Annotated in this window: 47 protein-coding genes, 4 tRNA genes, 1 other RNA gene and 3 pseudogenes (2 of these 55 only partly in view); 20 read left to right on the forward strand and 35 right to left on the reverse strand. The window is 52.0% G+C overall.

Translation table 11 applies throughout. The annotated features are described in order from the left end of the window. The 3 genes in view from RAHAQ2_RS20815 to RAHAQ2_RS20825 are tightly spaced (at most 54 nt apart) and all read right to left on the reverse strand, a layout consistent with a single transcriptional unit that may run on beyond the window. A protein-coding gene (locus RAHAQ2_RS20815) for an ABC transporter ATP-binding protein (RefSeq protein ID WP_015699098.1) crosses the window boundary here: on the reverse strand, positions 1-224 show its beginning. Its footprint begins 853 nt before the window's first position; only the first 224 of its 1,077 coding nucleotides appear in the window; the start codon lies at positions 222-224; its stop codon lies beyond the left edge, outside the window. A 30-nt stretch (positions 225-254) separates the two neighbouring features. Beyond that, on the reverse strand, positions 255-1,619 hold the full coding sequence (locus RAHAQ2_RS20820; RefSeq protein ID WP_015699099.1) for a phosphohexomutase domain-containing protein: 1,365 nt from the start codon (positions 1,617-1,619) through the stop codon (positions 255-257). Between the two features lie 54 nt (positions 1,620-1,673). Then, a complete protein-coding gene (locus RAHAQ2_RS20825; protein ID WP_015699100.1) occupies positions 1,674-2,708 on the reverse strand; it encodes a LacI family DNA-binding transcriptional regulator in 1,035 nt (344 codons plus the stop codon). A 266-nt stretch (positions 2,709-2,974) separates the two neighbouring features. Here RAHAQ2_RS20825 and RAHAQ2_RS20830 point away from each other — a divergent pair, with 266 nt between their 5' ends. From RAHAQ2_RS20830 to RAHAQ2_RS26260, 12 genes and pseudogenes are all read left to right on the forward strand, one after another. Then, the gene (locus RAHAQ2_RS20830; protein WP_015699101.1) at positions 2,975-4,237 is read left to right on the forward strand and encodes an ABC transporter substrate-binding protein; all 1,263 of its coding nucleotides are present in this window, start codon (positions 2,975-2,977) and stop codon (positions 4,235-4,237) included. A 3-nt stretch (positions 4,238-4,240) separates the two neighbouring features. Then, positions 4,241-5,110: a carbohydrate ABC transporter permease gene (locus RAHAQ2_RS20835; protein WP_015699102.1), complete on the forward strand. Its 870-nt coding sequence runs from the start codon at positions 4,241-4,243 to the stop codon at positions 5,108-5,110. Positions 5,111-5,163: 53 nt separating this feature from the next. Then, positions 5,164-5,988 (forward strand): carbohydrate ABC transporter permease, encoded by an 825-nt coding sequence (locus RAHAQ2_RS20840; protein WP_037040879.1) that lies wholly within the window; start codon positions 5,164-5,166, stop codon positions 5,986-5,988. Positions 5,989-6,000: 12 nt separating this feature from the next. Next, on the forward strand, positions 6,001-7,551 hold the full coding sequence (locus RAHAQ2_RS20845; RefSeq protein WP_015699104.1) for an alpha-amylase family glycosyl hydrolase: 1,551 nt from the start codon (positions 6,001-6,003) through the stop codon (positions 7,549-7,551). Further along, positions 7,538-8,599, forward strand: a complete 1,062-nt coding sequence (locus tag RAHAQ2_RS20850) for a glycoside hydrolase family 130 protein (RefSeq protein ID WP_037040874.1) — start codon at positions 7,538-7,540, stop codon at positions 8,597-8,599. The genes RAHAQ2_RS20845 and RAHAQ2_RS20850 overlap by 14 nt, the downstream gene beginning before the upstream one ends. After that, positions 8,596-9,510 (forward strand): DUF1861 family protein, encoded by a 915-nt coding sequence (locus RAHAQ2_RS20855; protein ID WP_049796141.1) that lies wholly within the window; start codon positions 8,596-8,598, stop codon positions 9,508-9,510. The genes RAHAQ2_RS20850 and RAHAQ2_RS20855 overlap by 4 nt, the downstream gene beginning before the upstream one ends. A gap of 14 nt (positions 9,511-9,524) precedes the next feature. Continuing rightward, positions 9,525-10,703 (forward strand): porin family protein, encoded by a 1,179-nt coding sequence (locus RAHAQ2_RS20860; protein WP_015699107.1) that lies wholly within the window; start codon positions 9,525-9,527, stop codon positions 10,701-10,703. A 111-nt stretch (positions 10,704-10,814) separates the two neighbouring features. Continuing rightward, entirely contained in the window at positions 10,815-12,083 is a 1,269-nt protein-coding gene (locus RAHAQ2_RS25760) for a hypothetical protein (protein WP_015699108.1), read from the forward strand. A 295-nt stretch (positions 12,084-12,378) separates the two neighbouring features. Continuing rightward, a pseudogene (locus RAHAQ2_RS20870) lies at positions 12,379-14,011 on the forward strand (ShlB/FhaC/HecB family hemolysin secretion/activation protein). A 12-nt stretch (positions 14,012-14,023) separates the two neighbouring features. Further along, a pseudogene (locus tag RAHAQ2_RS26255) lies at positions 14,024-16,905 on the forward strand (two-partner secretion domain-containing protein); the annotation flags it as partial. Positions 16,906-17,540: 635 nt separating this feature from the next. Beyond that, positions 17,541-17,807 carry a hypothetical protein gene (locus RAHAQ2_RS20885; protein ID WP_015699112.1) on the forward strand — a complete coding sequence of 89 codons (267 nt, stop codon included), beginning with the start codon at positions 17,541-17,543 and terminating at the stop codon, positions 17,805-17,807. A gap of 82 nt (positions 17,808-17,889) precedes the next feature. Next, a pseudogene (locus RAHAQ2_RS26260) lies at positions 17,890-18,057 on the forward strand (hemagglutinin repeat-containing protein); the annotation flags it as partial. A 53-nt stretch (positions 18,058-18,110) separates the two neighbouring features. Here the strand turns inward: RAHAQ2_RS26260 and yigL are convergent. Then, positions 18,111-18,920: a sugar/pyridoxal phosphate phosphatase YigL gene (gene yigL, locus RAHAQ2_RS20895; RefSeq protein WP_015699113.1), complete on the reverse strand. Its 810-nt coding sequence runs from the start codon at positions 18,918-18,920 to the stop codon at positions 18,111-18,113. Between the two features lie 48 nt (positions 18,921-18,968). Continuing rightward, positions 18,969-19,961: a lysophospholipase L2 gene (gene pldB, locus RAHAQ2_RS20900; RefSeq protein ID WP_015699114.1), complete on the reverse strand. Its 993-nt coding sequence runs from the start codon at positions 19,959-19,961 to the stop codon at positions 18,969-18,971. A gap of 121 nt (positions 19,962-20,082) precedes the next feature. Here pldB and rhtB point away from each other — a divergent pair, with 121 nt between their 5' ends. Beyond that, positions 20,083-20,703, forward strand: a complete 621-nt coding sequence (rhtB, locus tag RAHAQ2_RS20905) for a homoserine/homoserine lactone efflux protein (protein ID WP_015699115.1) — start codon at positions 20,083-20,085, stop codon at positions 20,701-20,703. A gap of 64 nt (positions 20,704-20,767) precedes the next feature. On the opposite strand, the gene rhtC is transcribed toward rhtB, so the two are convergent. The 3 genes from rhtC to pldA form a co-directional block, all read right to left on the reverse strand. Beyond that, positions 20,768-21,385: a threonine export protein RhtC gene (gene rhtC, locus RAHAQ2_RS20910; RefSeq protein WP_015699116.1), complete on the reverse strand. Its 618-nt coding sequence runs from the start codon at positions 21,383-21,385 to the stop codon at positions 20,768-20,770. A gap of 37 nt (positions 21,386-21,422) precedes the next feature. Then, positions 21,423-23,255 (reverse strand): ATP-dependent DNA helicase RecQ, encoded by a 1,833-nt coding sequence (gene recQ / locus RAHAQ2_RS20915; protein ID WP_015699117.1) that lies wholly within the window; start codon positions 23,253-23,255, stop codon positions 21,423-21,425. A 130-nt stretch (positions 23,256-23,385) separates the two neighbouring features. Then, positions 23,386-24,264 (reverse strand): phospholipase A, encoded by an 879-nt coding sequence (gene pldA, locus RAHAQ2_RS20920; protein WP_015699118.1) that lies wholly within the window; start codon positions 24,262-24,264, stop codon positions 23,386-23,388. A gap of 254 nt (positions 24,265-24,518) precedes the next feature. On the opposite strand from pldA, the gene RAHAQ2_RS20925 reads away from it, so the two are divergent. After that, positions 24,519-25,001 (forward strand): thioesterase family protein, encoded by a 483-nt coding sequence (locus RAHAQ2_RS20925; protein ID WP_015699119.1) that lies wholly within the window; start codon positions 24,519-24,521, stop codon positions 24,999-25,001. A gap of 48 nt (positions 25,002-25,049) precedes the next feature. Then, positions 25,050-25,955, forward strand: coding sequence for an EamA family transporter RarD (rarD, locus tag RAHAQ2_RS20930; RefSeq protein WP_015699120.1), 906 nt, complete (start codon positions 25,050-25,052; stop codon positions 25,953-25,955). Here the strand turns inward: rarD and RAHAQ2_RS20935 are convergent. Further along, on the reverse strand, positions 25,929-26,972 hold the full coding sequence (locus RAHAQ2_RS20935; protein WP_420802821.1) for an AbrB family transcriptional regulator: 1,044 nt from the start codon (positions 26,970-26,972) through the stop codon (positions 25,929-25,931). The genes rarD and RAHAQ2_RS20935 overlap by 27 nt on opposite strands. A 21-nt stretch (positions 26,973-26,993) precedes the next feature. After that, positions 26,994-27,944 carry a magnesium/cobalt transporter CorA gene (gene corA, locus RAHAQ2_RS20940; RefSeq protein WP_015699122.1) on the reverse strand — a complete coding sequence of 317 codons (951 nt, stop codon included), beginning with the start codon at positions 27,942-27,944 and terminating at the stop codon, positions 26,994-26,996. Positions 27,945-28,364: 420 nt separating this feature from the next. On the opposite strand from corA, the gene RAHAQ2_RS20945 reads away from it, so the two are divergent. Continuing rightward, positions 28,365-28,841, forward strand: a complete 477-nt coding sequence (locus RAHAQ2_RS20945; RefSeq protein WP_015699123.1) for a WbuC family cupin fold metalloprotein — start codon at positions 28,365-28,367, stop codon at positions 28,839-28,841. Between the two features lie 142 nt (positions 28,842-28,983). On the opposite strand, the gene uvrD is transcribed toward RAHAQ2_RS20945, so the two are convergent. From uvrD to RAHAQ2_RS20975, 7 genes are all read right to left on the reverse strand, one after another. Further along, on the reverse strand, positions 28,984-31,146 hold the full coding sequence (gene uvrD, locus RAHAQ2_RS20950; protein ID WP_015699124.1) for a DNA helicase II: 2,163 nt from the start codon (positions 31,144-31,146) through the stop codon (positions 28,984-28,986). A gap of 97 nt (positions 31,147-31,243) precedes the next feature. Next, positions 31,244-31,960 carry a 5-amino-6-(5-phospho-D-ribitylamino)uracil phosphatase YigB gene (yigB, locus tag RAHAQ2_RS20955; protein WP_015699125.1) on the reverse strand — a complete coding sequence of 239 codons (717 nt, stop codon included), beginning with the start codon at positions 31,958-31,960 and terminating at the stop codon, positions 31,244-31,246. Further along, the gene (gene xerC, locus RAHAQ2_RS20960) at positions 31,960-32,871 is read right to left on the reverse strand and encodes a tyrosine recombinase XerC (protein WP_015699126.1); all 912 of its coding nucleotides are present in this window, start codon (positions 32,869-32,871) and stop codon (positions 31,960-31,962) included. The genes yigB and xerC overlap by 1 nt, the downstream gene beginning before the upstream one ends. Beyond that, positions 32,868-33,572, reverse strand: coding sequence for a DUF484 domain-containing protein (locus tag RAHAQ2_RS20965; RefSeq protein ID WP_015699127.1), 705 nt, complete (start codon positions 33,570-33,572; stop codon positions 32,868-32,870). The genes xerC and RAHAQ2_RS20965 overlap by 4 nt, the downstream gene beginning before the upstream one ends. Beyond that, entirely contained in the window at positions 33,569-34,393 is an 825-nt protein-coding gene (dapF, locus tag RAHAQ2_RS20970) for a diaminopimelate epimerase (protein ID WP_015699128.1), read from the reverse strand. The genes RAHAQ2_RS20965 and dapF overlap by 4 nt, the downstream gene beginning before the upstream one ends. A 102-nt stretch (positions 34,394-34,495) precedes the next feature. Continuing rightward, positions 34,496-34,699, reverse strand: coding sequence for an LPS translocon maturation chaperone LptM (lptM, locus tag RAHAQ2_RS25215; RefSeq protein ID WP_015699129.1), 204 nt, complete (start codon positions 34,697-34,699; stop codon positions 34,496-34,498). Between the two features lie 158 nt (positions 34,700-34,857). Further along, on the reverse strand, positions 34,858-37,416 hold the full coding sequence (locus RAHAQ2_RS20975; protein WP_015699130.1) for a class I adenylate cyclase: 2,559 nt from the start codon (positions 37,414-37,416) through the stop codon (positions 34,858-34,860). A 330-nt stretch (positions 37,417-37,746) separates the two neighbouring features. On the opposite strand from RAHAQ2_RS20975, the gene hemC reads away from it, so the two are divergent. From hemC to hemY, 4 genes are read left to right on the forward strand one after another with little or no spacing between them, the layout of a single operon-like run. Then, positions 37,747-38,688, forward strand: a complete 942-nt coding sequence (hemC, locus tag RAHAQ2_RS20980; RefSeq protein ID WP_015699131.1) for a hydroxymethylbilane synthase — start codon at positions 37,747-37,749, stop codon at positions 38,686-38,688. Beyond that, on the forward strand, positions 38,685-39,434 hold the full coding sequence (gene hemD / locus RAHAQ2_RS20985) for a uroporphyrinogen-III synthase (RefSeq protein ID WP_015699132.1): 750 nt from the start codon (positions 38,685-38,687) through the stop codon (positions 39,432-39,434). Before hemC ends, hemD begins: the two co-directional genes overlap by 4 nt. A gap of 13 nt (positions 39,435-39,447) precedes the next feature. Continuing rightward, positions 39,448-40,599 carry a uroporphyrinogen-III C-methyltransferase gene (hemX, locus tag RAHAQ2_RS20990; protein WP_015699133.1) on the forward strand — a complete coding sequence of 384 codons (1,152 nt, stop codon included), beginning with the start codon at positions 39,448-39,450 and terminating at the stop codon, positions 40,597-40,599. Positions 40,600-40,602: 3 nt separating this feature from the next. After that, complete coding sequence (gene hemY, locus RAHAQ2_RS20995; RefSeq protein WP_015699134.1) at positions 40,603-41,799, forward strand: protoheme IX biogenesis protein HemY; 1,197 nt, start codon at positions 40,603-40,605, stop codon at positions 41,797-41,799. A gap of 601 nt (positions 41,800-42,400) precedes the next feature. On the opposite strand, the gene RAHAQ2_RS25220 is transcribed toward hemY, so the two are convergent. From RAHAQ2_RS25220 to trxA, 18 genes are all read right to left on the reverse strand, one after another. Next, positions 42,401-42,530, reverse strand: a non-coding RNA gene (locus RAHAQ2_RS25220) — RtT sRNA. 35 nt (positions 42,531-42,565) lie between these two features. Then, positions 42,566-42,642: transfer RNA gene (locus RAHAQ2_RS21000), tRNA-Pro, on the reverse strand. Between the two features lie 59 nt (positions 42,643-42,701). Next, positions 42,702-42,787 (reverse strand) — tRNA-Leu (locus RAHAQ2_RS21005). Between the two features lie 29 nt (positions 42,788-42,816). Beyond that, a tRNA-His gene (locus RAHAQ2_RS21010) sits at positions 42,817-42,892 on the reverse strand. A 65-nt stretch (positions 42,893-42,957) separates the two neighbouring features. Further along, positions 42,958-43,034 (reverse strand) — tRNA-Arg (locus RAHAQ2_RS21015). Positions 43,035-43,177: 143 nt separating this feature from the next. After that, positions 43,178-44,572, reverse strand: a complete 1,395-nt coding sequence (gene thrP / locus RAHAQ2_RS21020) for a bifunctional threonine/serine APC transporter ThrP (RefSeq protein WP_013577525.1) — start codon at positions 44,570-44,572, stop codon at positions 43,178-43,180. A 241-nt stretch (positions 44,573-44,813) separates the two neighbouring features. Next, on the reverse strand, positions 44,814-45,554 hold the full coding sequence (gene wecG, locus RAHAQ2_RS21025) for a lipopolysaccharide N-acetylmannosaminouronosyltransferase (protein WP_015699135.1): 741 nt from the start codon (positions 45,552-45,554) through the stop codon (positions 44,814-44,816). Next, positions 45,538-46,917 carry an ECA oligosaccharide polymerase gene (wzyE, locus tag RAHAQ2_RS21030; protein ID WP_015699136.1) on the reverse strand — a complete coding sequence of 460 codons (1,380 nt, stop codon included), beginning with the start codon at positions 46,915-46,917 and terminating at the stop codon, positions 45,538-45,540. Before wzyE ends, wecG begins: the two co-directional genes overlap by 17 nt. Next, the gene (locus RAHAQ2_RS21035) at positions 46,914-47,996 is read right to left on the reverse strand and encodes a TDP-N-acetylfucosamine:lipid II N-acetylfucosaminyltransferase (RefSeq protein ID WP_015699137.1); all 1,083 of its coding nucleotides are present in this window, start codon (positions 47,994-47,996) and stop codon (positions 46,914-46,916) included. The genes wzyE and RAHAQ2_RS21035 overlap by 4 nt, the downstream gene beginning before the upstream one ends. Beyond that, positions 47,993-49,243: a lipid III flippase WzxE gene (gene wzxE / locus RAHAQ2_RS21040; RefSeq protein WP_015699138.1), complete on the reverse strand. Its 1,251-nt coding sequence runs from the start codon at positions 49,241-49,243 to the stop codon at positions 47,993-47,995. Before wzxE ends, RAHAQ2_RS21035 begins: the two co-directional genes overlap by 4 nt. A 1-nt stretch (position 49,244) precedes the next feature. After that, positions 49,245-50,375: a dTDP-4-amino-4,6-dideoxygalactose transaminase gene (rffA, locus tag RAHAQ2_RS21045; RefSeq protein ID WP_015699139.1), complete on the reverse strand. Its 1,131-nt coding sequence runs from the start codon at positions 50,373-50,375 to the stop codon at positions 49,245-49,247. 4 nt (positions 50,376-50,379) lie between these two features. Further along, the gene (rffC, locus tag RAHAQ2_RS21050) at positions 50,380-51,114 is read right to left on the reverse strand and encodes a dTDP-4-amino-4,6-dideoxy-D-galactose acyltransferase (protein ID WP_015699140.1); all 735 of its coding nucleotides are present in this window, start codon (positions 51,112-51,114) and stop codon (positions 50,380-50,382) included. Next, a complete protein-coding gene (gene wecC, locus RAHAQ2_RS21055) occupies positions 51,081-52,343 on the reverse strand; it encodes a UDP-N-acetyl-D-mannosamine dehydrogenase (protein ID WP_015699141.1) in 1,263 nt (420 codons plus the stop codon). The genes rffC and wecC overlap by 34 nt, the downstream gene beginning before the upstream one ends. Beyond that, positions 52,340-53,470, reverse strand: a complete 1,131-nt coding sequence (wecB, locus tag RAHAQ2_RS21060; RefSeq protein ID WP_015699142.1) for a non-hydrolyzing UDP-N-acetylglucosamine 2-epimerase — start codon at positions 53,468-53,470, stop codon at positions 52,340-52,342. Before wecB ends, wecC begins: the two co-directional genes overlap by 4 nt. Beyond that, a complete protein-coding gene (wzzE, locus tag RAHAQ2_RS21065; protein WP_015699143.1) occupies positions 53,467-54,519 on the reverse strand; it encodes an ECA polysaccharide chain length modulation protein in 1,053 nt (350 codons plus the stop codon). The genes wecB and wzzE overlap by 4 nt, the downstream gene beginning before the upstream one ends. A gap of 44 nt (positions 54,520-54,563) precedes the next feature. Further along, on the reverse strand, positions 54,564-55,649 hold the full coding sequence (gene wecA / locus RAHAQ2_RS21070) for a UDP-N-acetylglucosamine--undecaprenyl-phosphate N-acetylglucosaminephosphotransferase (protein ID WP_086935286.1): 1,086 nt from the start codon (positions 55,647-55,649) through the stop codon (positions 54,564-54,566). Positions 55,650-55,936: 287 nt separating this feature from the next. Continuing rightward, on the reverse strand, positions 55,937-57,196 hold the full coding sequence (gene rho / locus RAHAQ2_RS21075; protein ID WP_013577536.1) for a transcription termination factor Rho: 1,260 nt from the start codon (positions 57,194-57,196) through the stop codon (positions 55,937-55,939). A 415-nt stretch (positions 57,197-57,611) separates the two neighbouring features. Beyond that, a protein-coding gene (gene trxA, locus RAHAQ2_RS21080) for a thioredoxin TrxA (protein ID WP_013577537.1) crosses the window boundary here: on the reverse strand, positions 57,612-57,671 show its end. 267 nt of this gene lie beyond the right edge of the window; the window shows 60 of its 327 coding nt (coding positions 268-327); its start codon lies beyond the right edge, outside the window — the gene reads right to left on this strand; its stop codon occupies positions 57,612-57,614.

The following is a 57,671-nucleotide window of genomic DNA, read 5'->3' on the forward strand; positions in this document are numbered from 1 at the left end:
CGCTTTCCGGCGGGCAAATCCGTCACATCCGTATCTTCAATATGGATAGTTCCGTCGCTCAGCGCATCCAGCCCGGCAATCATGCGCAATAACGTTGATTTCCCGCAGCCTGACGGACCGACCAGCACCAGAAACTCACCGGAATGGATCTCCAGAGACAAATCGGGGATCACGGCCGTTTTGTCATAGTATTTTTTGATATTTTTTAGCGTTAAACCTGACATGACGTTGTCCTTTGAAAAAAAGATGAGCGGTTACGCCCCGGCAAGGGCGAGCAGTTTTCCGGTGATTTCAGCTAACAGCGCGGTGGATTGTCGGGTTTCGATGTTGAGACGCAGGAGCGGCTCGGTATTGGAAGCGCGTAAATTAAACCGCCAGTTATCGAATTCCATACTCAGCCCGTCAGTCTGGCGGATACTTAGCGCCTGATGCTGGTAATGGTCGCGGACACGGTTGATGGCCTCAGCGGGCTGACTGACAGAGAGATTGATTTCGCCGGATACCGGGAAAAGGGCTTTACGGGCAGCAATCAGCCCGGACATTTTCTGGCTGCACTGGCTGAGATGTTGTAGCACCAGTAACGCCGGGATCATCCCGCTGTCGCAGTAGCCGAAATCCCGGAAGTAGTGATGGGCACTCATTTCACCGCCGTAAATCGCGTTTTCACTGCGCATTCTTTCTTTGATGAAGGCATGGCCGGTTTTGGTTTCGATGGCAATGCCGTGGCTGGCACTGACAATGTCGCGGGTGTTCCAGATCAGACGCGGGTCATGAAGGATTTTTTCGCCGGGGGAGCGTTGCAAAAACAGTTCCGCCAGCAATCCGACAATGTAATAGGCCTCCACGTATTCGCCCTGCTCATCAAAGATAAAGCAGCGGTCAAAATCACCATCCCAGGCAATACCCAAATCCGCCTGATGTTCACGTACCGCATTGCTCGTCGCCAGCCGGTTTTCCGGCAACATCGGGTTGGGAATACCGTGGGGAAAAGTGCCATCCGGCTCATGATGAATTTTTATCAGCGTCAGGGGAATGCCGCGTGCCAGAAAGGCGTGTTCCAGCGCATCCAGCGTAGGGCCAGCCGCACCGTTTCCTGCGTTAACCACCACCCGCAGCGGTCGTCCGAACGGCAACGTTAAATAGCTAAGCAGATGCTCCAGATAAGCGCTGCGGTTTGAAAACTGCTGATACAAACCGGGCTGCGCCACCGCCGTGAATATATTATTTTCAGCCAGTTGCTGAATATCCTTTAACCCGCTGTCGCTGCTGACCGGCCTCGCCTCCCTGCCCACGATTTTCATACCGTTATAGTTGTCCGGGTTATGACTGGCGGTAATCTGGATCCCGCCGTCGGCCTGCAAGGAACGGGTGGCAAAATACACCTCTTCGCTGCCGGTCATACCGATATCAATCACCCCGCAGCCCTGATCCATAAGTCCACGCGCGACGGCGTACTTCAGGGCAGAAGACGTCCGGCGAATATCACTGCCCAGCACGACCCGCTGCGGGTGGTAAAATTGCGCAAACGCGGCTCCGATACGATAAGCAATATCGTCATTAAGTTCAGTTCCCAGCACACCACGAATATCATAAGCTTTAAAACAATTTAATAAGGCCATATTTCATCCTGAAAATAGACATCAGTACTTGCGTCTTTATGGCCCCACCGGGAATCAGGTAGAACCACGTATAATTAACGTAAACTCAAGGTCGAAGTGAATATTATTTTTCCCCTCCAGCAGCAAGGCAGCGGCTATCTCACCTTTTCTAACGGGATCCTGGGAAATGGTAGTGAGCCCGATTTCATTCTCTGGCCGGGGAATATTATCAAATCCGGTAATCGCGATATTTTGCGGAACCCGTAACCCGGACTGCCGGCAATAATTAATCGCGCCTTGCGCAAAGCGGTCAGACAGGCAAATAAACGCGGTTATTCCCGGGTTTACGTTAAGTAATTCCTGCGCCGCTATTTCGCCAAACGTCTCGTGATGGCTTGTTTCACAAAGAAAGCAATTATCGAGTTCGATATTCCATTCGCGGAAAGTCTCCACACAAGATTTCACCCGGGTGATCATAACGTCATTATCACCTGAAATATCCTGACTCAATGGCACGATACCCTTACGCCCCTGCAGTGAAGGAAATGAAATAATCCCGAATTCACGGTGTCCTTTTTCCAGCAGGTGCAGGCAAATTTCCCTCATCGCCCGGTAGTTATCAATGGAGACACTGCTGTGCGGGGGAATTTTAAAATCCGTGGTCACCACCGGCAGATTTTTTGATAATGCCTTAGCGATAATCTGGTCATTATTGTGTGTCGCATTAAGGATATAACCATCTACCGCTGTGTTAATCACACTGGCCCGCGCGCCCTGTCCATTATGCAATGGGATCAGGATGATGCTGACACCTTTGCGGTCACATTCACCGGCGATGCCCTGCATGAGTTGCACGTCATGGCTGTCAGTAAAAACATAACTCAGCGTGTCATTGAAGATAATGCCAATCGCGTCCGACCTGCCGGTACGTAATGCGCGCCCGATATTATCGGGTCCGTAGAAATTAACGGAATGAGCGTAATCAATTATTCGCTTTCTTAAGGATTCAGATAACTTCCCCGGGTTATTAAATGCATTCGACACCGTCGTGTGCGTCACCCCCAATTCACGGGCAATTGATTTTAAGGTTATCTTACTCAGTTTACACACTCCTGAATGCTTTGAATAAATGAAATCTCCCGTCTAAAAAACACATAATTCGCCAATATATACTCACAAAAAAAAAGCTATTGCAATGGATATATGGAATAAAGTTTAACGTTAAACAAAATCATTTGTGTGACGGCAATAACATTTATTTACCAAATTTACATGCTAGCGTTTAAATAGAAATTAAATCATAAAATAATAATATGAATAACCATTAAATATAATATCAAATTATGAATTACAACCTAATGGAAATAGGAAACCGCATGAAAAAAATGAAACTGGCTGCTATTGCAGGTATCACGTTATTTCTTTCCGGCTGCGGGCCTGAAGAGAAAGATCAGACCAGCATTAAAATGTGGATAGCGCCCAATGTGACTCAGGAAGTGTATTGGGGCGAGGTAGTAAAAGAATGGAACAGTAATCCGGCCAACAGAAAAGTGGAATTCACGCCAATACCGGCGGCGGGGAGTTCTGAAGAAGCCATTATGAACGCGCTGGCATCAGGCACCGAGCCAGATATATCCACCAATATTTTTATCGGCTTCGCTAAACAGTTATCCGAACTTAAACAACTCAATGACTACGCCAAAATGCCCGGTTTTCAGGAACTGGTTGAAACCCGACATATGGGGAAAGCCGTGGCATCATGGCAGTTCGAAGGGCAGCAAAATGTTATCCCGATTTATATCAGCCCGGTCGTGTATTGGTGGCGTAGCGATCTGCTGGCTGAGCAAGGTTTTGATCATGTGCCGGCCACCTATGATGAAATTTACACGCTGTCAGAACGGATGACGCAAAACCAGAAAGGCTACAGCCTGCAAATCACCAGCGGCAAAAACTGGTGGGATCGCTGGTTCGACTTTATTCCGCTGTATTACGCCGCCTCTCAGGGCAGCCCGTATATTGAGAGCCATAAAGCCAGCTTTGATAATGAAGCCGGACAACAGACCCTCACCTTCCTCAATAAAATGTTTGCGAACAAATGGACCAGCTATGATTTCAGCGCCGCCGACGATCCGCTGGCAGCGGGAAGCGTGCTGGGCGCGGTTCGCGGACCATGGGATATTGACCGCTATCAGAAGCAATTCCCCGAGGTGTTAAAAACCATCCGTATCGGCCCGATGCCGACACTGACCGGCGAACCCGGCGTGGCCACCATGGCTGACAGCAAAGGGATCGTGATGTTCAGCACGTCAAAAGTGCAGGCCGACGCCTGGAAGTTTATTCAATGGGTATACAGCGATCCGAAACATGACCGGCGCTGGCTGGAACTGACCGGCATGCCACCTGCCCGGGAAGATCTGCAAAGCAATCCGATTTTTGAAGAGTATCTGCAACAACACCCATTAGTTAACGCGATTGTCTCCTACGTCCCGAAAGCGGTACCTCCGGCACCAGTCACTAAAACCGTTGAAGTCCAGCGGACGATGACCCAAATGATTGAAAAACTGGTGTTTAAAAATAGCCCGATACCCGAGGTGATTCAGGCGTCCTCACAAGAGATCGACAAAACGCTGGGGCAGTAAGCGATGATAAAAATCAAAGAGTCATCACTGGGAGGCCTTCTGGCCTCCACTTACCTCGGATATTCGCTGGTATTCTGGCTTTATCCTTTTCTCTGGCTGGCGGTACTGAGTTTTACTGACTGGAAATTTATTGGCGTTCCGTCCTTCAACGGGGTAAAAAATATTATTTCCGTCATGCAGAACCCTTTATTCTGGACGTCGGTTTATAACGTATTTAAATTTCTGGCTTACTATCTGCCGATAGTTTTTGTTTCTTCACTATTGTTCGCTTTCGGACTAAGAAAGATAAAATACGGTAAAGCGTTTGTTGCCCTGAGTTTCCTGCTCGCCAATGTTTCATCCGGCGTGGCGTATTCCATTGTATTTTCGAAACTGTTCAGTGAAACAGGGCCGATCAACACGTTTCTGATGGACATATTTGGCATTAATGTTCCGTGGTTTACTCACCCAGATTTCGCCATGTTATCTATTGCCCTTATTATCACCTGGAAATTTGTCGGTTATTATGGCCTGATTTTTTATTCCGGGCTGATTACTATTCCCAAAGATATTTACGATGCCGCCGATCTCGATAAAACCACGGGCCTCGGAAAAATATGGCATATCACATTGCCCCTGATGAATGCCCAGATAGTCATGGTGCTGGTTCTCGCGATTACAGTCGCGTTCAGTATTTTTACCGAACCTTATCTCATCACCGGCGGTGGCCCGCTGGAAAGCACCACCACGCCTATGGTGGTCATGTATGAGGCCGCCTTCCGGCAGATGCAGCCCAGCTGGGCCGCGACCATGTCTATTATTGTCGCCCTGTTCAGTTTCTCACTGATCTGGATATTGCGCCGGTGTCTGGAAAAGAAAATCGAGATCGTATGATGAAGACACAATCTGTGAGGACAGGAGCCGCCGCTCCTGTACAAAAATTTTTACTGAAACAAACGATCGGCTCCGTAGTGATCCATCTGCTGATGTTTGCGCTGGCCATCACCTGGTTATATCCGTATTTGTGGATGTTAATCGGTTCGTTTAAAAATACAGCCGATATTTATACGACATCTCTTTTTTCCGGCCCGCTGTCATTCGATAATTATATTTTCCTGTTCGATGGTACCGGTAAAGCAGAAAAACCGTTTCTGCGGACGTTGTTTAACTCCATATTTATTACATTAACCATCACGGTTTGCGTCACACTGACATCGTGTTTAATTGGCTATGCGCTGGCAAAAATGGAATTTAAAGGCCGGGATATTTTCAAAAATCTGCTCATCCTGCAAATGGTTTTCCCGGCTTTCATGTTTATTATTCCGCATTTCGTACTGATGCGAGAGCTCGGCATGATTAATTCTTATGGTGCTCTTATTTTACCGTTCGTCATGAATGGCTGGGGCATTTTTATGATCTCGCAGAGTTTTAAAGGTACGCCAAATGACTATATTCATGCCGCAAGGTTAGATCACGCCGGTCTTATCAAAATATTGCTCCATGTCATGCTGCCCCTCAACAAATCTATTTTGGCCATCGTCGCGATTTTTACCTTTACCAGCGCCTGGGACAATTTTCTCTGGCCGCTGATTGTCATGCAGGACGTCAACAAAATGCCACTTTCCGTTCTGCTGGCAACGTTCAGTAAATCCTATGGCATTTATGTCGGCCCGGTTCTGGCGGGTTCAGTAGTACAAACCCTGCCGATCGTCGTTTTGTTTATCCTCTTCAGGAAGCATTTCCTGGAAGGGATGTCGCTTTCACTTAAATAACAGGTCTGAATGATGAATAACCTGAAAACATGGCAGGACCGGGTATTTTATCAGGTGTATTTACCCTCGTTCTGTGACGGTAACGCTGACGGATTAGGCGATTTTCAGGGTCTGGTTTCTAAACTGGATTATCTGGCTGAGCTGGGCATTGGCGGCATCTGGATCACCCCCTTTTATCCCTCTCCGCTGGTGGATAATGGCTACGACATCAGCGATCACTGCGCCGTAGACCCGCGCTTTGGCACGTTAGACCTTTTCGATGAACTGATTGCGGCCTGTCATCAGCGCAATATCCTGCTGGTCATTGACGTGGTGATTAACCACGTTTCGGACCAGCATCCGTGGTTTCAGGCGGCCCTCCGTCAGCCGGACAGCCCTTTCCGTGACTTCTTTTTCTTTCGTGAGAAAACCAATAACTGGACCTCTTTCTTTGGCGGCTCAGCCTGGACGCAGGAACCCGGCGGGACAGAGAATTACTACCATAAATTCTCGCCTCAGCAGGTATGCCTGAACTGGTCAAATCCTGCCGTGGAGCAGGAGATTAAAAAGATCTTCGATTTCTGGATAGCACGCGGTGTCGATGGCTTTCGTTTTGATGTGATTAATTTTCTGACCACCAACGGCATCGGGGAAGATCACCCACCCGCCGGAGGGGGCGAAGAACCGCCACATGACAACGATATCAATCAGCCCGGTGTGCTGAACGTGGTGAATCGCCTGTGTCGCCATATCCGTGCCCGGGGGGAATTCCTGCTAATTGGCGAAGTGGGCAGTGATGAATTACCGGTCATGGCCCCTTATCAGGGGGCCGGGCTGCTGGACGTGGTGTTTAATTTCAATCTCGGCAGCCAGAAACGCTTTGATATCGCGGCGATTTTCGCCGAATTGCAGGCGATGGAAACCACGCTCTCCGGCTTACCGACACTGTTTTTCTCCAGCCATGATATGTCACGGATGATCAGCCGTTTCGGTGAATCAGCCCGCGATATCCCCCGCGCTATGGCCGTTTTCGCCCTGCAAATGACCGCCCGTGGCGTGCCCTTTATCTTTCAGGGAGAAGAAATCGGCATGACCGATTTTATCCCTCAGAATGTGCAGCAGATGCGGGACATCCAGGGCATCACTCAGTATCACACTGCCATTTCACAAGGCATGAGTGATAAGCAAGCGCTTACTTATGCTTTGCCATTCTGCCGGGATGCCTCCCGTTTACCGGTACCCTGGACACCAGCGGATGCCGGAGACGATCAGATTAACGTCGAAGATGAAAGTAAGCGCTCACAATCAATCCTGGCCTATTATAAGCGACTGATCCACATAAGAAATACTCATCCCTCCCTTCAGCATGGCCACTATCAGTACCTCACGCTGTTTAAACAATGCCTGATTTTCCGTCGTCATCTGGGCGCTGAATGTCTGGAAGTGATGATCAATTTCGGCCCGCCGGTCATCAACGTGGGCTTTGACGATGGTAATGCTGTCCTGTTCGGCACGGATGAACCGCTGCTGGAAAAAAACCAAATTCTTATCAAAAAGGTGAACCATGAAAATGCTCAGAAGTGATAAAAACCCGCTGTTAACACCTGCTGACGTTACTCCTTCCCAGCCCGGCTGGAAGGTCGATTGTGTTTTTAACGCAGGCGTATGTTCATATCAGGGAGAAACCCTGCTGCTGCTTCGTGTCGCGGAAAGCGTGCTCTCAACCGACGCTAATTGTCTGGAAGTGCCGCTTCTGGTAAATCAGCAAAGCGCCTGGCGGGCGGGCACAAAACGTTTTCGTCGCGATGATCCGGCCTATGATTTCAGTGACCCCAGAATGATTGCACTGAAAGCTGACCCTTCGGTGATCTGGCTGACCTCCATGTCACATCTGCGTTTAGCGCGCAGTCACAACGGCGAAGATTTTAGTGTTGATACTCAGCCCTTTTTGACCGCTGATACGCAATACGAACAATTTGGCTGTGAAGATCCACGAATTACGCTGATCGATGGCGTTTACTACATCAATTATTCGGCCATTTCGCCGTATGGCATTTCCACCGCGCTGGCGACCACCACCGATTTTGTCACTGTGGAAAAACAAGGCGTGATTTTCTGCCCCGATAACCGCGATGTCTGCTTCTTCCCGGAAAAAATTAACGGCAAATATCAGGCCCTGACCCGTCCTTCACCCAAACATTTTGGCAAGCCGGAGATCTGGATGTGTGAATCACCGGACATGCTGCACTGGGGCAATCATCGCCATTTGCTCGGCAGTGCTTCCGGCGACTGGGATGCGCTGAAACTGGGCGGTGGCGCACCGCTGATAAAAACGGTGCGCGGCTGGTTGCAGATTTATCATGGTGTGGATAAAGACCAGCGTTATTGCCTCGGCGCGATGCTGCTCGATCTGAATAATCCGTTCAACATCCTCGCCAAATCTTCAGTGCCGCTGTTACAACCGGAAGCGATATATGAAAAAGAAGGATTCTTTGGCAACGTTGTCTTTACCTGCGGCGCATTGCTGGAGGGAGACCTGTTGAAAATTTATTACGGGGCAGCCGATGAGTGCATTGCACTGGCAACAATGCCGCTCGATGCCTTATGGGTTCATCTTGGAATGCCGCTGTGAGCACGGTTGAAACATTACTCCGCCAATTTCATTCCCTGAAATTGCCAGTGCCCGCCGGAGAAAAAATCTCTTTTTCCGGCGCAGGGGACGACGATGTTTATAACCTGACCGCACCGTTTCGTTGCGCAGACATTTCGGTCATTGCGGCGCGTGTCGAGCCCAGAAACTCAGAGTTATCACAGGTAAAATTTTTTGAATTTGATGGCGTCCGTCAGTGCACATTACTGCCTGACGCGCCGGTCTTCGCTCTTCAGGATCCGTTCTTTGCCCGGATCGGCGGGGAATTTATCTTTGGCGGGGTCAGCGTTGAGCCGGCGGATGGCACCAGCGGGAGACTGCAATGGAGAACCGTGCTGTACCGGGGAGCAGATATGTACTCTCTGCGCCCATTTTTCATCGGACCTCAGGGCATGAAAGACATCCGTCCGGTGGGTTTACCGGACGGAAAAGTATTGCTGTTTACCCGTCCGCAGGGTGAAACCGGCGGACGAGGTACCATCGGTTATATTCTGCTGGATTCACTGGAGGATCTGACCCCGGCCAAGATAGCTCAGGCGACATTGCTGCAGGGACAGGTCGCCGCCGAAGAATGGTGTGGTGTGAATGCGGCATACGTTCTGGATGGACATCAGATCGGTGTGCTGGGACATGTTGCCCGTTTCGACGCCCGTGGATACCGGAACTATTATGCCTGCTCGTTCATTTTCAACTGCCAGACCTATCGCTGCACGGCCATGAAAATCATCGCTGAACGCAAACAGTTCAAACCCGGCGCCGCCAAACGCGCCGATCTTGAAGACGTCATCTTCCCCGGAGGTCTTTGCATTACTGAGTCATCTGCGCCCCGGTTATATTGCGGAACCAGTGATTGTGAAGCGCAATGGATTGAAATAAACCATCCCTTTAAGTAACAGGAAAATAATACATGAATAAAGCTCAGGTAATATCTTGTCTTTGTCTCACACTTCCCTTTCCTATCGATGCACTGGCTGAGGAAAAAGTGCAAAAAGCATCTTCACTTCCCATCTGTATAACGCCCGTTGTACAACCCGATGCAGGAAAAAATGAAGTCATAAAACCAAAGCCAGAAAATATTAATGCTGCCATTTATCCGGGTGAAAAAATCAGAATGAAACATCCGAGTGGTAAAGTAGTGGATGCAGTTATTAGTGTCGATAATGACAATATTGCGCTGGTAGAGTTAGAGGAAGGTGATACCGGCTATAACCTTCACGGCAACTGGCTGACAGAATATAAAATAGAGCATTTCAGAAATGAAGGTTCTTCACATAACTCCCGTCCTGTTCACGAATGGGTTTTCGGCGACGGACGTGTAAATCTGGGAGATACCGGTTTTAACCTGGGTTTTGTGCTTAAAAAGGTTTCCTTTAAGAACGAAATTCACGACGCATCCAATAATCATACCGATTTTCGTATGACAGAAATGGAAGTCCGGCCAGCGTATGCTTATGAAACCGGTAAGCACTGGATGATGTTCGAAGCCATCTATCTGGGAAAAACCGGTTATGAAAAACCCACGGTGGCGGAAAGTAACGCGTACCTGATTGGTGGCGACGGCTATGGTTTCCGGCCTTATTATCGTTATCAGGCCACGGATAAACTGGCAGTGAATACCGACCTTAAATGGCTGACAGAAGACAAAGGCGCGAACGGGGCTGATTCTGGAGAATTTGTTTTTTATGAAGCACTGCTCAATGTGAGTTATCGCGTAACGGATGATTTCACCGTGGGAACCGAATTCTTTCGAAAGGAAGGCAATGACTATGACAGAAATGGTAACCGTGGCTCCAATGTGGTCGAAAAAGAGATCCGCCCCTGGGCAACGTATCATCTGGATAAACATAATTTCCTGTTAAAAATGGAGCCGCAGCATAAACGAATTAAGGATCGTAAAGGTAACGAAACCTACAGTGCTAAAGCCTGGAAATATATCGTTAACTACAGCTACGCAATTACGCCAAAAGTTTATTTTGTCTCCGAAGTATTTTACCGGACAGAAGGCGAGAAGGAAATTGACGGAATGAGCGGGTTCGATGACCAGACGACCAACTTTGGTAAAGTAGGCTTTAACTTTATCTTTTGATACTTATCATTAACGACAATCAATAATAATAAACAATATATAAACAAACCCTTTTTATCTTTACCTCCGATATCTTCAGTAATGAAGAATGAATAATACAAGGACCGCTATATGAGTCTTGCAAAAATAATATTACTGGTTTTTATTTCAACATTCTCTATCTCTTCTTTTGCTATACCCGTCAATACTGCGCATCTGGATTCACTTTACGAACAAAGGATGCTCCCGAATGGCAAATCGGTAGGAATTATTCATATTTATAGTGAATATCCTAAATATGGATGGGTAAAAGATCCGATTGAAGGTGTTTCTGCTATCGATGATATTTCACGTGCGCTGGTGTTCTATACCGGTTTGTATTCGCATCAGCCCGCTCCTGCGGTGATGAATAAAATCATCCATCTGACCCGCAGCATTTTGATGATGCAGGCTGAAAACGGTTATTTCTATAATTTCATTTATCCGGATAACTCCATCAATACCACTTATAAAACCAGCGTCGCTGAACCGAACTGGTGGACGTGGCGGGCTTTATGGGCACTGGCCAGCGCGTATCCTGTCGTGAAGGCGCAGGATGAAACACTCGCCGCACAGATGCACAATGTCCTTTTCCGCCAGACTCAGGCCCTGACAGGTTATGTACAGGAAACGCAGACCCTGACGACATTAAAAGGGATTACGTTGCCCGTATGGATGCCGAATGGTGGTGCAGATCAGGCCGCCATTCTGCTGCTGGCCCTGACCCGTATGCAGCAAATTTCGCCCCAGCCAAACATCGAAAAAATGATGAGAATGCTGGCCAGCGGCATCATGACCATGCAAATACGCGACGTCACATCGTCCGCAAATGGCGTGTTCCTTAGCTGGAAAAATACCTGGCATGGCTACGGCAACAATCAGGCTTATGCGTTGCTTGAAGCCGGAACAGTATTAAATGACAGAGATATGGTGAAAGCCGCGTTTTACGAGCTGGATAATTTTCATCCGTGGTTAATCAGTCAGGGTTATCTCACCAGTTTCTCCGTCAGCAAGACCGGGGAAAGTGTTGAAATGAATGATAAACAGCAATTTTCTCAAATCGCTTATATCTTCCGTCCGATGATTTTTGCCAATTTACGTGCTTATGAAATTTCGCGAGATACCCGCTATATCGACCAGGCCGTGACGCTGGCGATGTGGTTCTACAGGGGGAACGTAGCGCGGATCCAGATGTACTTACCGGATTCCGGGCTGGCATTTGACGGGCTGGATCCCGAAAAAAGCGTTAACCGTAACTCAGGCGCAGAATCGACAATAGAAACGCTGCTGGCGCTGGATGCGATTGAACGCTCGCCGCTGGCGAAGAAGCAACTGGAGGAAAGGTTAAGTCGCGGAAAATAGCACACAGGAAATTCACCAAAGCAGAGTAAAACTCTGCTTTGGTTTTGCTAATGGATAGTAATTGGTCATCTTTTCATATAACAGAATACGTTAATTCAGGAATTTAGCTCATCTACTTATCCGGAGTACCTTCAAAATGAATTTATTCATGCATCAATACCATTAAAAATTTGATTTATTTGTCGTCACGAAACATGATATTAAAATTCGTATCAAAACATTGCTTAATTAATTATCCATGGGATAGATTTTTTTGTGTAAATATTCATTTCTTAAATATATTCTGCCCATTTTAATGGCTGGCGTCATTATATCCGGCGTTGCGGCCCCCCTGAATCCGGCCGACCGTGACCTGATCCGTCAGGAACAACAGGAATTATTAAGGCAGAGCCAACAACAACGTGATGATCTGCAACGCAGTCTTTCTCCCGTTTCACCCGTCGAATTACACATAGAAGAAAGCAATACCCTCTGTTTTTACATTCATAAAATATATATAAATAACGCAACACTTCTTTCTGATAAAGAACAGCAAGAGATTAATAGCCCTCATCTTAATCAATGTATAGGAATGAGCAGAATTGCGGAAATAACCCGTCAAATCTCTGACTGGTATATTCATCAGGGATATATAACCAGCCGCGCATTTATCTCTGAACAGGATTTATCTCAGGGAGAATTACATATTTCGGTGCTGGAGGGACGTCTTGAAAAAATCACCCTCGAAGGCGATTCATCTTCACAGCTCACCATGGCTTTTCCGGGGCTGGAAGGCGGTATTCTTAATCTGCGTGACATCGAACAGGGCATGGAGCAAATCAACCGGTTACGCAGTAATCCGGTGCAAATAGACATTCTTCCCGCCAAAAAATCCGGCTATTCCATTGTTAATCTCACCGCCACGCCGGAATCCCCTCTCAGTGCCTCGTTGAGTTTTGATAACAGCGGGCAAAAAAGTACCGGTACCGGGCAGCTTAGCGGCTCGCTGACTGCCGGTAACGTTCTGGGCATGGCGGATAAATGGTTCGTCAGCGGCGGACGCAGCAGCGACGGGGCCACCTCGCATGACGCACAGAACGTACAGGCCGGACTCAGCATTCCTTACGGCTATAACCTGGTCGATTACAGCTACAGCTGGAGCAACTACCTCAGCACGATCGACAACAATGGCTTTGGCTGGGCATCCACCGGCGACAGCGTCACCCACCGTTTAACCGCCTCGCGGGTGCTATTTCGCAACGGCGATATCAAAACCGGTGCTTCGATCGGACTGACACATCAGATCAGCAATAACTCTCTCAATGATGTGTTGCTTGACAGCAGCAGCCGCAAGCTGACCAGCCTGCTGTTTGGCCTGAACCACACGCAAAAAATCCTCGGCGGCGTCGCGACTTTCAACCCCACATTCAGCCATGGCGTGTCCTGGCTGGGTGCGGAAGACGATAACGGCAAAAACGATGATTTGCCGAAAGCCGGGTTTAAAAAATGGAGCCTGAACGGCAGCTTTCAGTTGCCGGTGGCTGAAGATTTATGGTGGCTGACCAGTTTCTACGGTCAGTGGTCGCCGGACAGGCTGTATGGCAGCGAGCGTCTGACCCTCGGTGGCGAAAGCTCGGTGCGCGGCTTTAAAGAGCAATATCTTTCCGGCGATAACGGCGGTTACTGGCGTAACGAACTGAACTACAGACTGTTCACATTGCCGTTTATCGGCCAGGTCAGCAGCGTGGTGGCACTCGATGGTGGCTGGCTGCAAAAAGATAACAAAGACCCATGGGCATCCGGCACCCTGTGGGGGGGCCGCCGTCGGGCTTTCCACCACAAATCGTTATTACTCCAGCCAGTTCACCGTGGGCACACCATTGCAATATCCGGACTGGTTAGCGCCTGACCACCTCAGCATTTATTACCGCATCGCGTTTGTGATTTAAGGGAAAAAGATTATGGATAATCATCAACAACCAACCTGCTTTGCTCAAAGCCTGCTGAGTTATTTGATCTGTGGCTTGCTGGCAGGACAACCGGTTTTCCCGGCGTTTGCCGCACCGACCCCTGCAAATGGGGCCACCGGTATCGATAAGGCCGGAAACGGTGTGCCGGTGGTGAATATTGCCACGCCCAACGGCGCGGGAATTTCCCATAACCAGTTTCAAAATTACAACGTCGGCAAAGAGGGGCTGATCCTCAACAATGCTACCGGTCAGCTAAACCAGACGCAGTTAGGCGGGCTGATTCAGAACAACACGAATCTGAAAGCAGGCCATGAAGCGCGCGGCATCATTAATGAAGTGACGGGCACGAACCGCTCACAACTGAACGGCTATACCGAAGTGGCCGGAAAAGCGGCAAACGTGATGGTGGCGAACCCGTATGGCATCACCTGTAACGGCTGCGGGTTTATCAATACACCGAATGCTACGCTCACCACGGGTAAACCGGTGTTCGATGCGAGTGGCAACTTACACTCCCTTGATGTCAAAAAAGGCTCCATCACCATTGAAGGCCAGGGGCTGAATGCCCGCGAGTCGGATGCGTTGTCGATAATCGCGCGCGCCACAGAAGTGAATGCACAAATTCATGCTAACGCGATGAACGTTATCGCCGGTGCTAACCGCGTGGATAAAAATGGCCGCATCACCGCGATTGCCGGTGAAGGCGCAGCACCCGTGGTGGCGGTGGATACCGGCGCACTCGGTGGCATGTACGCCAGTCGTATCCGTCTGGTTTCCAGTGACAAAGGCGTGGGCGTTAACCTTGGCAACCTGAACGCACGCCAGGGAGATATCACGCTGGATGCCAACGGCAAACTCACCGTGCAAAACAGCCTTGCCAGCGGCAGCCTGAATGCCAAAGGGGAAAGCGTTACGCTGAGCGGTGAACATAAAGCCAGTGGCAGTATGAATGTCAGCGGGCAGGACATTGCACTTAGCAATGGCACCTTTGCCAGCGACAACAACATCGCCCTGAACAGCGAGGGCAAACTGACGTTAAGCAACAGCCGTTTGACCGCCGGAAACAGCCTCAGTCTCAACGCACAAGATTTAACCCAGGATGGCCGCAGCAGCGTCAATACGGCGCGTGATATTTCAGCGCAGGTGGCGGGAACGATAACCAATCAGGGCCAGCTGATAGCCGGTAACAACGCCGCTATAAGCAGCGGTACCCTTTCCAATAGCGGAAAAATTGCTGCCAAAGGCACTACCTCAATAAGTGCCGTAAAAGCACTGAGCAACGCAGCGGGCAGAATACGGCCACGGGCAGCACGCTGACGGCGGGTGATAATGTGTCGATAACCGCCACGGGCGGCGATATCACCGCTATCGGCAGCCAGATTAAAGCCGGGCTGGACGTGGCGCTGAACGCGGCAGACGACATCAGCCTGATTTCCTCGCAGAACACACAGTGGCTGGAAGGAGAAAACAGCAGCAGCGGCGGCGCGATAGGAATGGGCATCGGCATGGGCAAGGACGGTGCCGGGATTAACATCTCCGCCAGCGGCAACGCCTCCAGGGGCAGCGAGAGCGGTAACGGCACGCAGCATAACGAAACCACCATCGACGCGGGCAACCGCATCAGCATTAACAGCGGCGACGGCACAACGATTGCCGGTGCGCAGGTGAGCGGCAACAGCGTGGTGGCGGATATCGGCGGCGACCTGATCCTCAGCAGCCTGCAGGACAGCGACTATTACGACAGCAGCCAGCAGAGCATCAGCGGCGGGGCCAGCTTCTCCTTCGGCACCATGACCGGCTCCGGCAGCATCAGTGCCAGTCACGACGGCATGGACAGCGACTACAACTCGGTCACTGAGCAGTCCGGAATTTATGCCGGTGACGGCGGTTTTGATATCACGGTCGGCGGGCATACCCAGCTCGATGGCGCGGTAATTGCCAGCACAGGGTCGGCGGATAAAAACCACCTTGATACCGGTACGCTGGGCTTCAGCGACATCGGCAATAAAGCGGAATACAGCACCGGACATCAGGGCGCGGGCATCAGCACCGGCGGAACTGTTGCAGAGAACTTTATCGGCAATATGGCGAACGGCGTTCTGGTCGGCGCAGGCGGTGAAGGTGAGGCATCAGGCACCACCAAAGCAGCGATTTCCGCAGGAACCATCACCATCCGCGACAGGGAAAACCAGCAGCAGGACGTGGCTGATTTAAGCCGTGACGTGGAACATGCCAACGGCAGCATCAGCCCGATATTTGATAAGGAGAAGGAGCAGAAGCGGCTGGAAATCGCGCAGGCGCTGGGCGACGTAGGCAGCCAGGCGGCAGATATCGCCCGGACGGCGGGCGAGATTAAAGGGCTGGAAAAAGCGAAAGCTGCGCACCCGGAACTGAGTGGCAAAGCACTGCTGGAGACAAAAGAGTACAAAGACACCCAGAAACAGTACGGCACCGGCAGCGATATCCAGCAAGGTATCAGCGCGGCAACGATGGCGCTTCAAGGGCTGGCGGGCGGTGATATGGCAGCAGCACTGGCAGGCGGTGCGGCACCGTATCTGGCAGAGCAAATCAAGAAACAGGTCGGCGAAGATAACGTTGCCGCCAATGCCATCGCCCACGCCATTGTCGGCGGTGTGATCGCAGAGCTTCAGGGACGTGACGCCGCAGCAGGCGCGGCAGGCGCAGCCACCGGTGAGCTAATCGCCCAGGTGCTTTATCCGGGCGTGAAGCATGAAGACCTGACGGAAACGGAAAAGCAGAAAGTCGTGGCACTGAGCACGCTGGCGGCCGGGCTGGCTGGCGGACTTGCCGGGGATGATACGGCGGGCGTTATTGCCGGTGCGCAGGGTGGGAAGAATGCGACGGAATACAATCACTTTAATCTGCCCTCAGGGATGATGGATTATATGGATACAGCAGGCTCGTGGAATCAGTTTGCGGTAGATAATAATCTCTCGCCCGAACAGATACAGGCCGGGCTGGATAAAATAGCGAAAGGAGATTTGCCGGAAGGAGCGAATATCACCAAAGCGATAGTCGAAGGTTATCAGGATGGCGTATTAACAGGCGCGGCGATATATCTGGGGCCTGCTGCTATGACAGGTAAAGCTATTGCCGGTGGGGTGCTGGCCTGGAGCGCAAACAGTGGTTATCAGTATTATGACCTGGACCAGCCGGGTAATGAAAATAAGTCATGGGATTATAAAGCGAGTGCGGCATCATTCGCGGCCGGGATGCTGGCACCGGGGCGGGGAGTCATAGTGAATACCAGTATCGGTATGGGTGGAGCCTGGTTCGCGGACGGGCTGGACGGTGCTTCACAGGCGGGAGCAGCCTTTGGTGGGTTGGCGGGTGGAACGTTTGGAAAATTGGCTCCTGTAGTTACAGATAGAGTGATAGGTAAAGATTTACCCGGTTTTATTTATGATTTTAGTGGTGGAATGATTTTTGAATTTACTAATGGAGCTATTAAGGATACATCAAAAAAAGATAATCAGCAGGTAGGGCAATGATGGCTAAATTCATCTTGAAATATAGTTTATTCTTTTTATACAGCTATTTTTTTTGCATAGCCTCACTGTTGCTGATTGGGTTGGCTATCTCAGGCGTATATTATTTTTCAAATGGAATATTTAACTTCTCGGTTTCGCAAGTAAAGAGAGCATTATTTTTCGGATTTATTGGTGGCTCAGGAATTTCATTAGGCACGGTACTATTCAATACAATCGATTGGTACAACGCCCGTAAAAAGCCCCCAACCGATCCTAATGAATGACTTTCACAAACGCATATCTCGGTTGCCTGCGCCGGGATATTTTTCCGCTCACTCAGCAAGCCGGATCATCGTTATGAACAACGACTCGGTCACTGAGCAATCTGGTATTTTTGCCGGTGACGGCGGCTTTGATATCACGGCAGGCGGGCATACGCAGCTTGATGGCGCGGTAATTGCCAGCACAGGTCCGGCGGATAAAAACAGCCTCGATACCGGTACGTTAGGCTTCAGCGATACCGGCAATAAAGCGGCAAGTGCAACACCCAAAGCAGGGCAAACACCCTGCTTTGGTTTTAAAACAGATCAGCGTTCTTCAGACAAATACATTTTACGCAGGTAATGCGGCACGGCATCGTCAGCATTGGAGCCGATGATTTCGGCATCCGGCATGGCGGCTTTCAGACGTGGTAATGAACCGCTCATCAGACAACCTTTACCGGCCATCGTCAGCATTTCCAGGTCATTCAGACCATCACCAAAAGCGATGCAATCTTTCAGCGAATAGCCCATCAGTTTGGAGACATATTCCAGCGCATGGCCTTTTGATACGCCGCCTGCCATCACTTCCAGACACACCGGCAGTGAGAAACTGACGTTCACACGGTCGCCCCATCGCGCATTGATGGCTTCTTCAAGCGGCAGCAGTTTTTCGTGATCTTCACAGGTGAAATACACTTTGCAGATGCCGTCAGTTTCCAGCAGACCCGGTTCATACAGTTTGTATTTAAAAACGGATTCGCGGAAAAAATCATCCTGATCGGCACGGTCACGGTTCATGTACCAGTCATCGTTGCGATAAACGTTGGTCAGAATATCAGGATTGTTATGCATAATGCCGAACAGGTCTCTGGCGATGTCTTCATCCAGATTATGCGAGAAAATCAGATCCCCGTCGGTGTTATGCACACGCGCACCGTTGGAAGTGATCATGTACGCACTGATTTCCAGATTGTCGCGCATCTGCGCCACGTCGATATGGTGACGCCCGGTGGCGAACACGAAATGCACGCCGCGCTGCGTCAGCAGTTTCAGCGTCTCTTTGGCGAACGGGGTCAGGGTATGATCAGGTGATAGCAGCGTGCCATCTAAATCGGAAGCAACAACATGGTACATAGCGTTAGGTTCTAACCTCTGATGGAGTTGTGCGCGGCGAACCGCGGATTAATTCTGTCGCGCAAAAAAGCGCATGATAGCGTCCAGCGCCTGTGCCCTCAGGTCGTCCCGTTCAAACAGGATCTCATGGCGCGCGCCTTCAATGACCCGCGGTTTTTCCCCTTCACAAGGGTGCCCCGCAACAGCCATGGCCTGACAAAAAGCAAGGTGGGACCGGTTATCCACTACACGGTCTTCGCTCGCCTGCAATAACAGTACAGGAGTGGTGATTTTTTCAGCTTCTTTCAGGATATGCATCCCCGCCTCAATCCCTTCACGCACCCAGTGATAGGTTGGCCCGCCGACCTGCAACTCCGGGTAATCGGCATAAAATCGCAGATTACGGCGATAACGTTCACGGCTGTGTGTCAGGCGGTTGACCACAAAGGGTAATGGCCGCCAGTGGCCGGTACCGAGCGCATAACCGTCGCGGCGCAGCGGACGGTTCTCCGCCCAGTTGAGGATGCGGCGGGAAATCCAGCCCGGCATCGGCAAATAAATACCGGTCATCGGCGCGAGCAACGCCGCCGCATCAAACTTGCCCGGATTCTTCGCCAGAAACAGCGCCAGAATTGCACCGCCCATGGAGTGTGCCAGCGCGAACTTTTTCACGTACTGACGTGGGGCAATCTCCAGCTGATAAAAACTTTCAAAATCTTCGACATAATCATCAAAGTGCTTCACGTGACCACAATGCGGATCGTCGAGCATTCGCCCGGAGCGCCCCTGACCACGGTGATCGACAATCATGACATCATAGCCGCAATGGAATAAATCGTAGGCCACTTCAGGATATTTTACGTAGCTTTCTATACGCCCCGGTGACACCACGATGACTTTATCATGCGCGGGGGAACAGAACCGGACGTAGCGGATCGGGACATCGTCAACGCCACTAAACTCGCCTTCTTCGCGCGTACGCCAGAAATCCAGCAAAGGTCCGGTCGCAAAGGCGGAAAACTCCTTCTCTCGTGTTAACCACTTCGCAAAATTCACAGGCATTCAATGATCCAACGTCGTCAGGCAGGGAGGAGGAAAGTGTTATTTGTGAGCTATAGCGCAATTATAAACATTGGCGTATTGTGCCATAAAACAACATAAAACGTATTCAGGGAGTCTCGCAATGACACTGGACTGGTGGTTAACCTACCTGCTCACCACTTCTATCTTAAGTTTATCCCCTGGCTCCGGTGCCATTAACACGATGAGTACCGGCATCAGCCACGGCTATCGCGGGGCGGTAGCGTCAATCGCCGGGTTACAGCTCGGTTTATCCATCCACATCGTGCTGGTCGGTATCGGGCTGGGTGCGCTGATCTCATCATCGCTGATGGCCTTTGAAATTCTCAAATGGCTGGGTGCGGCGTACTTAATCTGGCTGGGTATTTGCCAGTGGCGCTCTGCCGGTGCGATTGACCTGAACGCGCTCGCCAGCAGTATGCCGCGTCGCCGTTTATTCAAACGCGCGATTCTGGTGAACCTGACCAATCCAAAAAGTATTGTTTTTCTCGCCGCGTTATTCCCGCAGTTTATCATTGCGCACCAACCTCAGGCTGCACAATACGTGGTACTCGGCGTCACTACCGTCGTTGTCGATATCATTGTGATGATCGGCTACGCCACGCTGGCCACCCGCATCGCCGGTTGGGTGAAAGCCCCGAAACAGATGCAGTTGCTGAACCGCATCTTCGGCTCGCTGTTTATGCTGGTGGGCGTCTTGCTGGCCAGTGCCAGGAAGGTTTGATTCCTCCGAATGCAAAAAGGGCCCGGCATACACCGGACCCTTTTTTATTAACGGGCTACTTCGCTCAGCGGTTGATGATTAAAGCAACACCAAAGCCTGCAAACACTACACCCGCCACGCCATCAATCCATTTCGCTAAACGCTGATAACCGCGGCGCATTTTTGGCAGCGCGAAGACCAGCGCCACTAATGAGAACCAGGCCAGGGTTTCAACGACAATCAGCAGGAATATGCCCAGACGTTCGCCACCGCTGACGCTGTCGCCCACGAACATCGAGAACACGCTGCCGAAGTAAATCACGGCTTTCGGGTTAGAAAGATTGGTCAGCAGCCCGCGCATAAAGGTGCGGCCACGGGCAGGCAGTGCCACCGGTGTTTCATCGCCATTCAGCTTTTTAGCCCGCGCTGATTTCATCAACTGCCAGCCCATCCAGCACAGATACAATCCGCCACCGATGGTGATAATCTGATGCAGCCACGCCATTTTCTGCAGAATCAAATGTAACCCCATCAGCGCAACGGCTGCCCACACCAGTACACCCAGCGTAATACCAATCACACCCATCATGGCTTCTTTCCGCGACCGGCTGGCGGCGGTCTGTGAGACAAAGAAGAAGTCCGGCCCCGGACTCATCAGCGCGATCAAATGAACCATCGCCACCGTCAGGAATAGCATCAGCATGATTAACTCTCTGTGTTATGTGTAGGAAACAAAATTCTTATTCGTCGCCGTTATCGATGTGATCGCGGATCATCGCCATAAATGGCCGGCCGAATTTCTCCAGCTTACGCTGACCAACGCCGGTGATGTCCAGCAAATCGCTGGCGCTGACGGGCAGATGTTCAGCCATTTCCAGCAACGTGGTGTCGTTAAATACGACATACGGCGGCACATTGTTGTCATCCGCCAGTGACTTACGCAATTTGCGCAATTTGGCGAACAGCTTGCGATCGTAATTCCCGCCGTACGTTTTCTGGCTGGCACTGCTTTTAATCTTCAGCGTCTGAATACGCGGCACTGCCAGTTGTAACGGGATTTCACCACGCAATACCGGGCGCGCCGATTCCGTGAGTTGTAACGCCGAGTGCATGGCAATATTTTGTGTAATCAGCCCGAGATGGATCAGCTGACGCACCACGCTGGTCCAGTGTTCATTGCTGTGTTCTTTGCCGATGCCGTATACAGTCAGCTTGTCGTGGCCGTATTCGCGGATACGCTGGTTGTTGGAACCGCGCAGCACTTCAACGACATAGCCTAAGCCAAAGCGTTGCCCGACGCGCGCGACCACTGACAGCGCCTTTTGCGCATCCAGTAAGCCATCGTAGCGTTTTGGCGGGTCAAGGCAGACGTCACAGTTACCGCAGGCGTTCTGTTTACCTTCACCGAAGTAATTGAGCAGCACCAGACGGCGGCAGGTTTGCGCTTCCGCAAAGGCATTCATGGCATTCAGTTTGTGGCGTTCAACATCCTGTTGCGCGCCCGCCGGTTTCTCTTCCAGACAGCGGCGCAGCCACGCCATATCGGCCGGATCGTAAAGCAGTACCGCTTCGGCAGGCAGGCCGTCACGCCCTGCCCGGCCCGTTTCCTGATAATAAGACTCGATGGTCCGCGGAATGTCGAAGTGCACCACAAAACGCACGTTAGGTTTGTTGATGCCCATCCCGAAGGCCACGGTGGCGACCACAATTTGCAGGTCGTCACGCTGGAAACCTTCCTGCACGCGGGCACGGGTGTCGTTATCCAGCCCGGCGTGATACGCGCCGACGCTCAGCCCGCGACTTTGCAGGCGGGCAGCAGTGTCTTCCACTTTGGCACGGCTGTTACAGTAAATAATGCCGCTTTTGCCGCGCTGATCCTGCACGAAGCGGATCAGCTGATCGAGCGGTTTAAATTTTTCCACCAGCGTGTAGCGGATATTCGGGCGATCAAAACTGCTGACCTGAATCAGCGGGTCGTTCAGCTCCAGCAGGCGGACAATGTCATTACGGGTGGCTTCGTCGGCGGTCGCAGTCAGGGCGATCACCGGCAGTTGCGGATAACGCAGTTTCAACTGGCCGAGCGCGCGATATTCCGGGCGGAAATCGTGGCCCCATTGAGAAATACAGTGGGCTTCATCGACGGCAAGCATCGCCGGATTCCACTGTTGCAGTTGTTCGAGAAAATCGCCCATCATCAGACGTTCCGGCGCGATATACAGCATTTTGATACGTCCCGCGCGACAACCGGCCATGACGTCAAGCTGTTGCTCACGGGTTTGCGTTGAGTTCAGGCAACCGGCTTCCACACCCGCCGCCATCAGTTGATCCACCTGATCTTTCATCAGCGAGATGAGCGGTGAAACGACCAGCGTCAGGCCGTCCATCACCAGCGCGGGAATTTGATAGCACAGCGATTTACCGCCGCCTGTTGGCATCACTACCAGACAATCCCGGCCAGAAATGGCGGTATTGATGATAGTTTGCTGGCCTGGTCTGAATTGCTGATAACCGAAGGTATCGCGTAATACCTGATGAGCCAGCTCTTCTTTGTTTATCACTGCCGCCGTAGACACTCAATTCCCCAACTGTTCAAACCACCCGGCTAAACCCGAAAGCCGCCGGGGCTGTACTGCATCGACATCGACTATACTCTGCATAATTACGGATGCAGCCAACGCAAGTGCAACCCGAAGTATGGCGCAATTACATGATGTCGTTAAGCATAATACCTACACCGATACGGGTCTGCTTATGGTTATAGTCGATCAATGACTCGCCGTAACCACTGAATACCTGAGTATAGAAGCGAACCTGTTTAGAAATCGGATAGCTCCAGCCGGTGGTCGCACCGCCGTAACCGGTATTCCAGTTGTAACGACTTTCCACGCTGAACACGCTGTCACCCCACGCATAACCGACTTTCAGACGGTAATAGCCCATGTACTTGGTGATGTCCGGGTTGTCGTCATTTTCATCGCTTTCAGGAATGCGATACCAGGGTTTGAGATCAACCTGCCAGTTGCCATGTTGCGCCATGAAACGGGCATACACCCGGTTCCAGCTACGGGATGTCGGATCGGAACGGCCGTTAGACTGGTGGCTGACGCCATATTCCGCTTCGCGTAACGTCCAGCCGAGGAAATCATAATCCGTCGCCCAGGCCAGGAAAAGTTGTGGCTCGTAGTTGGTCTCACGAAATGGTGAAGACTGTCCGCTGTTGGAAAGCTGCCAGAATGATTTTTGCGTGTAAGACGCGCCGAGCACCGAGTTATCTCCGGCCAGGCCACGCCATAACGGGAACGCCAGGCTGAGCTGGAACTCGACTTCATCATGACGTGCTTTATCCGCCCAGTCGTATGACTGAATGGCTTTCTTGTTGATATTGCTGGTATCAGTATAAATCAGGTAGTTCGGTTCGTAAGGATATAACGTGAACGGGTTGTCGTGCTCCTGCAACATATTCGCAATAATACTCCCGCGTACCGCAGGTTTATCATGCACTTCCTGCACAGTGGCCTCTGCGGCATGTCCCAGTATTGGCATCGCCAGCATGGCGGCTCCGACAGCCCAATTTTTACGCATTATTCCTTACCCTCACCCTAAAGTTATCGATTAATTATTTTTGAAAATATGCCGTCTGCCCGGCCAACCCTGCGCTGACTAAAATCCGCAAATCTCAAAGCAGGGCATTTTACACACAAATACATTTCTACATGAGTACTGAATACATTTATCCTTCGCTGTGTAGAAATCCTGCTTGCCCGCACCTAAAATCAACACTTCGTTAACTTTTTCGGCGAACATACTGTCCACTCGTTTTCGTCAGGAATTCATTCATGTCTGCTTCATCTCTCAGCCACGAGGCTGCCCTGCAACTGATCGGCAATATCTTCGTTTATGATATGCCGTTTAACCGTGAACTGGGCCTCGAGCTGAAACGCCTCGACTGCGATTATGCTGAGCTCAAATTCACCAATCAGACCCGGCTGGTGGGTAACGCGGCGCAAAAAATTTTACACGGCGGCGTGATTGCTGCGGTGCTGGATGTCGCCGCCGGTCTGGTTTGTGTGACCAGTTCACTGATCCGCCGTGACAAACCTGATCACCCGCTGCTGGAAGCCGAAATGCGTCAGCGTTTATCCAGAATGGGCACCATCGATTTACGCGTTGATTACCTGCGTCCGGGCCGTGGCGAGTATTTTATTGCCTCGGCCAGCCTGATCCGTGCCGGGAATAAAGTCTCCGTGGCGCGCGTGGATTTGCACAACGACACGGGAATTCACATTGCGACCACCACGGCGACGTATATGGTGGGCTGAGTTCAGGTAAACTCCGCTTCTTTTGTTACTCTTTTTTCAGGTATCCACATGGACGCACAACGTACCCGGCAAGGTGTTATTTTTGCCTTTATCGCCTATCTGATCTGGGGGATCGCGCCGGCGTATTTCAAACTCATCAAACAGGTGCCGGCGGATGAAATTCTCACTCACCGGGTGATCTGGTCATTCTTCTTCATGTTAGTACTGCTGTCCGTCAGCCGCAGCTGGGGAGATGTCTGTCAGGTATTCACACAACCTAAGAAAGTCGGCATGTTACTGATTACCGCCCTGCTTGTCGGTGGGAACTGGCTGATTTTCATCTGGGCGATTAATCATAATCACATTCTGGAAGCGAGCCTTGGCTACTTTATCAATCCGCTGGTAAATGTGGTGCTCGGCATGCTGTTTTTGCGTGAAAGATTCCGAAGTTTGCAATGGTTTGCCGTGGCGCTGGCTTTCGCCGGGGTACTGGTACAGGTCTGGGTATTTGGTTCCGTGCCGGTCATCGCCATCGGGCTGTCCCTGACGTTCGCCTTTTACGGCCTGCTGCGTAAAAAAATTGGCGTGGATTCGCAAACCGGGATGCTGATTGAAACCCTCTGGCTGCTGCCGGTCGCCGGGATTTATCTGTTCTTTATTGCCCGCAGCCCGACCAGCAATCTGGCCGCGAATCCGTGGTCTCTGGATCTGCTGCTGATGGCGGCCGGGATTATTACCACCATTCCGCTACTGTTCTTTACCGCCGCTGCTGCCCGGCTGAAGCTGTCCACGCTGGGCTTTTTCCAGTATCTCGGCCCAACGCTGATGTTCCTGCTGGCCGTGGTGTTTTACGGTGAAACCGTCAACGCCTCACAACTTATCACCTTCGGCTTTATCTGGGTGGGTTTGCTGTGCTTTATCAGCGATGCGCTCTATACACAGGGGCGTTTAAGACGAGGAAGACGCGCTGCGTGAGATAAAGCGCGCCATCGCGGGGCCGGTTACCAGGATGGTGATCAGACGCAATGTCTGCATCGCCATCACAAAACCTAAATCCGCATGACTGCCCGCCGCAATAATCGCCACGGTGTCCAGCCCGCCCGGGCTGGTGGCCAGATAAGCCGTCAGCATATCGACGTGCAGAAGTTTGGTCAGCACCCACGCCATTCCCCCGCAAATCAGCATCAGCCCGATAATTGAGGCAATCATCTGAGGCAGCGTACGCAAAGCCAGTTTGAAAATCGGAGACGTGAAGCGCAGCCCGACACTCCAGCCAATCAGCGTGTACGCCATCGCCAGCAGCCATTCCGGCACTTCTAACGCGACCGTTCCGGTGGAATGCAAAACCGCGCCGACCATGGCCGGAAGCAGCAGCGCGCCGGAAGGGATACGCAGGCGCGGCCCCAGCCAGACACCGGCCACTGCCAGAAATAGCGTGGCAAAGAAACGCCAGGTGAGCGGCGGGAACCAGACTACCGCTGCCGCCAGCGACGCGCTGTCGCCCATCGCCATGCGGGCGACAAATGCGGCAGCCGTGGCAACAAACAACACGCGCAGATATTGCATGAACGCGACCAGACGGACATCCGCACCGAAATCACCGGCCATCGCGACCATGGCACTGGCACCGCCAGGCGATGAACCCCACGCGCCGGTCGGACCGGGCAACTGGCTAAAACGCACCAGCAGCCAGCCGGAAAGCCCGCTGGCGAGCAGTGTGGCTACCAGCACCATCAGTACCAGCGGCCAGTCATTAAGTAACGGCGGCAGAATGGAAGGCGACAGACTTTGCGCGATCATACAGCCCAAAATACCCTGAGATATTTTGAAAAACAGCGGATGAATACGCACGCTGGCCCCCGTCAATCCCATGACCACGCCGACAATCATCGGCCCGAGCAAAAGCGCAGCAGGAACGTGGAAGGTTTGAAAAATAATGCCCAGAAGCAGTGAGGAAACGACGAGGATAAACCACTGCCCCACCGGAACCATCCTTTCCATCAGCATGGTCGGTTATAACCAGTTTTTACGTTTGAAGTACAGGTAAGGTGCCAGTCCGGCGAGGATCATCAGCGCAATCGCCCCCGGATAACCAAATGACCATTTCAGTTCCGGCATGAATTCGAAGTTCATCCCGTAACTGGAAGCCACCAGCGTGGGTGGCAGGAAGACCACCGAAACCACCGAGAAGATCTTGATGATGCGGTTCTGTTCGATGTTGATAAAGCCCATCGCCGCCTGCATCAGGAAGTTCACTTTCTGGAACAGGGATTCGTTGTGCGGCAACAGGGATTCGATATCGCGTAACACTTCGCGCGCCTGTTCCAGCTGACCGGCAGGTAAACGGGCTTTACGCACCAGGAAATTCAGCGCGCGCTGGGTATCCATCAGACACAAACGTACTTTCCAGCCGATATCTTCCAGCTCTGCCAGTGTGGAAAGCGCGGCGTCATATTCATCGCCCTGATGCCCTTCCATGATCACGCGGCTGAGTTTTTCCAGATCGCTGTAGATATTTTCGATTTCATCCGCCAGTTGTTCGATTTTAGTTTCGAACAAATCCAGCAGCAGTTCATAGGCGTTGCCATCAACCAGCGTCTGGTTGCGGGCGCGCATACGGTAGAGACGAAACGCCGGTAATTCGCGCTCACGCAGGGTATACAAACGCCCTTCGCGCACGGTAAATGCCACGGTGCTGTTACCGGCATGATCTTCGGCATCTTCGTAGTAAAAGAAGGAGTGAATGTGCAGACCGTCTTCGTCTTCAAAGAAACGTGCCGAAGCTTCGATGTCGTCCAGTTCAGGACGTGTCGCCAGGCTTTGCCCTAATTCGCTTTGAACGCGCTCACGTTCCAGATCGTCGGGTTCGACCAAATCCACCCACAATGAGGTTTTGAGGTCATCTGACTCGTCCAGCTCTAAACGGGATAAGCGGCTGTTTTCTAATTTAAAAGCACTCAGCATGTGCCCGTTCTCCCAAGAATGACAGAAAGTGGACAACGCGTTGAAGCACAGAAAATCACGGGGTGAAAAGTGTCACCGGCGTAATTCAGACCAAATTCAGATCTGACTCACAGCGACAGAACGGGGGTCGCTGACAACCACTAAGGCCATCAGCAAAGAGGAGGGCCTTAGAAGTGGTACCTAATGAACAGGTTATTGAGCCAGTATCTACTGGGTGTGTCCAAGGCGAAGTTCCTCATTGATAATAGTGCGCGCATGTTACGCCGGGAATAAAAAGACTGTCAACCGCGAACAAATCTATTCTGGCAACATTTATGCATAAAATTCAGGCGGGCCTGTTCACCTTTTGCAGCTTATCGGCTGAGGCTTTTTTGGCTACACTCAACATCCTGATCTCCTCTCACTTTTCAGATACCCAAAATGATTAAGCAGATTAACCAAGATACGTTATGCGACCTGATCACCCAGGCGGCGCATTCGCCGCGACTGCGCCAGAATCTGAATATGCATCCGGCACCGGAGGACGACGTACAGCGTCTGGCTATCGCCATGGAACCCGGCACTTATGTGCGCATTCACCGCCATCCGCACACCTGGGAAATGCTGACCGCGCTGCGTGGCCGCTTTCTGGTACTGATTTACGATAACAGCGGTAAAGTCACCGACCGTCTGTGGCTCGGCGCAGAAACCCTTCTGCTGGAAATCCCGGCCAATACCTGGCACAGCGTATTATCCCTCGACGAAGGTGGCGTGATTTTTGAAGTGAAACACGGTGCTTATCAGCCGGTGCAGGAACAGGATTATTTGCCAGGCACCCCGCCGGAAGGCGAAGAAGGCGTAAAAGAAACGCTGGAATGGTATGCGAAAGCCGAAGTGGGTGAAACTTTTAGCCTCTGACCTTTCGGCTCCTCCCCCTGCGAAGGGGGAGGATGGGAGGGGGTTTTACAGACAAAACAGGAGATTAAGCGCGCTTAAACGTTGGTTTTTGACCTTAATACCCCACCCCAACCCTCCCCTTCGCAGGGGAGGGAGTTAAAAATCAGACGGCTTCGAGACGGGCGTAGGCGGCGACCAGCCACTTAATCCCTTCCCCCGGAAACGCCACCTGCAGACGGCTGTGTTCGCCGCTGCCTTCCATGTTGACGATGGTGCCTTCGCCGAATTTAGGGTGCATAACGCGCTGGCCGAGTTTGAAGCCGGTGTCGCTGACGCTGGTGGGCGTGCCGACGCTGCGGTTGCTCATCGGGCGTGATACGTTGGCGCGCATCCTGACTTCTTCGACACAGTCTTCCGGCAATTCGCCGACAAAACGTGACGGACGGTGAGACACTTCTTTGCCGTATAAACGACGGGTTTCCGCGTAGGTCAGGGTCAGTTTTTGCATGGCGCGGGTGACGCCGACATAGGCCAGACGGCGTTCCTCTTCCAGACGCCCGCCTTCTTCCAGCGACATCTGGCTCGGGAACATGCCTTCTTCCATGCCAACGATAAACACCTGCGGGAACTCCAGTCCTTTCGCCGAGTGCAGCGTCATCAGCTGCGTGGCATCCTGATTGGCGTCCGCCTGCCCTTCGCCCGCTTCGAGCGCGGCATGGGACAAAAACGCCTGCAACGGCATCAAATCTTCGTCTTCATCCTGATAGCTGAACTGACGCGTCGCCGTCACCAGTTCCTCTAAGTTTTCAATACGAGCCTGACCTTTTTCGCCTTTCTCCTGCTCATACATGATGAACAGGCCGGAATCTTTGATCACCCGGTCAGTCTGCACATGCAGCGGCATATCTGACGTTTCATGCGCCAGTGCGTCAACCAGCTCGGTGAAGCGTTGCAGTGAAGACGCCGCACGGCCTGCCAGCACTTTTTCCTGCAACAGCGCGCGCGTGGCCTGCCACATGGTCATCTGGCGGTCACGCGCCGTCTGGCGCACCACATCCAGCGTGCGGTCGCCAATGCCGCGTGTCGGTGTGTTCACTACGCGTTCAAATGCAGCATCATCATTACGGTTAGACATCAGGCGCAGATACGCCAGCGCATCTTTGATTTCCTGACGGTCGAAGAACCGCTGCCCGCCGTAAATGCGGTAAGGCATCGCCATCTGCAATAACGCTTCTTCCAGCACACGCGACTGGGCGTTGCTGCGGTAAAGAATGGCGCAGTCTTTCAGCGCACCGCCGTTGTCCTGCCAGGTTTTGATGCGGTTAACCACAAAGCGCGCTTCATCCAGCTCGTTAAATGCGCAATACAGCGAAATCGGTTCGCCTTCGCCGTCCTCGGTCCACAGGTTTTTCCCCATACGACCATTGTTGTTTTCAATCAGCGAGTTGGCGGCTTTAAGAATGGTGCTGCTCGAACGGTAGTTCTGTTCCAGACGAATGGTTTGCGCATTCGGGAAATCTTTCAGAAAACGCTGGATGTTTTCGACCTGCGCACCGCGCCAGCCGTAGATCGACTGGTCATCGTCGCCGACGATCATCACGTTATTGTTGTCACCCGCCAGCAGACGGATCCACGCGTACTGAATGCTGTTGGTGTCCTGGAATTCGTCCACCATCAGGTTGGTAAAACGTTCGCGGTAATGTTGCAGGATATGCGGCTTGTTCAGCCAGAGTTCGTGAGCGCGCAGTAATAGCTCGGCAAAGTCCACCAGCCCGGCGCGGTCACAGGCTTCCTGATAGGCCTGATAAATGCGCAGCCAGGTCGCTTCAACCGGGTTGTTGTAGGTTTCGACATGCTGCGGGCGCAGACCTTCGTCTTTTTTGCCGTTGATGTACCACATCGCCTGACGCGGCGGCCATTGTTTATCGTCGATGTTCAGCGCTTTGATCAGGCGCTTGATCAGACGTATCTGGTCGTCGCTGTCTAGGATCTGGAAATCCTGCGGCAGGTTGGCATCTAAATGGTGCGCACGCAGCAAACGGTGCGCGAGACCGTGGAAGGTGCCAATCCACATGCCGCCCTGACTGGTGCCAATCAGCTGGTCGATACGGTGGCGCATTTCTGCCGCCGCTTTGTTAGTAAAGGTGACCGCCATAATGGAATACGGTGAGCACTTTTCGACCGCCAGCAGCCACGCGATGCGGTGAACCAGTACGCGGGTTTTGCCACTGCCTGCCCCGGCCAGTACCAACAGATTGCTGCGCGGCGCGGCCACGGCTTCACGTTGTTTTTCATTCAGGCTGTCGAGCAGGTCAGAAACGTCCATAGGCACCGTTTGTCAGGATGAGAAAAGCACTCCCGCGAAAATTATCGCCGCGAATGCATTTCTACTGTGAATTTATACAGAGTAATTTAAGAAGGGATTATAGCAATGCTGTCAGCGATGCCAACTGCGAAATCTCAATATGCGGCAACAGACGGGCATCCTTAATGTGTATCAGGTTGCCTTCACGCAAATTAATCCAGCACGATTGCATACCGCAACGCACTGAGCCCGCGACGTCTGTCGTCAGGTCATCACCGACGTGAAGAATGTTTTCCAGCGGAATATCCAGCTTCATCGACGTTTTTTTATACATGTCGGCGTACGGTTTTGCACGGCCATGATCGCCCGCGCGCAATGTAAACTGGAAGTATTGTGCCAGACCACAGGCGTGCGGATCGGCATTGCCGTTGGTGATAGCGACCAGCGGCCAGCGCTCAGCCAGCGCCGCCAGCGCGTCGTGGTTTTCCTGCGGAACATAAATCCGGCTGCGCCACTTCGCGAAGGTTTCCATGGTGGCTTTGGTGCCCTGTTCAGCCTCACTGCGACTCAGGCCGGCACGGGTCATTGCCAGTAAAACTGCCTGACGGCGCCATTCGGTGACATCGTGATAAATCTCCGCATCCTGCGCCAGTAATTCTGTGCGCATCAGGCGGACAGCATCCGGTGCCATATCCGCCAGTGCCGGGTGGAAACCCTGCATGAATTTCAGTGTTTCGGTATCGGTACGGCGGATAACGTCGTAATTGTCATACAGCGTGTCGTCTAAATCGAAGGTGATCGCTTCAATGCGTTTCAGCGGACGATAGAACTTCATCAGGATTTTCCTCGTTTTGCGCGGGGATGCGCGGCGTCGTAAACCGTCGCCAGATGTTGAAAGTCGAGGTGGGTATAGATTTGGGTGGTGGACAGATTTGCGTGCCCCAGCAATTCCTGTACCGCGCGCAGATCCCCGCTGGATTCCAGCACATGCGTGGCAAAAGAATGGCGTAGTTTATGCGGATGAATATGGCTGTTAACGCCCTGCTTCACGCCCCATTCAGCAAACCGTTTTTGTACGTTACGCGCAGAAATACGGTTGCCTTTGCTCGACAAAAACATCGCGTCATCCTGCGGATTAAAATCTGCCCGGCGTTCCAGCCAGTGGCCAAGCCAGGTGACGGCAGTTCGCCCGATCGGGACTTTGCGTTCTTTGCTGCCTTTACCCAACACACGTACTTCGCCGGACGCCATATCAATATGTTTGCAGTCGATACCCACCAGTTCCGAAAGACGCAGGCCGCCGCCATACATCACTTCCAGCATGGCGCGGTCACGCACCGAAAGCGGATCATTGAGATCAATTTCCAGCAGTTTATTCACTTCATCGACATCAAGATTTTTTGGCAGATGTTTGGGTGAGCGCGGCGTGGAAATGCCTTTGGCAGGATTGGCGCTTAATACGCCCTGACGCACCAGCCAGTCAAGAAAGCTGCGCAGCGAAGACATCCGCAGCGCCAGACTGGACGGCCCTAAACCGGCGCGTTTGCTGCGCGCCAGTAACATCCGCACTTTCGGCGCATCGAGTTGCTGCCAGTGAGAAATGCCTGTCTCGGCGGAGATGGCGATCAGGGCTTCTAACTGGCGGCTGTAATTGGTGGTCGTGAGCGGGCTGAGCTGACGCTCGACGTGCAGGTAACGCAGAAACGCCTCGACTGCGGGATAAAGAGGCGATTCGGTGTGATTCATACCCGTTCGATCCAGCGTTCCAGCAGGCCAGGTAACATTTTTGCCAGCTGGTTGAGTAACACCGTGCCCATGCCGGGCTGATAATGCTGAGGATCACGGCTGCTGAAAATCAGCACGCCCAGCTCACCCTGTTCGCCCATCAGCGACAGTGCGACGGACCCCACCGCTTTCGCCTGCGGTAATAACAGCAGTAATTCCGGGCCGTTCAGGCCGCCGAGATAATGCGGCGTTTCACCCAGACGCTGGATGCGCATGGATTCAAATGCGCTGCGGCTTAACGCGAGATGGGTGAAATCTGATGGCGCGCCGATGCGCCAGCCTTCACTGAACAAGCGCACATTGGCACCTGCCAGCCCCAGACTGCGCGCCCAGCGTTGCAGACGGTTAAGCATATCCTGCAGACTGCTGGCCGCCGCAAGCGTGGCCTGGAGTTCGATCATCCGCCCGAACAATGCTTCGTTGACCGAAGCCTGCTCCATCAGCAACGTAATCTCTTCTTCAAGCTGAGCAATCTGATGACGCTGACGTCCGAGTTGCCATTCAACCAGCGAAATACTGCCTTTCACCGGATGCGGTACGTGCATTTGTTCGACGCTGCGCGCATTGCGAATAAAGAAATCCGGGTTTTGCAGCAGGTATTGCATCACGCTGTCGTCGTCGAGCGCTGTCACCGGTTCAATCTGGTCATCAAGATTGTTCATAGATGAATAAATCCGTCGTAAACATGAGTGGCAGGTCCGGTCATATATAACGGATAACCCGGCCCTTTCCAGCGAATGTCGAGGCTGCCTCCCGGCAGTTCCACCTGAACTTCTTCTGCGAGTAAACCTTGCTGAATGCCGACCGCCACAGCGGCACAGGCACCGCTTCCGCACGCCTGTGTTTCACCGGCACCCCGCTCGTACACGCGCAATTTTACGCTTTCCGGGCTGAGGATCTGCATGAAACCAACGTTCACGCGCTCGGGGAAACGCTCGTGGCTTTCCAGCATCGGCCCGAGAACCTCGACTTCCGCTGTCAGCACATCATCAACCTGTAATACGCAGTGCGGGTTTCCCATCGACACCACACCGCAAAATACTGTGCGCTCTTCAGCACGCAGAATATAGGTCTTTTCCGGTTTCGCTGCACGGAAAGGCACCTGCTGCGGCTCGAAAACCGGCTCGCCCATGTTGACCTGCACCTCTTCATCTTCGGTGACAGTCAGCACCATGCGACCGGTTTGTGTACTGACGCGAATATCGCGTTTGTTGGTCAGACCTTTGATACGAACAAAGCGGGCAAAACAGCGCGCACCATTGCCACACTGTGCCACTTCGCTGCCATCCGCGTTAAAAATGCGGTAATGGAAGTCTAATTCGGGATCGTAAGGCGGTTCCACCACCAGTAACTGGTCAAAACCTACACCACGGTGACGGTCAGACAAACGACGGATCAACTCAGGAGAAAAATAGACATTTTGAGTGACGGCATCAACGACCATAAAGTCGTTACCCAGGCCGTGCATTTTGGAGAACTGCATAACTGACTCCGTTTACCGCTGGTCAAATCCAGTCGCGATGATCCTTTAAGGAGAGGGTTCCGGCAGCATTGCGCGAAACCCCCGGCAATCTGAATCTGCCGGTCAATCTCTGGAATTCGTCGTGAGGTTTTCTGGTGATACACCTTTTTCCTGCGACGAACCATCGTTCGCCGTACCCGGAACATTGCTGGTTTTTTGCGTAGCTGATTTTTCCGGCGGTGGGAAATACAACGGCCCTTTCAGTCCGCAACCGGAGAGAGAAAAGAGTATTGTCGCGGCCAGAGACCAGCGTAAAGCGTTTTTCATTTTATGAATGCCCGTAATTCATGCGACCAAGCTCTCTATAATCGCAGGTGGATCATGAAAAGCAACAGGAATCGACAAATCCCCCGGGCACATTTTCAGGGTTTAAAGCGCAGGAAAGCCGGATAATCTGCCGCATGTCCGTGATACGGACACCTTTTCTAATGTAACTGGAATTGTTGCTTCAGACGCGAAGGTTCTGCGTCGCTTTCAGGCAAGGTGGCGCAGGCAGCAGAGAGCGCGTTGCTGCGAAAAGGGATGACCTGAATCCGGTCATCGAGCGATACAATCTGATAGAACTGCGGCAGGTTGAAGTTTATAAAGCTTGAGCCGTAGGTAAACCGGTCGTGGGAAGACGAATAGAACCGGCTGACATCACGCACCAGATCTTCTTTGCTGCCTTCGCAGTGGTGATAAACCTCAACACGGTTGGATTCATCAAGAATGTAGATATTGAAGCCGATGTCGTCCGAACTGTCTTCAAAGAAGAACTGAATGATCCCTTCGCTGGCGTAGCCGTCAATCACTGCCGGCAGATGCGCCTGATCGGTCTGCAATTTCACCGACAAACCGTGCAGTTTGTTGTTGGAAATCGCGCCATAAAATTCAATCGCATTCTCCAGCTTTTGCACAGAAACGCTGAGACGTTCAAAGAACAATCCCCAGGTTTGTCCTGCAACACGCACGGCTTTGAAACGACCAGGTTCGAGGCGTTTGCTCGACAGGCGAAGCTCAATGCATTCCGACACCAGTTGTTGAATTCGCGTACGGATAAGGCCGCGTAAATGCTGGCTGTAGCAGAACACTTCCACTGATTCCGGCGGCGCGGCGTCCTGGTGCATTTTGCCCAGAATAGTTTTCAGCGCTTCCAGCACCGCCTGTTCACCACTGAAATGCAGCGTACGTACTTCATTCCATGAGTTGCGATAAAGCAGGTCAATACTGCCGACCATGCATTGCTGATTCTGCCCGAAGCTGAAGACATCCAGTTTACGGAAATCAAAATGCACCACCTGATTGCGGAAAGCGGCGGTCGGATCATGTTCCAGATTAACGATAATCGCTAAGTGACGAATCTCGCACGGGCTGTACAACGCTTTTGGCGTCGGTGCCGCCAGACGCAACGGGAAGTTGTGCGAGACATCCGCCACCAGTTCGCGCAGTTTAGCGATATCACACAAGCTGCCACTTTTAATATGCAGACGAGTAGTGGATGTCAGCAGGCCGTTGAAATAGGCCCACGCCACGAGTTTGTTCAGATAGCGGTTATATTCCAGCGGCTGATGGCTGACGATAGATTCCATCGACGGCGACTGATTATACAGATACCAGCCGGTGCGGTTCGCACGGCCAATCGGCACATGAATAAAGGTTAAATCGCTTTCTGACAGATCAGGGGAAATCTGTGGATTCACCAGCGTGACTTTGCCCGGCAGCGCTTCAAACGCGGCGTACAACTTACGGGTCAGCACGCCGATATCCTGCGGACTGGCACTGACGCTTAAATTGTTGCGACGGGCAAAACGGATCAGGTTGCGATAGCTTTGCATCATGGCATCAAGCAGTTCGTTATGCGCTTCGCGCACACGCTCGATTTTCCAGTTCGCCCGGTTATCCAGCATTGCCAGACGTTCTTCATCCCATCCCCATTCCGCCACCAGCTGACTGAGAATTTCACGACGCCAGCCGACCGACGCCCGTGCGCGGGAGAGTTTTTCGCAGACTTTTAAATAGAAACAGCGGCGGACTAAATCAAGGCGGGTGAAATCTTCGATCTGGGTGAGATAACGGGTCACGCGGTCGAGCATCATACAGTAGGAATCAAGCCCGAAGCAGACGATCTCGCCCTGATGCAGGCGTTGTTTAATGTCCATCGCCAGCAGTTGCGTTTTAGGGTATTCCCAGGAGTACGTTTCCAGCAGCAGCGTTTTGAGCACCGCTTTATAAGGAGAATCGATACTTTTATACAACTGCCACAAACTCGCGCCGAAATACTCTTCAGCTGACAACGTACTCAGGCCACCGAGATCAAGCCATTCGTTTGGCGTCAGTGCGCCCTGGGCGTACAGCGAAAGCACATATTCGTCGTAATGCGCTTCTTCTTCACCCGGCACCATATTCCACAGAATACGCTTACCGGCCAGGCGGACGGCGGTACGGTAGAATTCGTCGAGTAATAAGATGTGCTGCGTTGAGCCGCAGTCTTCACCGCCCAGGCTGCCGCTTTCATTGTGGCGGAAGCGGTTTTCGTCGATCAGGAAGAAGCTGACTTCTACGCCCAGCGAGGCGGCCCATTTTTCTAACAGGCTGCATTTTTGCTGCAGGCGGTTGCGTTCTTCGTTATCGAGCCATGACTGATGGCAAACCCAAACATCCAGATCAGAGCTTTGACTCTGGCCGATAGAAGAGGTGCTGCCCATGGAATATACGCCGGTGATCGGCAATTCACCTTTCAGCAGAGGCTCGAGCGCGCTGCCCCATTTATCTTCAAGGTCAGTCAGGTAGGTTTGTTGGGATTCATCAGGCGTGAAAACACAGATACCATGCGGAACCTTGCCTTCAAGGTATCCCGGCATCAGAGGGTGATGTTGATGTAAAAAGACAGGAAGCAGCTGATAGACCTGTTGAAACGCAGGACCCATGGCTGCCAGCGCACGATCGACTCGTAACTGGTTGATCGCATCCAATCTTTGCTTCAATGTCTCGATGTAGAGGTACAAGACGTTTCGCCTGATTATACAGTGTCTGGAAAGAACCCCGTTCCAAATCCGTCATTTATGGTGATGCTTATGCTTTGAACAACCACAGTTGTGCAAATAGTTGACGAATAATTGCTGGAAACGTGATCAATTTAACACCTTGCTGTTTGACCGTAAAGAAAGTAACGCACCACAATTACTCTTCCGCTTCTCTGGATTTTACCGTCTGTTCCGCAACGGAACAAATCTCTTCAGTGCCCGTTAACCTTCTTTTACGAATGGCTTCTTACGCTGACAGCTTTCTATTGTCAGTGGTAGGATGGTCACAGAGACAGTTAAACGGTAACAAACATGGTAGACAAAATCATTCGAATTGCCACCCGCCAGAGCCCGCTGGCTTTGTGGCAGGCACAATATGTTCAAAGCCGGCTGATGGCCTGTCACCCCGGTTTGCAGGTGGAACTGGTGCCCATGGTGACCAAGGGCGATATCATTTTAGATACCCCTCTGGCGAAGGTTGGCGGCAAAGGTTTGTTCGTCAAAGAACTTGAACTGGCAATGCTTGATGGCCGTGCGGATATCGCCGTGCATTCCATGAAAGACGTGCCCGTGGAGTTCCCGGAGGGTCTGGGACTGGTCACTATTTGCGAACGCGAAGACCCGCGCGATGCTTTCGTCTCTAATCAGTACACCCGTCTGACGGATTTGCCACACGGCAGTATTGTCGGGACATCAAGCCTGCGTCGTCAGTGCCAGCTGCGTCAGAAACGTCCGGATCTGGTGATTCGTGATTTGCGCGGCAATGTGGGCACCCGCTTGTCCAAACTCGATAACGGTGAATACGATGCCATTATTCTGGCTGTCGCTGGCCTGAAACGTCTGGGTCTGGAAAACCGCATCACTTGTGCGCTGACACCGGAAGAGTGTCTGCCCGCTGTAGGACAAGGTGCCGTCGGCATCGAATGCCGCCTTGATGATCAAACCACCCGCGACTTGCTGGCACCACTGGCGCACCGCGAAACCACAGTACGCGTGCAGGCTGAACGGGCAATGAATATGCGTCTTGAAGGGGGATGTCAGGTACCCATCGGCAGCTATGCCGAGCTGGAAGGTGACGAACTCTGGCTTCGTGCGCTGGTCGGCGCACCGGACGGCAGCCAGATGGTATGCGGTGAACGACGCGGTCCGTCCGCTAACGCTCACCACATGGGTATCGACCTGGCAGAAGAACTGCTCGCCAACGGCGCGCGCGAAATTCTGCATGAGGTCTATCAGGGGAACGCGCCAAAATGACCATTCTGGTCACCCGCCCCTCTCCGGCAGGAGAAGCACTGGTCAGCCGGCTGCGCGCACTGGGCCGGGTTGCCTTCCATTCCCCGCTGATTGATTTTGCACCGGGGAACCAGCTCGCATCGCTGCCGAACCTGCTATCCTCATTAAATCAGCAAGATCTGGTGTTTTTGCTCTCGCAGCATGCGGTCAGTTACGCTGACCGGGCTTTGCGTCAGTCCGCCACAAACTGGCCGGACACCGTGAATTATTTTGCCATTGGTCGCACCACGGGCCTGATTTTCCACCGGGTCAGCAGCCTGCCTGTTCTCTATCCTCAGGATGGCGAAACCAGCGAAATGTTATTGAATCTTCCGGCATTGCAACGCATACAGGGCAAAAAAGCGCTGATATTGCGTGGTAATGGCGGACGGGAATTGTTAGCCGAAACGCTGACAGAACGCGGGGTCGATGTGACTTACTGCGAATGTTATCAGCGCAGCCCGGTTTACTACGATGCCAGTGAACAGAGTGCGCTCTGGCAACGGGCCGGAATTGATACGCTGGTCGTGACCAGCGGAGAAATGCTGCAACAGCTGTATCAGTTAGTTCCTGATTACTACCGACATTCATGGTTACTGCGCTGTAATCTGGTGGTGGTCAGTGAACGTTTAGCAGCCCTCGCCCGCCAGCTTGGCTGGCGCGCAATTCGGGTTGCTGAGAATGCAGACAATGATGCGCTGATCCGCGCATTACAACTACCTGACTAAGGGATGTGCCAAAATGACGGAACAAAAAAATCCTTCCGCGCCGGATGAGAATGTGGTTATCTCCCCAGCGGTTGAGAGCCCCCAGCCAGACGCTTCCGACCGGGATCAGGTGCTGATAACGTTGCGGAAAAAGCAACGTACCGCGCCGGTTCTGGGCGCTATCGCAATTGTACTGGTGATCGCGCTTGGCGCCGGTCTCTATTATCACGGCCACCAGCAATCGCTGGCGCAGGCCGCCACAGACGAAGCGCTTTCTGAACAACTCGATGCGCTGCAAAAAACCCAGCAGCAGGACAAACAGCAAATTGCTGATCTGCTTGCTCAGCAGCAAAAATCCCGGCAAGAAGCCGATCGTCAGCAGGCTTCGTTTGGTCGGCAGTTAAATGAATTACAAGACAAGGTTGCCAGCATTTCCGGCAGCGATGCCAAAACCTGGTTACTGGCGCAGGCCGATTATCTGGTGAAACTCGCTGGCCGCAAATTATGGAGCGATCAGGATGTCACCACCGCCGCCGCACTGCTGAAAAGCGCAGATGCCAGCCTGGCCGACATGAACGATCCGAGTCTGATTGATGTGCGCCGCGCGCTGAACGAAGACGTGGGCAGCCTTTCTGCCGTTACACAGGTCGATTTCGACGGCATCATTCTCAAGCTGAATCAGCTATCGAATCAGGTGGATAACCTGCGTCTGGCCGACAATGACACTGACGATTCCCCGATGGACAACGACAGTTCCAGTTTGTCGAGTTCTCTGACCGAATGGCGTCAGAACCTGACCAAAAGCTGGCACAACTTTATGGATGACTTCATTACCATCCGCCGCCGTGATAGCAGTGCAGAACCGCTGCTGGCACCGAATCAGGATGTGTATCTGCGCGAAAACATCCGCTCGCGTCTGCTGATTGCCGCACAGGCCGTGCCACGCCATCAGGATGAAGTGTACAAACAATCGCTGGAAAGCGTCTCGACCTGGGTTCGCGCCTACTTTGATACTTCAGATCCTTCGACCAAAGCATTCCTGGAAGAACTGGACAATCTCAGCCAGCAATCTGTTTCGATGGACGTGCCGGATGAGCTGAAAAGCCAGCCGATGCTGGAAAAACTGATGCAGACCCGCGTGCGTAACCTGCTTCAGCAGCCCGCCGCCGCCACGCAGGGGGAATAACACATGCTACGAGTTTTCGTGTTGTTCCTGATTGTGTTTGCCGGGATTATCGTCGGCCCGATTCTGGCCGGCCATCAGGGCTATGTCCTGATCCAGACCGACAATTACAACATCGAAACCAGCGTCACCGGTTTAGTCATCATGCTGATCGTGCTGATTCTGGTGCTGTTCATCATTGAATGGTTCCTGCGCCGCGTTCTGCGTACCGGTGCACGTACCCGAGGCTGGTTTGCCGGACGCAAAAGCTCTAAAGCGCGTAAGCAAACTCACGCAGCCATGCTCAAACTCGCGGAAGGCGACCATCGTCAGATGGAAAAACTGCTGGCGCGCAATGCCGATCACGCCGAACAACCGGTGGTGAACTATTTACTGGCAGCGGAAGCGGCGCAGCAGCGCGGCGATGATATCCGCACCAATCAGTATCTGGAGCGTGCAGCGGAAATCGCAGATACCGACCAGATGCCGGTTGATATCACCCGCGTGCGTATCCAGCTGGCCAGAGGCGAGGTTCACGCAGCACGCCACGGTGTTGATCGTTTACTGGGCCAGTCGCCACGTCATCCGGAAGTCTTACGTCTGGCAGAGCAGGCTTATCTTCTGACCGGCGCTTACGGTTCACTGCTGGAGATTTTACCGTCGATGGCAAAAGCCGATGTTCATAACGACGATGAAATCCGTGTGCTTCAGGAGCAGGCTTATATCGGAATGATGAATCAGCTGATGGCGGAAGAAGGCAGTGAAGGCCTGAAGCGCTGGTGGAAAGATCAGAGCCGTAAAACCCGTCATGAAGTGGCCTTACAGGTCGCAATGGCAACGCATCTGATTGAATGCAACGATCAGGATCTGGCGCAGGAAGTGATCCTCGACGGGCTGAAACGCCAGTACGACGATCGGCTGGTCGCGCTGATGCCGAAGCTGCGTTCGGGTAATCCTGAGCAACTGGAAAAAACACTGCGTCAGTTGATCAAACAGAATGGCACAACGCCGCTGCTCAGCAGCACGCTGGGTCAGTTGCTGATGAAACACGGTGAATGGCAACAGGCAAGTGAAGCCTTCCGTGAGGCGCTGAAACAACGCCCTGACGCGTATGATTACGCCTGGCTGGCTGATGCGCTGGATAAGCTGCATAAACCGGCAGAAGCGGCGGAAATGCGCCGCGAAGGGCTGATGCTGACCCTGAATAATTCGCAGCAACCTTAATAACCTTGCTGTCCGCAAAGGCTCCTTCGGGAGCCTTTTTTATGTCGGTCGTAAATTTCAGACAAAAAAAACACTTGTCTGGAAGACAAGTGTCTAAAAACAATCAGGTCTAGGACAACAGATTTAGTGCCTCACTCAACGTTTTGCCTTCTGGATGATAGCGCTTGCGCGTTATCGGTCAGGATGACAATAGGCACTGTAAATTGGCTCTGCATCATTCCCAGGTTTATGAAGCCGGGGCAAACATAATGGGTGGAATGAGCATCTACGGCGGGAATATTGCAGGACGCGTGCCAGTATGGCAATACCTGAACGAAAATATTTTATATCCTTGATAATAATGGATTTTATTTTTACACATTCTGCCTGCCATTTCTCACCCTACAGATTCTCCCGCCTCTGAAGCAGCGATCTGTCTCCAGTGAACGACATCCTGAGATTGAATGAGTTTAATAAATAAAAATCAATAAGTTATATGTCTCAAGACAGAGACAGAGGAAAACGGGTTTGTCGCGGATGAACCACAAAAGCAGGAAGAGGATTGAAAGCTTTTATACAGACGAAAAAAAACCTGCTTTTAAAAAGCAGGTTTCTTCGAATATGGTCGGCGAGAGAGGATTACGCGCATCTTCGATGCTTGCCCTGCGGGCCGTTGCTAAAGCAACGTGGTCTCGCTTCGCTCGGCTCAAACCTCCTGCGGAGGTTCTCATCCTCTTTACTTCAGACGAAAAAAAACCTGCTTTTAAAAAGCAGGTTTCTTCGAATATGGTCGGCGAGAGAGGATTCGAACCTCCGACCCACTGGTCCCAAACCAGTTGCGCTACCAAGCTGCGCTACTCGCCGATGTCGTGCATCTTACTACTTTCTGATGCTAACTGCATCATTTAAATGTATTTTGTGTGTGGTGCGAAGGGAGGGACTCGAACCCTCACATCCGAAGGACACTAACACCTGAAGCTAGCGCGTCTACCAATTCCGCCACCATCGCATGTCACAATCACAAAATCATTTTTAGAGTGGGGTGGCTAATGGGACTCGAACCCACGACAACTGGAATCACAATCCAGGGCTCTACCAACTGAGCTATAGCCACCATATCTCTAACTAACGTGAACTGTCTGACTTCAACATTCCACCGCAACTCTAGCGCATACTAAATGGTGCGCCCGACAGGATTCGAACCTGAGACCTCTGCCTCCGGAGGGCAGCGCTCTATCCAGCTGAGCTACGGGCGCTTAGCGCCGTTGCGGGTGGGGATACTACGGTTTTAACGCTTGGCTGTCTAGTGCTTTTTATCAGAAATATTGCGTTTGATTACGCTTTATCCAATACGCAGTAAAAGTAAGCATCTTGCCTTCCCCACCCGTGACTTACGACGTTATTTTGCTTTTTCTGCCGTCAGCGCAGCACGCTTATGCATGCCGAGACCGAAGTATATCAGCGAGACTGCCGCAATAAAAATACCGCCTACCAGTAAAGAAACCCGCGTATCCGGATTAATCGCCATACCGACCAGTACGCATGCCAGGAAAATCAGCGTCAGGTAGTTGGTATAAGGGAAGAGAACCGATTTAAACGGATGGTTTTTCAGTTTCTCTTTATGTGCATCGCGGAAACGCAGCTGGCTGATCAGCACCACAAACCATGGCACCATGCCCGGCAGGACACTGGCGCTGTAGACATACACGAACACCTTTTCAGGATTCGGGATAATGTAGTTCAGGCACGACCCCACCAGCAGACACAAAATGGTGATAGCAATACCGTAAACCGGCACACCGCTTTTCGAGACATTGCTCAGAAATGCAGGTAACTGGCGATTCTTAGACAGCGCATAAAGCATACGTCCGCAACTGTACATACCGCTGTTACAGCCCGATAACGCCGCTGTCAGCACCACAAAGTTAATAATACCGGCCGCTGAAGCAATACCAATCTTCGCGAAGGTCAGCACGAACGGACTGCCGTGAGTGCCCATTTCGTTCCACGGGAAAATGGTGATGATAACGAAAATCGCGCCGACGTAGAAAATCAGGATACGCCACAGGATATTGTTGATAGCGCGTTTGAGCGTAACCTGCGGATTCTTCGCTTCACCGGCGGTAATACCCACCAGTTCCACGCCCTGATAGGACGCCACGACAATACACAGCGCAAACAGGAAACCTTTCCAGCCGCCCGCGAAGAAACCGCCGTGCGCGGTCAGATTAGCAAAACCGACCGCTTCACCGTGATTGCCAAAGCCGAAAAAGATAACTGCGAGACCAACCACAATCATCACAATAATGGTGGTGATTTTGATCAGCGCAAACCAGAACTCCATTTCGCCATACAGTTTCACGGCAGCAAGGTTCGCAGCGGCCACAATCGCCACAGCCATCAGCGCGGGGATCCACTGCGGTAAATCCGGGAACCAGTATTGGGCGTATACACCGATCGCGGTGATTTCAGAAATCCCCACCGCTATCCACATAAACCAGTAACTCCATGCAGTCAGATAGCCGTAATAGGGCCCAAGATATTTATGGGCATAGACCGCAAACGAACCGGCAACCGGCTCCAGATGCAGCATCTCGCCCATCGAACGCATGATAAAGAAGACGAACACGCCAGCCAGAATATAGGCCAGTAATACTGACGGCCCGGCCCATTTCAGGGTGCTGGCCGCGCCCATAAATAATCCAACCCCGATGGTGCCACCCAGCGCTATCAGCTCAATATGCCTTGCCTCAAGCCCCCGGTGTAGCCCACCCTTTTCTTCTTGATTCGCCATAGTTTCTCAGTTTCTCTGTATTTGTGTTTGCCTTCCGGAATGACCGGAATGTTATTTTTATTTGTGCTGATGCCCATACAGGGCGGAAAAACGGCGTTATGGTTCCGCATTTCAGGATGAGTTGCAAACCACAATTGAGAAAGATCCGCACAGGTAGACATGTCAGGGTGCAAACGACAGTAAAAGGTGGAATGAAATGAGAGGTAAAACGCCGCGCTGAAGATCAGCCACGGCGCAAGTATTACAGACGACCGGTGTAGTAGTAACGGATAAATTTGAGCAATTTAAGCTGGCGACGTAAACGGCTCGGCTGCAAAATCAGCCGGTAGAGCCATTCAAGCCCCAGATTTTGCCAGATTTTAGGTGCCCGTTTAACATGTCCGGTAAAAACGTCATAGGTTCCGCCGATACCCATATAAAGCGCATCAGGATGCACAAGACGGCAATCACGCATCAGGATTTCCTGTTTTGGTGAACCCATCGCGACGGTCACGATCGCCGCGCCGCTGCCTTTCACCCTTTCGAACAACGACTCGCGCTGTTCCGGCACAAAATAACCATTCTGGCTGCCGACAATATTGACGTTCCACTGCGCGCGCAGCTTTTCTTCCGTTTGCGCCAGCACGTCGGGCTTACCGCCTATCAGAAATACCGGTGTTCCTTCACGGCCTGCGCGCTCCATCAGCCCTTCCCAGAGGTCAGCACCCGCGATACGCGAGACGCGTGATTGCGGATATTTACGGCGGATGGCCCGCACGATGCTGATCCCGTCGGCATATTTATATTCCGCCTGACTGATCAGCGCGTTCATTTCCGGGTTGCTTTCTACGGTCAGCAGTTTTTCGGCATTCATCGCCACCAGCGCGCCGGTTTTGACCTGATGACCGGCAAAAAGATAATCGAGAAAATGCGCCATATTGCGAAAGCCCCAAAGGCGGATCCCACGGATGTCATATTGCGGGATATTATTCTCCAAATTCATCCATCTTCCTTACTGCCAAAGGCTCCATGAGGTTTTTCCGGGACGGCATTTTGGCACGTATCAGCCCTGCAGCGTCAAACATCCAGTACAGTAATTTTGCGGCGACCAGACAGGCACCGAAAACAACACAGAAAAAGACCACCCGCGAGAAGAAGGAATCCACGCCTTCGCGGGCAAGCACGATCATATTGAACACGGCACCAAAGCAAAAACTTTGCAGAATGGCGGCTTTATACATGTTGGTGTCCGCTTTGCCTTTTTCATAAAGCCAGTCAAACCATTTAATGATCATGCCAACCGCGACCGCACCCAGCGGGATAAACCACACGCCGCCCATCACGACCAGCGAGCCAATCAGCGTCGGCGAAATGGCCAGACCGGAATGGTTGTCGAGCACATCCCAGGTGAAATAGTTGGCCGTATTGAGCACCACGCCCGGACGGTCATGCCACAGCCAACTGGGGATAAAGACGTAGAAATCACGGACAATCGGTGCCAGCCCCTGAAAACTAATTTTGTCGTAATTTTGCAGCAACAGCCCCAGATTTTCCCATGGAGAGAACGTATCACGCGTCAGATAAAGGAACGTGTAAAACGCCTCAGGACCGCTGACATTCAGGCCGTAGCGCTTCAGTGCCAGCCAGAACATACCGACAATGCCGAGTACGCCTGCCGCCGCCAGCATCCACAAACTGATCCAGCCGCGCACAATGCCGATAAATAAAAACAGTGCGAACGCGATGATGATATTTGCACGCGTCCCGCCGACGATGATGTACGTCAGCAAGCCAAATGCGACGGTACTGACCAGGAAAAACAGCCAGCGCTGCGGATTGGGTTTAAGGAAGAACACCACCAGCATCGCGGGCAGAAAGAAATAAAAGAAGCGTTTAAGCGCCACCCCGGACACATCGCTGGAAAAAATCTGGCTGTAGGACTTAAGCTTAAACAGCAAAAATCCGTTATGCATAAAGAAGATGGAAACCGTCACCACGGCGATAAGCGCCAGCAAAAACCAGGTCAGATGGGTTTCGACACGGTTCATCGTAAACAGCGGGCGGGACGGGCCCTCACGCTTCGCCCTGAGCCGCGTTTTATAGCTGACATAATAAATACCGTAAAAACAGGTTGCGGCCAGCATAGCCTGTAACAGGTTTTCAACTGGCACGACGTTGACATCGAACTGGAAAACCAGCAAACAGGTCAGCGGAAAACCAAAATAAAATGTCAGGAGATACAACAGCGAAAACAAGACGTTGAAGTTAAAGCGCACGCGGCGAAATTCTTTATAAGTCAGCGTCAGAATGAACAACAGCGAGAACGCATAAACGACAGACAAGCCGCCAAGCTGTGCCATTGTCATGATGTTTCTCCTGCCGCCAGCAATAATGCCTGTTGCCAGCCCGCAATGTAATTTGGGTTGAAGAAAGCAATATTTTCCCGGTCCGTATTCAGCAACTGACGGCGCGCTTCAGCCACGGTTCGGGCATCAAGTGCGTCACCGTAAAACAGTACCGGCAGATGTTGTTCTGCTAAATCCTGCCAGAACGGGTTCTGACGGCTGACCACAAACGGCACACCAAACTGAATCAGCAGACACTGCGTGCCGATACCCTGCTGTCGGTCAAAAATAAAATATCCCAGCGAGCAGCCGCGCAGCACATCGAGATATTCCGCAAAAGGCATCGAGCCAGTCATCAGCTCAACGTTCTCTGCCGCAAACAGTTTGAGCGCTTCACTGCGAACCTGGTCGATATACGCGTCATTATGGGCCGGATAGCCCATGGGGATAATCACCCGGATATCGGCACCAAACTGCTGATGCAACGCACGCAGCGCTTCAATATGGCGGTTACTGCGATCGCCGGAATTGCCGACCAGCACCGTCATCGGCCCTGCCGGTTCAGGCTGATCGGCCGGAAGTGTCAGCGCCGGATCCATGCGTGTCGGGAAATATAATAATGAGGACGGTACGCGCGGATGTCGCCGATGGAAATGAATCAGATCACCACGTGTGGCGAAAACATGGCCGATACGCCCCTGAGCCAGACGCCTTAAAAAATAGAACAGTCGAAATTTCAGTCCGCCTGCCGATTCATAAAGATCAGCACCCCAGATGTGCCAGCTGGCCTGTTGCGATTTAATTTTGCCGGTCAGCAGCGCCAGCCAGAGTGTCGGGTTGAACTGGCCATGGAAGAAGACGTGATGTGTGCGATCCTGCGCGCGCGAAATAACCGCATCGGCCAGCGATTTTTTATCCGGATAAACACGAATATCCAGACGTGTGAATTCAGCAAATGCTGATGCATCTGCTGCCGCCACCATAAAATGATAAATCAGCTTTTCAGGCGCGCATTCGGCCAGAACATCATTAAAAAAGCGCAGCACGGTGACATTATGGTGGGGAATGTCAGATCCCAAAACGTGAATCAGCGTTGTCATGCTCGTCTACGATAAATAACAAATACGGTACAGCACACGGCGAAGTAGACGACATACGTCGCCATATACGCTTGCGCGGCGCCAAGAGAACCCCGTATCGGGATCAACCAATGTGAAAAACCCGTCAGTAACGCAAACTGGCTGATTTCAGTCAGTACGTAAAAGCGCAGAGATGCTCTCGCAATCACCAGATAGCCAAAAACATACGAGCCGACTTTGAGTACATCACCGACTAACTGCCAGGCGAACAAATCGCGCATAGCGATAAATTGTTTTGAAAACAGTAGCCAGATGGCGAAGTCGCGCAACAGCCAGACAGTAAAGCTGACAGCAGCCACGGCGGGCAGAACAAATTTTAATGACTTAATGATTTCACGCGAGACATCGCGTTTATCGGTCATGCGCGATAACGTCGGCAATAAATACACGCTGAAAGAGGCGGTGATAAATTGTAAATAGGCATCGGAAATACTGCTGACGCCCTGCCAGATCCCCACATCCTTCCAGCTGTAATGTTCCGCCAGCAGATTTCGCATCATCACATACGCCACCGGCAACGTGACAGAGGTGATCAGCGCCATCAGGGTAAATTTTCCCAAATGGCTGGCAATAAAACGATCCCAGCCCGGTTTTAAGTAAGCCAGCGGGAAGAGTCTTCGCCGCCACAACATACCGCCCGCAGGCAGGATTACCAGCGCAGGCACCAGCGCCAGCCCGGCCAGCGCGCCTTCATAGCCACCCAGTTTGAAACACAACAGATAGGCCAGTAACCCCATCAGACTGCCGCCAGTCACGGCCAGCGCATTACCCATCGCATCACGATAACCTTTCAGGATAGCCTGAAAATAGTTGGCGTAAGCAATGCCCATCTGGATAAATGCCACGGCCCGGACAACAGCCTGATAGCGATCGTGTCCGAACAGCCCGACACTGATGGGCCCGGCGGCCAGCAGAAAGAGGGCGGCCAGCAGCGTCGAGAAACCCAAAATCAGCGAAGACGACGTGCCGAGCACGGCTTTAAGCCGCTCAGGATCCTGATGATGTTCGGCAACGTATTTGGTAATACCGTTGAAAATACCGGCACCGGACAGCACGCCAAGTACGGTCACCAGCTGGCGGAAATTTCCTGCCTGCCCCACGCCGTCAGGGCCGAACGTCACGGCCAGTAATTTCACCACCAGCAACCCGGCACCAATTTTAATCAGCGTGGAACCGGCGGTCCAGACTGATGCTTTTGCCAGCGACATATCAGGCGAAATATTGCAGCATGGCCGTAATCACTGCGCGCTGCGTGTCATCGGTCATGTTATAGAACAACGGCAGGCGCACCAGACGCTCACTCTCTTTTGTCGTGAAACGATCGACACCCGCGAAACGACCAAAATCTTCGCCCGCCGGACAGGCATGCAGTGGAATGTAATGGAATACGGTGAGAATATCGGCCGCTTTCATGTGACGAATAAAGGCATCGCGGTCTTCGATATCGTTCAGACGCACATAGAACATATGGGCGTTTTGCACACAATCTTGTGGAACCGAAGGCAACTGAATGCGGCCTGCGTCGGCCAGATCCTGCAACGCTTCGTAATACTGATTCCAGATTGCCAGACGGCGCTGGTTAATCTTTTCAGCCGCATCCAGATTTCCCCACAGATACGCGGCCTGCAAATCGGACATCAGATAGCTGGAACCAATGTCGCGCCAGGTATATTTATCCACCTGACCGCGGAAGAACTGGCTACGGTTAGTGCCTTTTTCACGAATGATTTCCGCACGGTCAATCAGCTTCGCGTCGTTAATCAGCGTGGCACCGCCTTCACCGCCTGCGGTGTAATTCTTGGTTTCATGGAAACTGAAACAACCGATATGGCCGATAGTGCCCAGTGCTTTGCCTTTGTAAGCCGACATCACGCCCTGCGCGGCATCTTCTACCACAAACAGATGATGCTTTTCGGCAAGCGCCATAATAGTGTCCATTTCACAGGCCACGCCCGCATAATGTACCGGCACAATCACTTTCGTTTTCTCCGTGATAGCCGCTTCAATCAGGGTTTCATCAATATTCAGGGTATCCGGGCGGACATCCACAAACACGATTTTCGCGCCGCGTAAAACGAAGGCATTAGCCGTCGAAACAAACGTGAAGCTCGGCATAATCACTTCGTCGCCGGGCTGAATATCCAGCAGCAACGCGGCCATTTCCAGCGATGCTGTACAGGACGGCGTCAGTAAAACTTTCGGGCAGTTAAAACGCTGTTCAAACCATTTCTGGCAGCGCAGGGTAAACCCGCCGTCACCGCACAGTTTGCCGCTGTTCATCGCCTCGCGCATGAAATCAATTTCAGTACCCACAATCGGTGGCGCATTAAAAGGGATCATCGTTTCACCTGTACAACCAGTACGCCGAGCGCATGACTTTGCCACCGCTGGCGAGATAAAGATTTAAGGCCGCGATATTGCCGGTTTGCGTGGCGACATACATTCGCGACACGCCCTGTTCAGCACACCATTTTTTCGCAGCCGCCATTAACTTTTTGCCCACTCCCTGCCCCTGATATTCCGGTCTGACAGCCAGCAGGCCAATTCTTGCTTCGTCTTGTGAAATACGACGCAAGGTGACAAAACCGAGCGCATTGCCCTGCTCGTCATCGGCCCAAAGACAAAGATGGTCGAACGTACCCAGCACCGCCTTTTCCGCCCACATCGCATAGAAACGGGCACTGTCATCAGGCTGATACCAGGGCGCACGAAAACGACTGAGATGAAAAGCCTGACGGGCAATCGCGGTCACATCCGCAATATTGTCCGGCACCGCCAGACGCCCGGCCGTCAGCGCATTATCTTGCATCGTCACCGCGACACAAATGTCCGTTTCACCTTCTGCCAGCCGGAAACCCAGCGCAGAAAGTGCATCCAGCGTGTGCGTTTGTGACGCATCCACTTTCGCCTGCACCAGCGCATATTGTCCCAGTATCTGCGGCGTGATTTTCCCCGCTGAGGCATCAGGCGTCAGACGCGCACTGTTGAGCTGGAAGAAATCACTCTCCCAGACCAGCGGTTCAAGCACGCCGCGCAATGACCGATTTATCGCCATACGCCTTTGGTATCCACAATCCATGACTGCCGGACCTGATCGGCGGGGATCGCTTTAAACGGTTTATGATCGACCAACATCACCAACAGATCGGCTTCTGCCAGCGCGCGATCAAGCGGTTGTAACGTCACGTTGTCCGCGAGAGAAGCAGGAAGCTGACGCACATTAGGCTCAACCACCCACGTTTCTCCGGCGTGCCAGCCCGCAATCAGGTGGGTCACTTCGACTGCCGGGCTTTCGCGGAGATCGTCAATATTTGGTTTAAACGCCAGGCCAAAGCAGGCGATTTTAATGTCGGCCGCACGTTTGCCCGTGGTAGTCAGGCAATCTGCCAGTGCCGCTTTCACGCGGTCCACCACCCAGTGCGGTTTGCTGTCGTTGACTTCGCGCGCTGTGCGGATAATTCTGGCCAGTTCAGGGTTTTGCGCAACAATGAACCACGGGTCAACCGCAATACAATGTCCGCCGACGCCCGGACCCGGCTGCAAAATATTCACCCGAGGATGACGGTTCGCCAGGCTGATCAGTTCCCAGACGTTAATGCCCTGCGCATCGCAAATCAGCGACAGTTCGTTAGCAAAGGCAATATTTACGTCGCGAAAACTGTTTTCCGTCAGCTTGCACATTTCGGCGGTACGGGAGTTGGTGATAACACATTCGCCTTTGAGGAAAATGTTATACAAATCGCTGGCACGCCGTGAACAAACTGGCGTCATACCGCCAATCACGCGGTCATTTTTAATCAGTTCAACCATTACCTGCCCTGGCAATACGCGCTCCGGACAGTAGGCAATATTAATATCGGATTGCTCACCGGACTGCTGAGGGAAGCTCAGATCAGGACGGGCTTCTGCCAGCCAGGCGGCCATTTGCTCTGTCGCCCCCACCGGTGACGTGGATTCCAGAATAATCAGGTCGCCTTTTTTCAGAACCGGCGCCAGAGAGCGTGCAGCAGATTCGACGAATTTCATATCCGGTAAATGATCGCCCTTAAAGGGCGTCGGGACAGCAATCAGGAAAGCATCCGCGGGTTCAGGTTGAGTCACTGCCCGCAAAAATCCTGCATCCACTGCCTGCCCGACCAGAAGGTCGAGATCGGGTTCCACAATATGGATCGCACCGCGGTTAATCGTATCAACAGCCTGCTGATTGATATCGACACCCACCACCTTTTTTTGGTGTGAGGCGAATGCAGCGGCGGTTGGCAGACCGATGTAACCCAGTCCGATGACAGAAATAGTGTTAAAACTCATTGTGATACCCAATGATTCTTCAATGCGTCAAGAATATGGCGGCAGGCATGCCCGTCACCGTAAGGATTGTGCGCCCGGCTCATGCTGTTGTATTCGTTCTCATCGTTCAGCAGACGGTTCACTTCCCCGACCATTTTAGCGGGATCCGTCCCCACCAGCCGGACCGTTCCGGCATCCACCGCTTCCGGACGTTCTGTGGTTTCACGCATCACCAGCACAGGCTTGCCCAGTGAAGGTGCCTCCTCCTGCACGCCACCGGAGTCGGTCAGGATCAGATAGGCTTTATCCATCAGGTAAACGAATGGCAGGTAGTCCTGAGGGTCGATCAGCACGATATTGTCGATGCTTTGCAGAATGCGGTTCACCGGCTCGCTGACATTCGGATTGAGATGCACCGGATAAACAATTTGTACATCAGGATGCTGGCATGCAATTTCTGCCAGGGCCGAGCAAATCCGCTCAAAGCCCTCGCCAAAACTTTCACGGCGGTGGCCCGTCACCAAAATCAGCTTTTTATTTGCATCAAGAAACGGATAGTTATCAGCCAGCTGCTGTGCCAGCGAGGCATCGCGGTTAAAGCGGTCGCGAACCCAGAGCAGCGCATCAATCACCGTATTCCCGGTGACAAAAATGCGCTCTCCGGCAATGTTTTCCCGCTGCAAATTAGCACTGGCATTTTCGGTGGGCGCAAAATGCCATTTCGCCAGATGCCCGGTTAACAGGCGATTGCCTTCTTCCGGCCACGGTGAAGAGAGATCCCCGGTACGCAGACCTGCTTCAACATGTCCGACAGGGATCTGGTGATAAAACGCAGCAAGGCTGGCGGATAAAGTAGTGGTGGTATCACCGTGCACCAGCACAATGTCAGGTCTGAACTCATCGAGAACAGGCTTAAGTCCGGTCAGGATCCGGCTGGTAATTTCTGTCAGTCCCTGCCCGGGTTTCATGATGTTCAGATCATAATCCGGAGTGATATCAAAGAGACGCAATACCTGATCGAGCATTTCACGGTGCTGAGCCGTAACACAAACTTTAGATTCAAAGGCCGCATCCTGCGACAAAGCAAGCACCAGCGGAGCCATTTTGATGGCCTCCGGACGAGTGCCGAAAATCGTCAACACTTTCACAATGTGTTTCTCTTATTTTTACGGCGGGTCAGGGCAACGCCAGCCCCAATTAAACCACCGACAATGCCCCACATAATCATCAGTAATGCCCGGCGCGGGCTGTCACGTTTTACAGGTTCTTCAGGCGTTCTCAAATAACGATAAGTCTGGAATTTTGCCGTAAGTGTTGGCCCGACGTTGAGCGTCGACAGCATCGCACGGTTCTGATCGTAGTCCAGATCATACCCCGGACCGGATGCTTGCAGTAATTCCAGACGGGCTTTGAGCATTGGCACACCCAGCAGGAACATATCGGAATCCGGCAATTCTTCTGCAGGCGTGTCGGTCACGCTTTTATTAATGTTTTGCTGCTGAGCAATTTTCAGTGCCTGCTCGGTGGTATGCGTGGTGCGCTTGAAAATGGTCTGGGCAACTTCTTCCTGACGTTTGACCTGTGCTTTCATTGACTGCGTTCGCGCCGCCCATGCGCCTTCCAGCTCGTCATACAGATGCTGTGCAGCACGCTGGCTGGCGAAATCGACATACTGGCGCAAAAGCTTATTGGCATCTGCGGCGTTTTCCGCCGTGAGTTTCACGATATCGTTCGGCACTTTCGGTGCATCACGGGCCGTAAACTGAATGTCATTGATCATGTCATCCAGCAGAACGGCATCAGCGCGCGCATCATTTTTCTGACGTTGCTTGTAATAAGGGTTATGCAGCCAGAAATCCCGGCGGGTGTCATAAGCCGCGAGTTGCATGACAAACTCGTTGTAGGCTTCATCAGAAATGGGCGGCCGGCTGACATCTGACTGCGGCGCGTTGCGCATATCTAAATTGCGCAGAAACTGTGCCTGAGAGAAATAGGACGAAAGATTGTTGACCGTCGGACGATCCGTGATTGCGGTGGAGCTCCATTCCTGTTTCATCAGGTAAGACGACCCCAGAGCGATTAAGGCGAACAGTATCGCCAGACCTGCAATCCAGAATTTTCCATTCCATAAAGTGCAGCACAGGCCACGGATATCAAGTTCGTTCTCGATGGCGTGTTCGTTCTGGTTTTTCATCATTTCTGGTTTATCCACAGCCAGTATGCCCTTGCTTAAAAGAGTGATTATTGAGTAGAGGAACGGCGCAAACGTCTTTTAACCCGTTTAATAAACCGCGCCATGCGCCAGGCGTGCTTGATGCAAATGCCGTACACCAGGAAGGCAACAAAGAATAAAGCCAGCATTATCCATTCGGGAACAAAACTCAGGTGTTCGCCCACCACGCCAATCCCCGCCAGAATGGCGGCAGCGACAGTAATTAAGACGAAAGCCTGACGTGAAGTAAAACCTGCACGCATGATCAAATGATGAATGTGCTGGCGATCCGCTGAGAACGGACTCATTCCTTTACGAAGGCGGCGGTACATGATGGCAACCATATCCATCAGGGGAATAGCGATAAGCCAAAGTGCCGTCACCGGGTTCATCGGATGAGATTCGCCTTGCGTACTTTGCAGGAGGATCCAGATGACAGTAAACCCTATCAGCGTGCTGCCCGCGTCCCCCATAAAGACTTTGTAACGAGGCCCTAAGACACCCAGATTGAGTAAAATGTAGGGGATGATCGCGGCAATCATCGCGAAGCACCAGAACGCTAACTCCATGTGTCCGCTGTCGTACATGATGATGCCTAATGAGCCAAAGCTGACACAAGACAAGCCGCCCAGTAAACCATCAATACCATCAACCATGTTGAAAGCGTTAATGGCAGCCCAAACGGCAAACAGGGTGACAAGATAGCCAAACGGGCCTAATACCATTTCCCAGGGACCCATCAGATGCCCGAGGCTGCGCAGCGTGAGGTTAGCGAAGCTCATCATCACAACAGCGATCACAACCTGAACCATCGCCCGTGTTTTTACACTGATGTCAAAACGGTCATCCAGCGCACCGACTAATACCAGCAGCCCGGCGCAGGCAAGGTAAAGATTGCCATGTGGGATAGTGTAATTGGTGATCAGAAAGGCAAAGCAAACGCCAGCAAATACGGAGATCCCACCAACTAGGGGTATCAGTCCCTGATGACGCTTACGAAAATTCGGTCTATCAACAAGTCCGATTTTATTCGCGACCTTCCGGGCAACAAATAAAAAGAGGAATGAAAATATGAAAACAACGCCTAGCTCAGTACTCATATTGAGTAAATTCACAGTTAAGAATTCTCTTCTGCAAAAAATAAGGTGTGTGGCGTCGAAAGCATCGTAGACCTCACAGCCTTAAATCATATCCTATGGTGGCAGTTATGGTTTTGTCTCGGGCAATACCTATCTGCTGCCATTTCTCAGCCAATCAACCGACAAAGTAAAGAAAGGGCATGTGAAAAACCATCAGCTATTATCCGAATAGTCTGACAATCTTCCTAAAGCAGCGTTATGGTAGCCACCAAAAGCAAAAAACGCCACGACTGTGCGTGGCGTTGATATGACGTTACACCAAATTACGAACGTTTCATCATGTCGAAGAAGTCGTCATTTGTCTTAGTCATTGCAAGCTTGTTGATGAGGAATTCCATCGCATCAATCTCACCCATCGGGTGAATGATTTTACGCAGGATCCACATTTTTTGCAGTTCTTCAGAAGTGGTCAACAGCTCTTCTTTACGGGTACCAGAGCGGTTGTAGTCGATCGCAGGGAATACACGTTTTTCAGCGATTTTACGCGCCAGGTGTAATTCCATGTTGCCGGTACCTTTAAACTCTTCATAGATAACTTCATCCATTTTAGAACCGGTATCGACCAGCGCAGTTGCGATGATGGTCAGGCTGCCGCCCTCTTCCACGTTACGCGCAGCACCGAAGAAACGTTTTGGACGGTGCAGGGCGTTGGCGTCCACACCACCGGTCAGCACCTTGCCTGAGGCCGGAACCACGGTGTTGTAAGCACGAGCAAGACGGGTAATGGAGTCCAGCAGAATGATAACGTCTTTTTTATGCTCAACCAGGCGCTTGGCTTTCTCGATAACCATTTCGGCTACCTGAACATGTCGGGAAGCTGGCTCGTCAAAGGTAGAAGCGATAACTTCGCCTTTCACCAGACGCTGCATCTCGGTCACTTCTTCCGGACGTTCGTCAATCAGCAGAACCATCAGCACGCAGTCAGGATGGTTGTACGCAATGCTGGTAGCGATGTTTTGCAGCAGCATGGTTTTACCGGCTTTCGGCGGAGCAACAATCAGACCACGTTGGCCGCGGCCAATTGGAGAAGCTAAGTCCAGTACGCGAGCGGTCAAATCTTCTGTTGAACCGTTACCCCGTTCCATACGCAGACGTGAATTTGCATGCAGAGGGGTTAAGTTTTCGAACAGAATTTTGCTGCGGGCGTTTTCTGGCTTGTCGTAGTTAACTTCGTTAACTTTCAACAGGGCAAAATAACGTTCACCTTCTTTTGGTGGACGGATTTTACCGGAAATGGTGTCGCCAGTACGAAGGTTGAAGCGGCGGATTTGGCTTGGAGATACGTAGATGTCGTCGGGGCCTGCGAGGTAGGAACTGTCTCCGGAGCGGAGGAAACCAAATCCATCCTGCAATATCTCCAGTACGCCATCACCGAAGATGTCTTCTCCGCTTTTAGCATGCTGCTTCAATATTGAAAAGATAATGTCTTGCTTGCGCATGCGGGCCTGGTTTTCCAGTCCCATATTTTCGCCGAGTGCAATCAGGTCAGAGACCGGCGTATTCTTTAATTCGGTAAGATTCATAATGGTGGGTTCTTAAACTCGGGGTATGTCTCGAACATCTGTCGTGAATGGGTATGGCAGGGTCATCCATGCCTGTTTATTGTATGACACTTAAATAACAGCCCGGAAATCCAGCCGCAGGCAGTCGCTCGCGGGCGATTCTTGAGGGGTAATGCTGATATTGAAGGTGTCTTAAAGCCGATTTTGTCAAAACCGTTAGATGGTCAAGTACAGTGCCAGTTCAATTTAATTATTATTCAAAGAAACTTTATAGGCAGATGTTTTTGACACAACAGAGTAAAACGTAAGAATCAAACTACAGGTAAGCTCTATTTGCAGTAAGGGTAAACTTAGCACGCTTCTTGACAGGCGTCTAGCGGACAATGTGAAAAACACGACAGCCCGCTAAACACCTGGCTTGGGTCATCCCGACCGATTACAGATTAGCTGTTAAGAACTCTTTCAGCTGACCTTTCGACAATGCGCCAACTTTAGT

The sequence above is a fragment of the Rahnella aquatilis CIP 78.65 = ATCC 33071 genome, assembly GCF_000241955.1.
GTDB classification, from domain to species: Bacteria; Pseudomonadota; Gammaproteobacteria; order Enterobacterales; family Enterobacteriaceae; genus Rahnella; species Rahnella aquatilis.

Coding starts and splice junctions, on each gene's coding strand:
- RAHAQ2_RS25760 (WP_015699108.1), top strand. CDS start 10,815: ATGAGTCTTGCAAAAATAATATTACTGGTTTTTATTTCAACATTCTCT.
- RAHAQ2_RS21035 (WP_015699137.1), bottom strand. CDS start 47,996: ATGACAACGCTGATTCACGTTTTGGGATCTGACATTCCCCACCATAAT.
- rarD (WP_015699120.1), top strand. CDS start 25,050: ATGGACGCACAACGTACCCGGCAAGGTGTTATTTTTGCCTTTATCGCC.
- RAHAQ2_RS20820 (WP_015699099.1), bottom strand. CDS start 1,619: ATGGCCTTATTAAATTGTTTTAAAGCTTATGATATTCGTGGTGTGCTG.
- hemX (WP_015699133.1), top strand. CDS start 39,448: ATGACGGAACAAAAAAATCCTTCCGCGCCGGATGAGAATGTGGTTATC.
- wecG (WP_015699135.1), bottom strand. CDS start 45,554: ATGAATTTGGAGAATAATATCCCGCAATATGACATCCGTGGGATCCGC.
- RAHAQ2_RS20945 (WP_015699123.1), top strand. CDS start 28,365: ATGATTAAGCAGATTAACCAAGATACGTTATGCGACCTGATCACCCAG.
- RAHAQ2_RS20830 (WP_015699101.1), top strand. CDS start 2,975: ATGAAAAAAATGAAACTGGCTGCTATTGCAGGTATCACGTTATTTCTT.
- pldA (WP_015699118.1), bottom strand. CDS start 24,264: ATGCGTAAAAATTGGGCTGTCGGAGCCGCCATGCTGGCGATGCCAATA.
- RAHAQ2_RS20835 (WP_015699102.1), top strand. CDS start 4,241: ATGATAAAAATCAAAGAGTCATCACTGGGAGGCCTTCTGGCCTCCACT.
- rhtB (WP_015699115.1), top strand. CDS start 20,083: ATGACACTGGACTGGTGGTTAACCTACCTGCTCACCACTTCTATCTTA.
- hemC (WP_015699131.1), top strand. CDS start 37,747: ATGGTAGACAAAATCATTCGAATTGCCACCCGCCAGAGCCCGCTGGCT.
- corA (WP_015699122.1), bottom strand. CDS start 27,944: ATGCTGAGTGCTTTTAAATTAGAAAACAGCCGCTTATCCCGTTTAGAG.
- wecC (WP_015699141.1), bottom strand. CDS start 52,343: ATGAGTTTTAACACTATTTCTGTCATCGGACTGGGTTACATCGGTCTG.
- wzyE (WP_015699136.1), bottom strand. CDS start 46,917: ATGACAATGGCACAGCTTGGCGGCTTGTCTGTCGTTTATGCGTTCTCG.
- rhtC (WP_015699116.1), bottom strand. CDS start 21,385: ATGCTGATGCTATTCCTGACGGTGGCGATGGTTCATTTGATCGCGCTG.
- xerC (WP_015699126.1), bottom strand. CDS start 32,871: ATGAATCACACCGAATCGCCTCTTTATCCCGCAGTCGAGGCGTTTCTG.
- RAHAQ2_RS20850 (WP_037040874.1), top strand. CDS start 7,538: ATGCTCAGAAGTGATAAAAACCCGCTGTTAACACCTGCTGACGTTACT.
- uvrD (WP_015699124.1), bottom strand. CDS start 31,146: ATGGACGTTTCTGACCTGCTCGACAGCCTGAATGAAAAACAACGTGAA.
- thrP (WP_013577525.1), bottom strand. CDS start 44,572: ATGGCGAATCAAGAAGAAAAGGGTGGGCTACACCGGGGGCTTGAGGCA.
- hemD (WP_015699132.1), top strand. CDS start 38,685: ATGACCATTCTGGTCACCCGCCCCTCTCCGGCAGGAGAAGCACTGGTC.
- RAHAQ2_RS20885 (WP_015699112.1), top strand. CDS start 17,541: ATGATGGCTAAATTCATCTTGAAATATAGTTTATTCTTTTTATACAGC.
- hemY (WP_015699134.1), top strand. CDS start 40,603: ATGCTACGAGTTTTCGTGTTGTTCCTGATTGTGTTTGCCGGGATTATC.
- RAHAQ2_RS20845 (WP_015699104.1), top strand. CDS start 6,001: ATGAATAACCTGAAAACATGGCAGGACCGGGTATTTTATCAGGTGTAT.
- lptM (WP_015699129.1), bottom strand. CDS start 34,699: ATGAAAAACGCTTTACGCTGGTCTCTGGCCGCGACAATACTCTTTTCT.
- rho (WP_013577536.1), bottom strand. CDS start 57,196: ATGAATCTTACCGAATTAAAGAATACGCCGGTCTCTGACCTGATTGCA.
- yigL (WP_015699113.1), bottom strand. CDS start 18,920: ATGTACCATGTTGTTGCTTCCGATTTAGATGGCACGCTGCTATCACCT.
- wzxE (WP_015699138.1), bottom strand. CDS start 49,243: ATGTCGCTGGCAAAAGCATCAGTCTGGACCGCCGGTTCCACGCTGATT.
- RAHAQ2_RS20860 (WP_015699107.1), top strand. CDS start 9,525: ATGAATAAAGCTCAGGTAATATCTTGTCTTTGTCTCACACTTCCCTTT.
- yigB (WP_015699125.1), bottom strand. CDS start 31,960: ATGAAGTTCTATCGTCCGCTGAAACGCATTGAAGCGATCACCTTCGAT.
- wzzE (WP_015699143.1), bottom strand. CDS start 54,519: ATGATGAAAAACCAGAACGAACACGCCATCGAGAACGAACTTGATATC.
- RAHAQ2_RS20935 (WP_420802821.1), bottom strand. CDS start 26,972: ATGGTTCCGGTGGGGCAGTGGTTTATCCTCGTCGTTTCCTCACTGCTT.
- dapF (WP_015699128.1), bottom strand. CDS start 34,393: ATGCAGTTCTCCAAAATGCACGGCCTGGGTAACGACTTTATGGTCGTT.
- rffC (WP_015699140.1), bottom strand. CDS start 51,114: ATGGATTGTGGATACCAAAGGCGTATGGCGATAAATCGGTCATTGCGC.
- pldB (WP_015699114.1), bottom strand. CDS start 19,961: ATGCCTGTGAATTTTGCGAAGTGGTTAACACGAGAGAAGGAGTTTTCC.
- RAHAQ2_RS20965 (WP_015699127.1), bottom strand. CDS start 33,572: ATGAACAATCTTGATGACCAGATTGAACCGGTGACAGCGCTCGACGAC.
- RAHAQ2_RS20925 (WP_015699119.1), top strand. CDS start 24,519: ATGTCTGCTTCATCTCTCAGCCACGAGGCTGCCCTGCAACTGATCGGC.
- rffA (WP_015699139.1), bottom strand. CDS start 50,375: ATGATCCCTTTTAATGCGCCACCGATTGTGGGTACTGAAATTGATTTC.